Here is a 57671-nt window from a genome sequence, read left to right as displayed (position 1 = left end):
CTGGCTGGTAGACCCCGCAACGGGAACGACCAAGAACCTGACCGATAACCCTGCACAGGATGTTTTCCCGATGTACCATAAAAACAACATCTATTTTGTGAGCGACCGTGAGCGCATAGCTAACCTATACGTCTACGATACCCACACCAAGCAAACCAAGAAGGTTACGGACTTCACCGACTACGATGTTAAATTCCCTGCTTTGGGCGGCGATGCGATCGTCTTCGAAAATGGAGGTTACATTTATCTCCACAACCTACTCACCGGCCAAACCGAACAACTGCACATCACCATCGCAGAAGATTTCGCGTCCGGCCGCTCCAGGCAAGTGGATGCGTCCGAATTTGTATACAGTGCTGACCTCGCTCCCGATGGCAAGCGGGTAGTGTTCGGCGCACGTGGCGACGTATTCACCGTGCCGGCCAAAACTGGAGTGACCCGTAACCTGACACAAAGTAGCGGCGCACACGACCGTAACGTGGGATGGAGCCCCGATGGACGTTGGATAAGTTTCATCTCCGATCGTACTGGGGAAGACGAACTATACATCCAGCGGCAAGACGGAACAGCGCCTGCCAAACAACTCACCAAAGATGGCGGGGCCTATAAGTTCACCCCTGTGTGGAGCCCGGACAGCAAATACCTGCTATACGGCGATCGTAGCCAAAACCTTTATGCCGTCGATGTGCAGTCGGGCAACACCACGTTGATTGCACATGCCGACGAGGGTACGGTTGGTTCATATACCTTTGCACCAGATAGCAAGTGGGTCGCTTACACCCTTCCCGGCCGTGCCCGCGAGTTTACGGTCATCAACCTTTTCAACCTCGACAGCGAGAAAACCATCCCGGTAACCGACACGTGGTACAACAGTGGCCAACCCGAGTTCAGCCCCGACGGAAAATTGCTATATTTCGTATCGCAGCGTGATTTCAGCCCAACATATGGTAGCACGGAGTGGAACCATGTGTATAACGATATGAGCCGTCCGTATTTCGTGCGGTTAAGCGCAAATAGCAAATCGCCGTTTGCCGAAAAAAGTGACGAGGTAGTGGTGGATGATGATGATGAGGGCGGCGAAAAAGAGGATGATGACACGAAAGAGAAGGCGTCTTCGAAAAATGACGATACCGTAACGGTGGATGAAGAAGGGTTGGCCGACCGCATCGAGAGTCTTCCGGTAACACCGGGCTCCTACTACCGGCTCGTGGCCACCAACGAAGGCCTCTACTACTCCAGTCGAGCACGAGGCAACAGCGGGTTTAAATTTTTCAATCTCAAAGATAAAAAGGAAACCGACATCGGCAGTTTCGGGAATTATAGTGTAACGACGGACCGCAAGAAAATTCTAATCCGTAATGGCGATGGATTTTTCATCGAAAACCTAGGCAAGTCGAAAATAACGCCCTCCAACAAAGTAAATCTGGGCGGAATGAAAGTAACGGTAGACCTGAAAGCGGAATGGAAACAAATCTATGACGAGAGCTGGCGCCAAATGCGGGATTATTTCTACGACCCAAATATGCACGGCGTAGACTGGGAAGCAATGCATGATAAATACGCACCATTGTTACCATTCGTGAATCATCGCGATGACCTCACCTACCTCATCGGCGAGCTGATTGCCGAACTAAACATTGGCCATGCATACGTGAATAGTGGCGACCGGCCCGACGTAAACCGGATACAGATGGGACTATTGGGTGCCCGGTTAAGTCGCGATGCGAGCGGCAACTACCGCATCGACAGCATACTCTCCGGTCAAAGCTGGAACAAAGAGCTGGTGTCGCCGCTGCGCGCGCCAGGCGTAAATGCTCACGCAGGTGAATACATCGTCGCCGTCAACGGCACCCCGATGAAAGACGTGGATAACATTTACCAGACGCTCGTCGGCAAGGCAGGTCAACTGGTGGAGATGGAGCTCAGCGCGGCATCGTCGGGCCAGGGACCCCGCACCGTATTGGTGAAACCCATCAGCGATGAGTCGGCACTCTATTACCACGAATGGGTACAACAGAACATGGAAAAAGTCACCGCCGCAAGCGATGGCCGTATCGGGTACGTACATATCCCTGATATGGGGCCGGAAGGACTTAACCAATTCGCCCGCTACTTTTACCCGCAGTTGGACAAGGAAGCCCTTATCATTGACGACCGAGGGAACGGTGGGGGCAATGTCTCGCCGATGATCATCGAGCGCTTGCTACGCAAACCCGGACTGGGCACCATGCGGCGCAACAGCAAAACAGCCTCCATCAAACCCGATGCACATGTGGGACCGAAGGTATGCCTCATCGACCAGTACTCGGCGTCGGACGGTGACCTGTTCCCTTGGCAGTTCAAGTATTACGGCATCGGGCCCCTCATCGGCCAACGCACCTGGGGCGGGGTAGTGGGCATCAGCGGTTCACTGCCATTTATCGATGGCGGCGATATGCGTAAGCCAGAGTTCGCACATTTTGCTGCCGATGGTTCGTCGTTTATTATTGAAGGCGAGGGCGTACATCCGGACATCGAGGTGATCAATGATCCTTATCAGGAGTACAAGGGTAACGATGCACAACTTGCGCGCGGCATCAGTGTATTACTGGATAAACTCGCTGATGGAGGTACCACAGGCGTACCACCGATACCCAGTTTCCCCGATAAGTCGAAATAACAAGAATTTCCAGTGGCTTTGTAGGATAGATGCAATGCCACCGGAGATTTACTGTCGCTACATTTATAGCAAGCCAGTGAACCACGCGGGGTAAACGCCCAGCAATAGCGTGATCAGTGCCGCCAGGAAAAATACGACCGTGTATGGGACACTAACCACAACGGTATTGCGGTCTATCGGTTTGAAATACATCGCCACGATAACACGGAAATAATAGAAAATGCCCATGGCGGCATTGATAACGGCGAGTACGACCAATAGCACCTGGTAATCGGCCAATACGCCCGAGAACATCATGAACTTACCCACGAAGCCTGCGGTAAGTGGTATCCCCGCCAATGACAGCATCGCGATGGTAATGGCCAACGCTAAGTAAGGGTTCTTTTTGGCTAAGCCATTGAATGCCTCGAAATGTTCGCTTCCAGTTGCTTGCTTTACTAAGATGAGGGCGCCAAAAGCGATGATGGTGGACAGGGAGTAGGCCGTGGCATAGAAGAGTACTGAGTCGGCAGAGGTTGCACCGATGGCCACAATAGCAAAAAGCAAATATCCAGCATGGGAAATACTCGAATAGGCCAACATCCGTTTCACGCTCTGCTGTACAATGGCAGTAATATTACCGACAAACAGCGTGATGATAGTCATCACCAATAGTACCGGCATCCAGAAATCTTGCAACGGCACAAAACAGAAATAAAATAAACGCAGGAAGCCCGCGAAGGCTGCTGTTTTGACCACCGTTGCCATAAATATCGTAACCAGTATCGGCGCACCGTCATACACATCTGGTGTCCAAAAATGGAACGGTGCAGCACCCACCTTAAACGCCAGTCCAACAATCAACAACAAGATACCCGCGTAAAACAGCGGAGATATCTCGTGGGGATTGGATACTACATATTCCTTGATGGCGGCCAAGTCGAATGAGCCACTGGCGCCATAAAGCAGCGCAATACCAAACAATAAAAAACCGGTGGAAAACGCACCCATCAGAAAGTATTTCAGCGCCGCCTCGTTGGAGGCAAAATCTTTCTTACGGATGCCCGCGAGGATATACAGCGCAACAGACATGATTTCGATACCGATAAACAGCATGGCCAGATTATGGAAGGAAACCACCAACGCCGCACCCGTCAGCGAGAATAGGATAAGGGCATAATACTCGGCCACATGGGGGCTCGATTTGTCGAAATAATCTTTGGATAGCAGCAACACCAATGCGGTTAACACCACGCACACCACGGAGAAAGCCACGGCAAAATGGTCAAACAATACCATACCACTATACAGCGGCTCGGCGCTTATACCCCACTGCACGCCATAGCATCCTAACGCGGTGACAAGGCCAAACAAGGACACCGGCAGCAGCGCCTTCTGAGCTTTAAACAACCCCAGATACAGCACCAATATGGCTAACAAAGACAGCGTAATGATTGCACTCATGTTTCGATTATTATCTTAGTCCTTCCGTAATCACTTCCGGAAGGTGTATTCTTTCATTTTATTTGACCAAACTGATCTTTTCGACCAACTCCGTAACGGCCGCCTCGGAGATATCCAGCAATGGTTTCGGGTATACGCCGATCCCAATCACCAGCGCCACAACCGCCGCCAGCACCACCCATTCGGTTCCTTTTATGTCGGCAAAACCGATTGTTTGGGCATTCGTCTCACCCAACATCACCTTTTGGTACATCCGTAGTAAATAGACAGCGCCAAGAATGATGGTAAGTCCGCCGAAGGCGGCATACCAGATTCCATACTGATAAATACCGATCAGCAACAGAAACTCACCGACAAAGCCGTTGGTAAGCGGCAGACCGATGGCACCCATCACGATTATTAAAAACGCAATCGCCAGTGCCGGTGCCGATCTCGCGATTCCACCCATAGCACCCAAATCGCGCGTGCCCAACCGGCGGATGAGGATATCTACAACAAAGAACAGCCCCAGCACACTGATGCCATGATTGACCATCTGGATGATGGCGCCTTGCAAGCTCTGTACATTCCACGCAAAAACGCCGGCCCCAATGAGGCCTACGTGTGCGATAGACGAATAGGCTATCAGCCGTTTCGCATCGCCTTGCTTAAACGCAATGACGGATGCGTAGACTACCCCGATGACACACAGTACCAAGGCCAACTGTCCGTAGGCGGCCACACCCAGCGGAGCAATGGGGATCAGCCACCGGATAAGGCCGTACACACCCATTTTGAGCATGATCGCCGCCAGTAACATCGTGCCTGCAGTCGGTGCCTCGGTATAGGTATCAGGCTGCCAGGTGTGGAAGGGGAAAATCGGCATCTTGATCGCAAAAGCAATGAAGAACGCCCAGAAAATCCACCGCTGCGTACCACTGTCGAGCGCCAGCTGGTAAAACGAACTAAGCTCATAGTCGCCCGAGGGCACCTGCACGTGCAGGTAGATGATGGCGATAAGCATCAACAGGCTTCCGAAAAAGGTATAAATGAAGAATTTGATGTTTACACGGACACGGTTCTCGCCACCCCATAGGGCGCAGATAAAATAAATGGGAATCAGCGCCGCCTCCCAGCCCACGTAAAATGCGAATGCGTCTAGGGCAGTGAAAACGAGTAGCAGCCCGGCCTGCATAAACAATATTAGTGCATAGAAACCACCTTTGTAATCATGATTGAACGCAGAAAGGATAATCAAGGGGATAAGCCCATTGGTAAGCAGCACCAGGGGCAAACTGATGCCGTCTATGCCGATATGGAAGTGGACGCCGAATGCGGGTATCCATGCAAACCGCTGCTCAAACTGCATACTAGCATCCGGAACGAAGTTAACTAAAAATGGGATGGTGAGCGCTAAGGAAAGCAGCGACACCAGCAGCGCCAGTTGCTTGGCCGTACGCGCTTGCCGTACCAAAGCGAGCGCCAGAGCTCCAAGGACCGGAATTAAGAGTAGTATAAATAGATTGTCCATGTACGCGATATAACTTTCGTCGATTAACCGTTAAAAAAACCATAGGCCAAAAGCGCCACAACGGCGATGACCATCATAAAGATATAGGAACCCACGTTGCCGGTCTGCAACAGCCGAATTCCGTTGCCCGACTCACCCACACGTTTTCCCAAACCATTAACCAACCCATCGATGCCTGCCCTGTCTACGATACGGTAAAAGAATACCGATAGCGCATTAAGTGGGCGTACAACGATGGCATCGTATAGTTCATCCACATAAAATTTATGGTAAGAAAGCCGTGCGAGCAGTCCACGCGGTGCATCGTCTGACTCCAGAACGATGCCCTTAACTGCGTATTTCCGATAGGCAAATACCGCCATGACGATTGCCCCGACTGCAGAAACAGCCATGAGCACGTACTCGGTACTGTGGTCTAAATGGAATGCCCCCGTTACCGCGACGGAATCAGCAAATACCGGCGAAAGGAAGTCGGCCAAGGCATGCCCCCCACCCAGCGCTGATGGCACATTAAGCAAACCGCCTACGGCTGCGAACACAGCGAGGATAACCAAGGGTATTGTCATCGTAGCTGGCGACTCGTGCAAGTGGCTGGCCTGTTCAGCCGTACCCTTGAACTTGCCGAAGAACGTCAGCGAGAGCATCCTGAACATATAAAACGCCGTGAATAGCGCACCGATGAATCCAAGCACCCACAGCAATTTATTCTCGGCAAACGCATGGGCAAGTATCTCGTCTTTAGAAAAAAAGCCAGATAACGGCGGTATGCCCGCAATGGCAATCGTGGCAACCAGCATAGTTGCATACGTGATGGGCAAGTGCCTTTTCAAACCACCCATACTGCGCATATCCTGCTCATCGCTCATGGCGTGGATCACTGATCCAGCACCCAAAAACAGCAGCGCCTTAAAAAAGGCGTGGGTAATGACGTGGAAAAAGGCACCCGTGAAGGCACCTACCCCTAACCCCAGAAACATATAGCCCAATTGTGATACGGTGGAATAGGCTAGCACCTTCTTGATGTCGTTTTGTGTAATAGCGATGGCGGCCGCCAACAAAGCCGTGCAGATGCCAATAGCAGCAATTACCTGCATGGTAATCGGCGAAAGCGTAAACAGGATGTTGGAACGAGCAATCATGTAAATACCGGCGGTAACCATCGTAGCGGCGTGGATCAATGCCGACACGGGCGTTGGGCCGGCCATAGCATCGGGCAACCAGGTGAACAGCGGTATCTGGGCCGATTTACCAGTAGCAGCAACAAAAAGTAGCAACGTAATCAGCAACAATGTCGTATCGCCCATGGCCATACCGGCCGCCTGCGAAAATACGCCTGTAAACTCCAACGTACCGAAGGTGTTGAATATCAAGAATACGGCAATGAGGAAACTCAAATCGCCAATGCGGTTCATCACAAAGGCTTTCTTTCCTGCGCTGGCAAACTCCTTGTTCTTAAACCAGAAGCCAATCAGCAGGTAAGAGCATAGGCCAACCCCTTCCCAGCCGATGAACATGACCACGTAGTTTGACCCCAGCACCAATAGCAGCATGAAAAAGACGAAAAGGTTGAGGTATGCAAAGAATTTCGCAAATCCCGCATCGTGCTTCATGTAACCAATGGAATAGACGTGGATGAGAAAACCGATGCCGGTGACAATGAGCAGCATAATGGCACTCAGTGGATCGACCAAGAAGGAAAGTGAAACGCTCAGGCTACCAGCGGTAATCCATTCGAAAATGGAATGGATAAATGTTGCGGATTCACCGGCTTGCCGGGCCGCATATACCTCCGCAAATACGCCGCAGCTCAACAGAAAGGAGGCCAACACCACGCCACTACCCAATAGCCCAACCAACGATTTAGGCAACGCATTCCTGCCCACGCCGTTGATTAGAAAACCAATCAGTGGCAAAAGCGGGATCAACCAAATTAAATCTATCATCTTTTGTTAATCGTTCAAATCATCAAATCGACACATCATCGCATCAAAATCACCCCCGCAAGCGGTTCAGCGCATTGATATCCACTGAACGGGTATTCCGGTATACCATCACGATGATGGCTAAACCTACCGCAACCTCGGCAGCAGCCAACGCCATGATGAAAAACACAAACACCTGTCCGGCCGGATCGCCGTGATGCACCGAAAACGCGGTAAGCAGCAAGTTCACAGAATTGAGCATCAATTCGACAGACATCATGATGATGATGACATTACGGCGTATAAGCACGCCCATGACGCCGATTGCGAAAATAATACTACAAAACAGGATATAGTGATTGAGCGGTACACCCTGTATATTTTGTACGATAGTTTCCATTTATGCTTTTTTTGGATCGTTCTTGGCTAATAGTACCGCGCCCACCATGGCGGTCAACAATAATATCGAGGATATCTCAAAGGGCAGCAAGAAATCGCTAAACAATACCTTTCCCAGATTAGACACCAGTCCGATGTCGGGGTTTTTCAGCACTACAGGATCAGACACCTCCAGTAAACGGAATGATGCGGCTAGCGTTACCAATAAACACATCCCTGCAATGACACCCATGAATTTCACCAGATTGGACTTGAGGGGTTCGGTATCTTTATTGAGGTTGAGCAGCATCAAAACGAAAAGGAACAGCACCATGATGGCCCCCATATAAACAATGAAATTGACCACCGCGAGAAACTGCGCGTTTAGGAGAATATAATGCACCGTAAAGGTAAAAAACGTAATAACGAGGTAAAGTACGCTGTGCACCGGATTCTTAGTAAAGATGGTCATCAGCGCAAAGAAGATAGACAAAAAAGCCACAAAATAAAAAACGCTCATGCTGTTTTCGTAAGGGTTATCAGCGGACTAGGCCGTGGGTTCATGTTTTTCCGTAAAGTCAAACCGGGGTTCCACCAATTTGTCTTTGCCATAAATAAAATCCTTGCGGAGGTAGTCGGCCGTTACGTGGGGGCCATCCAAGTAAATGGCTTCCTTGGGACACGCCTCCTCGCAAAGACCGCAGAAGATGCAACGAAGCATGTTAATCTCATACACAGCGGCATACTTTTCTTCCCTATAGAGGTGCTCCTCGCCTTTTTGGCGCTCGGCAGAAATCATGGAGATGGCTTCGGCGGGGCACGAGAGCGCGCATAATCCACAAGCGGTACACCGCTCCCTTCCATCCTCATCGCGCTTCAGCGAATGCTGTCCGCGGAAATTTTTCGAATATGGCCGCTCTTCCTCCGGATATTTCACAGTAGGTATAGGCTTGAAAAAATGCTTGATGGTAATGCCCAGTCCCTTGAAAATCGCCGGGAGGTAAATACGCTCCCAGAAGTTCATGGGCTTCTGTTCCAATACCTTTTTTCTGTTGCTTAAAGACTGCATATCGTTTCCCCTAACCAAATTTCGTTAAAAAAATGTATCATTGATAATGGTAATCACCCCGGTCAACACAATATTGGCGATAGCCAAGGGTATCAATACTTTCCAACCCAGGTTCATCAACTGATCGTAGCGGAAGCGGGGCAGTGTCCACCGGATCCACATGAAGAAAAAGATGAAGGCGAATATCTTGGCAAAAAACACCACGACGCCGATGATGGTAATCCAGTTCTGGGAGAGGCCCAGCGCATCCATGAAGGGAAAATTATACCCCCCAAAATAAAGCGTGGCCATCAGTGCCGACGAGACAAACATATGGATATACTCGGCAAACATATAGAGGCCGAGTTTCATGGATGAGTATTCTACGTTGTAGCCACCGATCAATTCCGTCTCGCACTCAGGCAAATCGAACGGTACGCGGTTGCATTCCGCGAACGAGCAGATGAGGAAAATAAGGAAGCCCAACGGTTGTACCCATATATTCCAGTTCACAAACCCCGACTGCTGCTCGACAATCTCTTTCAATGAAAGCGACTGGGTAACCATCAACAAGGCGATCAAGGAAAGGCCCATGGCCAGCTCATAACTGATGCTTTGCGACGCAGCACGAACGGCCCCCATCAACGAAAACTTATTGTTGGATGCCCATCCTCCAAGCATAATACCATAGACGCTGAGCGCAACCACGCCGAACATATATAATACGCCGATATTGACATCCGTTACCTGTAGTTCGATTGCCCGTTCACCGATGGTGAGTGTTTGCCCCCAGGGAATAACTGCGCTACCTATACAAGCAGTAATGATGGCAATGGTAGGCCCGAGGATAAATAACGACCTATGTGCGCCGGCAGGAATGATTTCTTCCTTAAAGAAGAACTTGCCACCATCGCACAGTGGCTGGAGGATACCGAAAGGGCCAGCGCGATCCGGCCCAAAGCGATCTTGCATAAAACCGGCTACCTTACGTTCGGCCAACGTGGAATACATCGCAATCACCAGCGTGATCACAAAAATCAGGCTCACTAATACTACTTTCTCAATGACAAACGCGAGTTCCATATACTGTATTTCCAATTTTTCTAAACCCCGAAGGGCTCGTTAATGCTATGGTAGTAACCGCTCCGCACGGTCAAACTGGTCTTTATTAGCCTCCTGTAAGGCCAAGTTCTCCTTGACCACCGGCGGCGGGGTCAACAGCTCGTAGTGGTTTGCCGAAATGACAGACGTCCGTTTCACCGTGCGTGGACCATCGATTACCCAATCTGCTGTCGACTTTTTATCAAACCGGCAGGTATTGCAAATAAACTCCTCGGCTTCGCCGTAGGTATCTTTTCGCGCCGTGACCCGCAACACTTCTTCTCCTTTATACCATAGGGTCACCTTGCCACTGCATGTGGGGCAATCGCGATGGGCTTCAACCGGTTTGGTAAACCACACGCGGTTTTTGAACCGGAATGTCCTATCCGTCAGTGCGCCGACCGGGCATACATCGATCATATTGCCAGAAAATTCATTGTCTACCGCCTTTGTGATGTAAGTAGAAATTTCAGCGGCATCGCCGCGACCCAAAACACCATGCACACGCTTTGGCGTGAGCTGGTCGGCTACCATCACGCAACGATAGCACAGAATACAGCGTGTCATATGTAGCTGTATCTTGTCGCCGATGTCTATTTTATCAAATGTGCGCCGTTCAAACTCGTAGCGGGTATCTGCCAGGCCGTGTTCATAGCCCAAGTCCTGCAGGTGACATTCGCCGGCTTGGTCACATATAGGACAGTCAAGCGGGTGGTTGATTAACAGCATCTCCACCACGCCTTTGCGTGCCTCCAACACCTCCGGTGAGGTAATATTCTGCACTTCCATCCCATCCATCACCGTGGTGCGGCATGAGGCGACCAATTTGGGCATAGGCCGCGGGTCCTTTTCCGACCCTTTACTTACCTTTACCAAGCAGGTACGGCACTTCCCACCACTACCTTCCAACTTAGAATAGTAGCACATGGCCGGCGGCACAACGTCGCCACCGATTGCGCGTGCAGCATTCAATATCGTCGTCCCGGGGGAAACCTCCACCGGGATACCGTCAATGCTTACCTTGAATTTAACGTCTTCAGCCATTCCTTTTTCAGCTATTTGCTGGCAGCCATCCGCTTCCAGCCCTGTTAACTTGGTACTTCAAACTACTCCGTTCAGACCACCGGCTCCAACGGATCGGCGTAATGTGCTAATCCGAAATTACGGACCTGCGATTCCTCACCATTGCTCACGTGCCACTCAAATTCATCCCTGAAGTGGCGGATTGCACTAGCCACTGGCCATGCGGCGGCATCTCCGAGCGGGCATATCGTATTACCTTCGATGTTCTTGGCGACATTCACCAACAGGTCAATGTCGCTATACGAGCCGTGCCCATGTTCGATATTATGCAATACCTTCTCCATCCATCCCGTACCTTCACGGCAGGGCGAACATTGCCCACAACTTTCATGATGGTAAAACCGGGTGAAATTCCAAGTGTTACGCACGATGCATTGATCCTCATCAAATGCGATAAATCCACCGGACCCCATCATTGTCCCACTTTGGAATCCGCCCTCGGCGAGTGACTCGTAGGTCATCAGGCGCGGCTCGCCGGGCAATGTCTTCATGATCAAGTTGGCCGGCAGGATGGGTACGGATGACCCCCCGGCTACCACCGCTTTCAGGCGTTTGCCATTGGCGATGCCTCCGCAATATTCATCGGAGTAAATAAATTCTTCTACGGGCACACCCAGCTCGATTTCGTAAACACCCGGCTTATTCAGGTTGCCGCCGGCAGAAATCAACTTGGTACCTGTGCTCCGGCCCACACCGATCTTAGCGTACTCCTCGCCGCCATCGTTGATGATGGGTACCGTGGCCGCAATAGACTCGACATTATTCACCACGGTAGGCCGGTTATAAAGCCCTGATACAGCAGGGAAAGGTGGCTTAATCCGCGGATTGCCTCGCTTTCCTTCCAACGATTCAAGTAGAGCGGTTTCCTCGCCGCAGATGTAGGCACCCCCACCAGGCTGCACGTACAACTCGAGGTCGTAACCGGTACCCAAGATATTCTTGCCGAGAAACCCTGCATTTTTTGCTTCGGCAATCGCTTTTTCAAGGATACGTATCTGCGGCATCATCTCACCGCGCACGTAGATGTAAGATGTATTGGCCCCCAAAGCATAGCTGGAGACGATCATGCCCTCAATCAATGCGTGGGGAATATGGGTCATCAGGTAGCGGTCTTTGAACGTACCCGGCTCTGACTCATCGGCATTGCACACCAAATAGCGTGGCACGCCTTCGGGTTTGGCCAGGAAACTCCATTTCATCCCCGTTGGGAAACCGGCACCGCCCCGGCCACGCAAGCCCGAAGCTTTCACCTCTTCGACCACCTCGTCGGGGGTGAGTGCCTTCAATGCCTTCTCAACAGCCCGGTACCCCCCTTTTTGGCGGTATACCTCGAAGGTTTGGATACCCGGAACATCGATATGTGTCAACAATAACTTACGAGCCATAATTATCAGCTTTCAGCCGTCAGCTCTCGCCCTTCAGCCTTATTCTTCAGTTCTTTTATCAATTCATCTACCTTTTCTTCAGAAAGCTTTTCATGAAAGGTGTATTCGGGCCCAATCTGCAATACCGGCCCGTAGCCACAGGCGGCCAGACATTCCACACCCCGCCAGCTGAACAATCCATCGGCGGTCACCTCACCCTCTTTCACGCCCAGTTGCTGCTCGATATAAGCCATAATGCGCTCTGCCCCCACTAAACAACAAGGCCCGGTACGGCACACTTCCAAGACATATTTGCCTTGCGGCCGTAGGAAAAACATGGTGTAAAAGGTGGCTACTTCATACACTTCGATGGGCTCAATTTGCAGATAAGCCGCCACACTGTCCATCGCAGGGACGCTCAGCCAGCCATACATGGCCTGCACTTCGTGTAATATCGGCAGCAAGGCCGACTTCTGGCGTTCTTCTGGATAGCGCGCTACGATCTCGGCAAATTTACCCAGCGTTTCGGCCGTAAACTCCACGGGTTCATTATGTTTCACACTAAGCATCCAATTCTCCTGCTATAACATTTAAGCTACTCATGTTGATGATGGCGTCGGAAAGTAGCATCCCGCTACTCATCGGCGCATACATCTGATAGTTGATGAATGATGGTCTGCGGAAATGCAACCGATAAGGGGACCTACCGCCATCGCTGATCAGGTAAAAGCCCAACTCCCCGTTTGCTCCCTCCACACTATGGTAAACCTCATTTTTCGGTGTGTCTATCTCGCCCATTACAATCTTGAAATGGTAAATAAGGGCCTCCATATTATTATACACCTGCTCTTTCGGCGGAAGGTAAAATGCCGGTACATCCGCGTGGAAAATACCTTTTGGCTCCTTTTCGATCTTATTCAATGCCTGTTCGATGATCTTAAGGCTCTCCCACATCTCATTGTTGCGAACCATGAAGCGATCGTAAACATCGCCTTTGGTGCCTACAGGAATATCAAACTCAAATTCTTCATAAGACGAGTAGGGTTCGTTTACTCGAACGTCGTAGTCGACGCCTGTAGCGCGCAGTATCGGTCCGCTCCAACTGTAACCCAATGCGGTTTTGGCGTCCACGGCAGCTACGTCTGCTGTACGATCGATGAAAATCCGATTGCGGTTAAAGAGCTCTTCAAATTCTTTCAATACCGGCGGGAACCGTTTCAGGAACTCGCGTATCTTGTCGAACGCCGTCTGGTTGAAATCCCGTTCGAACCCACCGATCCGACCGATGTTGGTCGTGAGCCGTGCCCCGCATATCTCTTCGTAGATTTCGTAAATAAACTCACGCTCCTGTAATACATAAAGGAAGCCGGAGAATGCACCGGTATCTACGCCCAGAATCCCGTTGCAGATGATATGGTCTGTTATGCGTGCGAGTTCCATTACAATCACACGCATATACTGTACTCTTTTGGGAATCTCGATGTCGAGAAGCTTTTCAACCGTCATGTGCCAGCCCATATTGTTGATGGGCGAAGAACAATAGTTAAGGCGGTCGGTAAGCGGTGTGATTTGATAGTAAGGGCGGTGTTCTGCAATTTTCTCAAATGCGCGGTGGATATAGCCAATGGTTGATACACCACTGACAATGCGTTCGCCGTCGACCTGGAGGACATTTTGGAATACCCCGTGTGTGGCGGGATGTGTAGGCCCCAGATTGAGTGTAAACAACTCGTCCTGCGGGTCGTTGTCGCTAAACACAGGTTTATTGCCCTTTATCGTGGAAACCGAATTGCTCATCATATCTTATCTTCCGAAGAAATAGTCTTTCTTATCTATCTTATTGGGGTCTTCGAGCGGATATTCTCTCCGCATGGGGAACACCTCCATATCGTCTACATTCAGGATGCGGCGCAAGTCGGGATGGCCGACGAACTGTATCCCAAAAAAATCGTAGGTCTCACGTTCCATCCAATTGGCTCCATCCCACAAAACCGTGGCAGTTGGAATTGCAGGGTATCTGCCCTGCAAAAACACTTTAATGCGGATACGCACGTTGTTAACCAGGCTATGTACATGGTACACCACGGCAAATTCATTTTCCAGATCGGGGTAATGCACCGCCGTAATATCCGTCAAATAGCCAAACTGCAGTCCGTCGTCGGTTTTCAAAAACTCCAAGACATCCAAAATCTGCGTCGTGTCGGTCTCCAGCGTCAGCAATCCAAAGGGTTCCGTTACGTTACGGATGACACCTTCGGCAAACCGGCCTTGAAGACGTTTCAGTACTGCGTTATTATCGAGTTTAGCCATGCGTGTGTATTCCGTACTTTTCAAGTAACGCTTTGTATTCGGATGAATTGCGTCTATTCAGCGATTCATTTTTGACGATTTCCTGCAACCGCATCACGCCATCCAGGATTGCTTCGGGCCTTGGCGGACACCCCGGTACATATACGTCTACCGGAATCACCTCATCAATGCCCTGCAATACCGAATAGGTGTCGAATATGCCGCCGCTCGATGCACATGCGCCTACGGCAATTACCCACCGGGGTTCTGCCATCTGGATATATACTTGCCTAAGTACCGGCGCCATTTTCTTAGCGATGGTACCCATAACCAACAACATATCGGCCTGCCGCGGCGAAAAGCTTGGCCGTTCTGCGCCAAATCGGGCCAAATCATAGGTAGCACCCATGGTCGCCATAAACTCGATTCCACAACACGACGTAGCAAACGGAAGCGGCCACAACGAATTGGCCCTAGCCAGCCCAATAGCCTTATCTAGCGTCGTGGCAAAAAAACCCGACCCTTCTACGCCTGGCGGCGCCGGCGCCAATTTAATATCACTCATGCTTACTCCGGTCTTACCTCAAAAAAAACTCACCTATATTATAGTATAGACGAGTTGCAAAACTACAATATATTGGATGCTTATCGGGCTAATTGTATTATTTAGAAACGTTCTACCATATCATGGCTCAGTCCCATTCCAGTGCTTTCCGCTTGATGATGTAGATGAACCCAAGCAGCAGCAACCCCATAAAAACAAACATCTCAATCAGTCCTGACAATCCAAATTCGCGGAAGTTTACAGCCCAGGGGTACATGAAAATAACTTCGATATCAAAGATGACGAATAAGATGGCCACGATAAAATACTTGATGGAAAATGGTTGGCGCGCATTTCCAATTACCTCTATCCCCGACTCAAACGCACCTAACTTACTTTCAGTCCTTACTTTGGGTCCGATAAGGTGCGTTATAACGATTGTTCCTATGCCAAATCCCGCTGCCACAATCAGTTGAATCAATATGGGCAAATAATCTTGTGGGGTACTCAACAATTCCGATTCCATCACATCTGTATTAAGGTGGGACAAAACTAAAAAATAAAGCGCTAATTCGGAAATTAGCGCTTTATCAAAGTCGTTAAACGCTGTAGTTTCTATTTACCCGTAGAATCTGCTGCCGGGGTCGCTGTTTCCTGCTCCAAATACTGCAGGGTTTGCTTAGCCCAAGCATTTTCCGGGTCTAGTTTTAATATTTCAGCAATCAGGTCGCGCCCCTTCTGGTATTCACCGCGCTTCACACTGACCACGGCAATTGTGCTGTATGCATCAACCAACTTACTTTTGTTCTTCTGAATCTCAGCATCGCCTTTCTCCTTCACCATTTCTATATACTTCAAGAAGTAAGGCTCCGCAAGCCCTTTAGGATTTTCAGTATCATCCAACAGGTTATTTACATTGGCACGGTACAGATAAGCATCTTGTGTAGTAGGAGCCTTCTCGATGACCACTCCAAATGCCGTATCAGCCTTATGCAGCAAGGCAGCTTCTTCGGGGCCACGCTCAGCCACAGGCGTCGTGGCAACCGCAAAGTAGGAAGAGTATCCCAAGTAGAAATTATCGTAGATGAAGTTACGCGACGCGGGTGTAGAAGCCGCAATTTCGAACACCTTTGAGGCATCTAAAAATTTCTTGTCGGAAAAAAGTTCTTTACCCACATCGTTCAGGTCGTCAGCAATGGATGAGTCGACAGCTACGGCTTTCTTCAACTGGGCAATCCCCTCGCTGAATAAGGTCTCATCGGTGGGGTTGCTCTGGGTCGCCAATTTGATGTCGGCGAGCCCCAAGTGCAAGTAGTCACGCGGAATGATCCGATCAGCCTCCATCCGAGCAAATAGCTTATCCAGCGCATCCTTGCTTTCCTGCAATTGCTGGTTCTCATAGGCCGAATATCCCAGGTAACGTAACACTTTCGGATTTACATCTTCCAACTGTGCCAGCTCCGCAGCCTGCACCTGCAACTCTTCATAATCTTTTACATAAACCAAGAAGTCCGCATAACGAATCCGTGAATCTACCGTATAATCGGTTTTATCCATATATTGCTTATAGAATTTCACCGCTTCTTGGTTACGCGCATCATAATCTTCAATGGTCGTGGCCGTATTGGCCCACGCGTGGTAAGTCTCGGCCAGCTCGCGATATGTAGGTGCATAGTCCGGCACCTCTTCCGCGATTTTCTTCAAACCATCTATTGCCTCTTGCCAAGCATGAGATAACCGTGTAATCACTTGCAACTGTACTTTTGCACGCGTCAACGTATTATCCAGCAGCGATGCATCTCGATAATTCACATAAGCGGGACTAGCGCTTTCCAGCCCGAAATACGCGTCTCCGAGTGCCAGCGGAATCATCGGATCCTCGTCATTCTTGGCCTTTGCCTGATCCAGATACTCCACGGCCTTCTGGTAGTTGGGTTCGGGTGCATCGATATAGGCCCTACCAATATGGTAAAGCTCCAAGTAATCACGTCTGCGAAGTTTCTCGGTAGCCTCAGCAAATTTGGCTGTCGCGGCGCTCTCATTGCCTTTATACAAGGCCACGATACCTTCTCCTACTGTATTAAGCCGCTCCTTCTTATCGGCAAGCTTACCTTGTTCGAAAATGGCTTGCGCAGAATCAAGGTGATCGTTCTCTATATAAACAAGCCCTAAATAAAAGTAATTTTCACCATCTTTCGGCTTGTTCTTCACAAGCGTCTCCAACATCTGCTTAGCTTGGGCGAACTGCTCCGCATCGATGGCCTTCTTCGCATCGTCCAAGCTTTGCGCCTGTACTCCCGTAACCACAAAAGCAAGGGATATACCCCATATCATTGCTTTTTTCATCATTTTTCTCTATTAAGTGTTTAATCTATTTACTTCCTGATAATCAATTCTCTAGGCGGCAAACTATCTGGCATCAAGCCTGACTTCAAAATAATCCGCTGTCCGGACAACCCTGTTAAAAAGGCTGCAAACCCCATGCCCAAACCCTTTCGGGGCTCGGCATTGATAACGTAAACCGAACGCGACAGGGGGTAAATTCCTTCCGCCAGATTCGACTGTGATGGCTTATAAAAACCGTCTGACCCTAGCTTCCCTGCCTGATTGCGCACCCCTAACACCTTTATCCCGTCCGCATACCGCTGAAGTGAACTATCCGGTCTCACGACCCAGTTCAATCCCAAGACACCGATCGTTTGCGGGGTCTCATAGACATACTTCAGCACCTCGCTATTCGACTTTAACGCATACACCCCTGCTTTCGGCAGCGAATCTACCCCAGCTAGATCTTTCAGGTAGCGCACCGTACTGGAATTCGGATTATCGAACACCAATCTACTTACGTGACCCTCCGTCTCTTCACCTCTCATTACACGAATGATATCGTCTACCGTCACCGCCGAATCGGCACTGTTTTCGTTCACCACCAACGCCAAGGCATCTTCGGCAAACCGGTATACCCTAGGCCGGAACTGGCGGGCTTCAAAGAACGTCATTTCCTCCGCATTCAACTGCCTAGTGAGTACGGCAACCTCTACTTCGCTATTCACAAGTTTGGTTATGATCTGGTTTTCCTGGGCAGCAGACAACGCTACGTCCGCTTGCTCATATAAGTGTTCGAAAACCGCCACTTGTTCTTCCATAATCGGAAGCACCGTCTCATCCACCAGCACCTGCAGTTTACCGCCCACGATGGTTTGGTTTTCCTTAGGCTGCGGGTTATTACACGACCCTAACACAGCCAAGAGACCAAAAATGTGCGGTAATAATACTAATTTTTTCATAGTTATGAAAAAATAACCTGTTTTTTTGCTCGCCTTCACCTTATCGATTTTGCCACAGCCGTACAAATCGGAAGAACGAATAAACCACCAATAGCAGTCCGAACAAAACCCGATATGTGCTATCCAGCTCGAGTGGAAAGTCCTTCCAAAAGACGACTACCAATCCCAGCGCCAGATAAAAGCCAAACATAAATAGGCCCAAAACAGACAGAAACCGCTTGGTGGGCGATTTCTGTCTGCCATTGCTATTTTTATAATCGTGCGGCACCGATCTTACTGCTGAAGATTAAGTCGGATAGGCAAGGTGTACGCCACGCGTACGGGCCTTCCGTTTTGAACACCTGGGCTCCACTTTTCAGCTTTGGAAAGCAACTTCACCGCAGCATCGCCGGTGCCATATTTCAAATCTCGGACGATTTTGATATCCGTCAAGCTACCATCGCGTTCGACCACGAAAGAGACCTGAACCACACCGTTTACACCAGCTTCGATAGCCGATTGCGGGTAATCGTAATTATTACCGACCCACTTCATAAATTCGGCCATACCCCCCGGAGGTTTCGGATCGATTTCGACCGATTGGAAAATCTGATTGCTATTCGTTTCTGTCACTTCAGCATCGATTTCACCTTCGCCAACGGGTAAGTCTATACGGATTTCGGCGTTGGGGTCTCCCTCAATAGTCTTCGAACCCGGGTCGGCAAGCTTCAGCTCTTCGACTGTAGGTGGCTCTTCATCCTGTACCTCTTCCGCTGGAACCACTACAGGTTCCGGCATACGAACTTGGTCTACGCGCGGAGGTGGCGGCTCCACCGGTGGGGGCGGAGGTGGTTCCTCCTCGTTTACCGGGGGTGGTTCCGAAAGAACCACCTCCGTTTCTATCAGCTTTTCAACTTCCTCGGTCGACTTCATGTCTATGCCCACCCATCTTGCTATTGCAGGGGCTAACAGCAACGCTACGAAAGCGAAGGAAGCTACCAACAACCCGATATTGGTGGCTTTGGGCGAGAGTTTTCGAAGCTCATAAGCTCCATACTCCTTATTCCGCCCCTCAAATACCACATCGAGCCATTCCTTCTTAAAAATATCTAATTTAGTACCAAACATAATCTATTGTTTTACGTGGTGGTGATCGTTAGTCATTATATAAGCCATCGCGCTCCAACACCTCGATCTCAGGCTCACTAATGGTTCCAATCATATATTGCTTGGCTTCCACAATATTCATCTCATCCAGGATATCCACGAGATTGCGGTGGGTTGATTTATCGCTAGGCCTGATGACCACAATGAGTCCTTTTTCCGAATCGCCAGTTAATCGGGGAACCTCTTCCAATTTATCCAGCAGGATTGGACGGATACCGTCTTTCCCATAGTCGACAATTTCCGGCCCCTCAATAGGCTCACTATAGGTACCCATGTACCATTCGATTTTATTGTCGGAACCCAATAGGAGCGTCATTGTTCGGTTGTCAGCAATCTCCAACCGATCTTCGGGATCCTCTTCGTTTTTATCCGGCATCGCCACGTCCATGGCGTTCGGCTTATTCAAAGAGGTTGTAAGCATAAAGAACGTAATCAGCAGGAACGCCAAATCTACCATCGCGGTAAGATCCACGCGTCCGCCAGCTTTCTTGCTCCTTACCTTACCACCCTTCTTGCCGCCGCCACTATCTTGATTTAATTCTGCCATTGCATTAAAATCTTAAACTGTTATTAACAAATCTCCCCCGCTAGAAATCCTCTGTACGCAACGCGGTAATCAAGCTAAACTTATTCACCTTTTGACTTTGCAGGATATCGATTACCTGTTTTATTGCGGGGTATTTCTCATCGGCATCTCCTTTTATGGAAAGCCGCATCTCCTGGTCTTTAAGCTCTTTGGTCGCTATACGCGCAGAGTATATCCAATGAAACAGCTGGTTGGAAAGTTCCTCAGTTGTATCGGCCGGTATGCCGGGCTGCAATCCCGGACGTGCCCGGTCATTCGCATCCATATTGATAATTTCCTTGAGGTTACCAATCGGCACACCAAAAGATTCCATAATGGAGAAACGTTCTTTCTCTTCAGCAGTAAAGGGAACGGAGTACTTTTCCTGCATCAGTTCCAACATACGTATTTTAACATCGCGTCCCTTGACACCGAAAAAAATCTTACCTCCGTCGCCGACGGAAATTATCCCTAAATTTTCGTCGGGTACTTTCACTTGGGTCACAGACGCGGGCGTATCCACTTCCAATGGGTCAGGCTGTCGCGCCGTCGCCGTCAATATAAAAAATGTGAGCAGCAGGAAGGACACGTCGCACATGGCTGTCATGTCTATTGTCGTACTGGTTCTTTTAACTTTTGCCCTTGGCATAACGTTATCCTTTAATTACTAGTTATTGATAAGATGCATATCCATCCAGCTTTCCATAAAACTGGATGAAAAATATGCTATTTGTGGCTTGCGGCGTATGTTTGAACAATGGAGAAGCCAGCCTCATCAATCGAATAAGTAAGCGTGTCGATTTTGGACGTAAAGATATTGTAGAATACGATAGCGATTGCCGACGTAGCGATACCCGTTGCCGTATTTACCAGGGCTTCGGAGATACCGTTTGCCAATTGTGCCGAATCTGGTGAACCACCCGTTGCCAAAGCCGCAAACGCCCGGATCATCCCGGTTACTGTACCCAACAGACCTGTCAATGTACCGATCGATACCAACGTAGCAATGATGGTAAGGTTTTTCTCAAGCATCGGCATTTCCAGCGCCGTAGCTTCTTCGATTTCCTTTTGAATAGCTACCGTAGCTTGTTCGGTATCCAAACTGGGATTGGCCGAAACGTCTTTATATTTCAAGAGACCGGCTTTGATAACATTAGCTACAGAACCCTGTTGCTTGTCGCATTCTGCGATGGCCGAATCGATATTTCCGCCACCGATCAACGATTGCACACGACGTACAAAATTACCTACGTTGCCTTTGCCGGATGCCCTGCCTATTACAATAAAGCGCTCGATAGCAAACACCCACACCATTAGAAATAGGCCCAATAACACCGGTACTACCGCACCTGCGTGATAGACCATTCCAAAATAGTTACCGGGTTTGGGCTGATTTTCTGGATTTTCGTCGATAAAGTTACTGGGGTCGCCCATGATATATTTCCAAACCAATGCCCCGATAATGAAACAGATAATAATCGTGAGGCTTGCAAAGACATTCGAGCTCGAATTGCTTTTTTCCTGTGCTGTACTTGTTTTTGGTGCGTTTGCCATTTTTCTGATTTTTAGACTTAAATGTTGTTAACTATGATTTTTATATAATTTGTGCAATTTATTCCATGGTTGACCGCCACAACGGCCAAAGCAAATATAGTGTTTTAAACCAATTATAAAATCTTCGTCGATAATTGTTTAGTCACCCTCTCAACATGCTAGGGGTGCGCAGCAGCAGCATCAGCACACCCTAAACAAAACCTGCTTCTGTAATCCAAAAGCAATTTTTTTACAATGAAAACTATTTTTTTTTGTAATTGCAAATTAAACATTCAAATAAATTGCTTTTAGCTGTGTCCAAACGGCATTTATACATTTATTTTAGCACATCCGTCGGCTTTACCTTTCACCAATAAGCTATGAACCAACCAATTAAAACCGACTCGGATTAATTTGCCCTTTTAGTCGCCTATGATATAATTGTTCCCAGCAGTTTATTAGGCCTAGCCGCCCACCGGTTTCACCCGGTATCCTTCATCCAATAAAAGTTGCACGATTCGGTGTTTGAAATCGCCCTGTACAATAATTTCGCTGTCTTTCGCACTACCTCCAACACCGCATTTCTGTTTGAGCTTTTTACCAAGCGCTTCAAGATCGGCCGCAGCACCCACAAACCCCTTCACTAGCGTAACGGTCTTTCCGCCCCGCATTTTTCGGTCCAGCATGACTCGCAAATCCTGCTGCCGGTTGGGTAGTGTTGTTACCTCATCCGTTTCTATCTCTTGAAAGGCAAAATCCTCCGCTGTTGAATAAACAATCCCGTTATATTGTTGCTTTCTTTTCATCTATTCACTTTTTTCAATTGCCAATGAGCGCTCGATATAAATAATCATTGCTCCTTGAGTCGATGTTATTTACATCTCGGTTTCATATCTCGCTAAACTCCATGTCTTAGTAAACGTTGTTTTTTTCAATAAATTGCATTGACTGGCCGTTTCAGCAAAGTATCCGTAAGGTCGCAGGCCTTACTTCAATATCCAACACCGTTCCCAATTCCTTGGGTTCTCCGTCTACATGTACAGCATCGGCCGCCTCCCGTTCGATACGAATGTGTTTGCCGGGAATGATTTCAACATATTCAGATTGATCAGCCGTTTTATTAAACAGGTGATAAACCATCATCGGAATCGTATATAGCGGGAATTTATGGATGATACATACATCCAGCAGGCCGTCGGTTACGGAAGCCTGCGGCGCAACATACGCATTATTACCATATTGGGGTGAGTTGGCCACGCTGATCATGAAGGCTTCCCGTTCCAAAACCCGACCATCGATATCCAATACATACCGTTTTGGCTTGTAGGTGCTGATTTCACTGATTACGGCTTTCATATAACCGATAGCCCCCCGAATATTGTCGTTGGCAAATCGATCGCTCACGGAGGCATCAAACCCAATGCCCGCCATATTAAAGAACGGAAGGCAATTTATAGCGCCACTATCGATGGTCATGAGCTCGGCCCTGTTCAGCCGCCTTATGGCTGCCCGCTCGTTCAGCGGAATGCCCAGATAGAGTGCCAACCCATTGCCCGAACCTTCGGGGATGATACCAAGGGCTGTCTCGGTACCGTTAAGTGCAGCCGCAATTTCATTGATTGTTCCGTCGCCGCCTACGGCAACGACCACATCCACGCCATTCGCCACCGCTTGGGCGGCCAGGTCTTTGGCGTGCCCAGCATATCCGGTAAAAGCAAAGGTAGCATCGAATACCTCCGTATCGAGGTCGGCCATTACCCGCTTCGCCACGCTTTTCTTCTTTCTCCCCCCGGAGATGGGGTTGACAACAAATAAAATCCGTTGCTTTCTGGTCATTCCTTCCTTATCTTCTCACAAATGTACCAGCATTATCGGTACGTTGCATAGATGGGGGTACAATTTATATAAACTTACCGCACGCTATCCGTCCATTTCCATTTTGAAAAACACAAAAGTATCGTAGATTTGCAGCTCAAATATAATCGTACATGCCTTATTTATTCACCTCAGAATCCGTTTCCGAAGGACACCCCGACAAAATTGCCGACCAGATTTCCGATGCACTCATCGACAATTTCCTCGCGTGGGATGCCGACTCGCGTGTGGCTATCGAAACCTTGGTCACCACTGGGCAGGTTGTCCTAGCAGGGGAGGTCAAGTCGAAAATATACCTCGATGTGCCCAAAATCGCCCGTTCGGTGATTGAACGCATTGGGTATACAAAATCCGAATACATGTTCGAGGCCAATTCGTGCGGCATCCTTTCTGCCATTCACGAGCAGTCGCCTGATATTAACCAAGGCGTGGATCGCAAGGAGAAGCAAGAGCAAGGAGCGGGGGACCAAGGGATTATGTTTGGTTACGCCAGTAACGAAACCGACAACCTCATGCCGTTGGCACTCGATCTGGCCCATCGCCTGCTTTATGAATTAGCGGCCTTACGCCGTGAAAATAAGGAGGTCACCTACCTGCGCCCAGATTCGAAAGCGCAAGTAACCTTAGAATATGACGACAACCATAAGCCGATCCGTATCGACGCCATCGTTATATCCACGCAGCATGACGACTTCGATAACGAGGCTGCCATGCTCGAAAAAATCAAAGCAGACATCGTCCATATCCTCGTACCGCGTGTGAAGGCGCAATTGAAGCCAGAACTTCAACAGCTATTCACTGACCATATTACCTACCACATCAACCCGACGGGCAAATTCGTCATCGGCGGTCCCCACGGCGATACCGGGCTGACCGGAAGGAAAATCATTGTGGACACATATGGCGGCAAAGGCGGCCATGGCGGGGGTGCATTTTCGGGCAAGGATCCGTCCAAGGTGGACCGATCGGCAGCTTATGCCACCCGGCATATTGCCAAGAACCTCGTTGCAGCTGGAGTGGCAGACGAATTACTGGTGCAGATTTCCTACGCCATTGGCGTAAAAGACCCAATAGGCATTTATGTCAACACGTACGGTACGGCCAAGGTCGGCTTGTCTGATAGCGAGATTGCCAAAAAAATCCATGAGCTATTCGATATGACGCCATATGGCATCGAAACGCGACTCAAACTGCGCAATCCCATCTATTCGGAAACCGCGGCCTATGGCCACATGGGGCGCGAACCGCGCACGGTGACCAAGACGTTCGAGAACAGTAACGGTGAAAGCACCACGGCGGTGGTTGAGCTATTTACTTGGGAAAAACTCGATTACGTCGACAAAATCAAAACAGCATTTGGTCTATAATGCGGCTGCTGCTGTTTCCGCTTGGCGGTCTACCTTCTTGACCAATCCCTGCAACACATTGCCCGGACCGACCTCGGTAAACGAGCTCGCGCCATCTTCGATCATATGCAAGATGGTTTGTGTCCATCTTACCGGCCCCGTGAGTTGTTCGATGAGGTTATGCTTTATGGTATCCGGGTCGGTATATGCTTTAGCGTCCACATTCTGGTAAATCGGGCACACCGGTTGGTTTAGCTGCACCGATTCGATTGCCGCCTGCAACTCCACTTTAGCGGCTTCCATCAATGGTGAGTGGAATGCACCGCCTACATTGAGCTTCAGCGCACGCCTCGCCCCTGCTTCGAGCAATAGCTCACAAGCCTTATCAACGCCTGCTACCGATCCTGAAATGACCAGCTGCCCCGGGCAATTATAATTGGCCGGAACGACCACCTCGCTTACCCGCTGGCAAACATCTTCGACCGTAAAATCGTCGAGCCCTAAGATGGCTGCCATAGCAGATGGTTGTATTTCGGTCGCCTTCTGCATAGCGTTGGCCCGCGCGGCCACCAAACGCAAACCATCTTCATAACCCAGTGCACCGGCAGACACCAGCGCCGAGAATTCGCCCAGCGAATGCCCCGCCAACATATCGGGCTTAAACTGGTGCCCTAGTGCCTTGGCCAAAATGACCGAATGCAAGAAAATAGCCGGTTGCGTAACGTTGGTCTGTTTCAGCTCTTCATCGGTGCCTCCAAACATCACATCCGTAATGCGGAAACCAAGAATTTCATTGGCCTGCTCAAACAAGAATTTCGTTTCCTCACTATGGTCGTACAGGTCCTTACCCATCCCAACGAATTGCGCCCCTTGGCCGGGGAAAAGATATGCTTTCTTCATGTCGTTCTGTTGTCTATCCCGTATGGCCAATACCACCGGTTAGCGGCAAAGATAGGGGAATCCAAGGAAATAGGCATAACCCTTGCGGCTATAATCCTAAATCTTTGAGGACCTCGTCCCAACTACTGATCCCGATAATGGCCTTATAGGGCTCAAAAATCTCATCTTCTTTGTCGGTACCGGCGGCTTGGTACGCATACCAAACGGGCTTCCTGCCTCCCGGATCGTGCTCGTCATCCGGAAAGCGGCGCAAACCGATGCGTAAACCAAATTCGCCACGGTTATCGATCCAGTTGTGCCACTGGATCGCATCGATACCATCCAAATGTTTGAATTTTTTCCAGGCATAAGCAAACCCTGCGGCCTGCTCCAGCAGATCCTGCTCGCTATAAGACCGTGAGTTGGTCCCGTTTTCGGAAAGCCAGAGTGTCCTTTTAACCGACCGCTGGTATTTATGGTCTGTCTTTTTTATCCAAGCATCCAGCACTTCCAGGTTCTTAAATGTCACCAACGGGGAGCCCATACTGAATGTAGCCCTTGTATCATTCCACGTTTTGGGTTCATTGAGGTCTTGCGGATACGGATGGCAAGCGAGCCCCCACTGAAAGTCGCCCTCAGCACGCGAATAATCCGACAGGCCACCCAACAAATCTAGCGTAGCATAATCGCCGCCGCCAGCGGGCTCTGTCCAAGAATGTGTAAACGACCCCAGTACCTCGGCATGGGCATCATAGGTTCTGGCAATGGTATAACACATGCGCATGGATTTATAATATGCATCCAAGAAAACGTGCATTGGCCGATCGAGCCCCATATTTGTCCAAACGGTACCCACATCCACCTCATTATGCATGATCCATTTGTGAATCCGGCCATACTGATTATCCGGCCGGCTGTACCGGTCCGCTAGGAAATCAAGCATGGCGGCATATAGGTTCACGCTCTCGGGCTGATCCATCCGGGGCATGGTGAAGAAAGCATCCCCACCCGAAAACTGCGGATGCTGTAGCAGCTCACCCACCTTGGGATCTGCAGATTGAGCGGCGGGCTGGACCAAAATTATGGCCGCCACCACGATATCTTTGCTTGCAGCGGTCTGCAAGGTCCTATCCAAGTCTGCAACCTGGGCATTACTCACGTAGTATTTCTTACCACCATATTCATGCATGGACGTATTGGGCCGCGCATCCAGGTACATGAGGCTTGTCACAGGGATGTTGACCGTGACGCTCGAGATGGACAGGTCATCCAGGTCTCCGGCAAAACCCCGGTTATAGGCATAGCCGCCCAAACCCTTCCGGCCCTTCATGGCCTGTTGTGGCATGGACCGTGTCGGTTGGATCTTATCGGGGAAACGAGCATGCGATCGGACACCTTGCCCACCCTGATCTTTATCTACAACAACCCACTTGGATAATGCACGGTCATAACGGAAACCATCCCTTTCTACATAACGGGCCACTTCCACGGAAAAGGCGCTGCCCGATACGTCTACGCCCTGCGTAAAATCCGACATTTCGGTCAGCTCGTCGTACGGTGTTACCTCTGCCAAGAACAGTGGGCGGGTAGCCGACAATGTACCCTCAATGCGGATCTTGTCGGCGGTAACATCCACCAACGTTACCTGGTCCGGGTAATCCTTTTGCAGGTACGCCTTGATGCGCTTGTTCCACGCCTGGTCATTTTGGCGGAATTCAGCCAGCTCACGCGCCCGTTGCTCTTCCTCGGCATTCCGGACACGGAACTGGATATCCTTGATAGCAAATTCCACGCCGGCACTATTCCCCAGGTCGATGCGCAGGAAATGACCGACGCTTCCCCAATTGAACTGTTCGATTTCATCACCCAGGTCGATCGAGTACGTTTCCCAACCCGTCGAGGCGTCTACCTCGCCCGTTTTGAGCGAGCGTGCTTCCGAAACCGGGGGTCCTAGGAAGACCTGAATGTGGTTCAGTTTTGCCGACGATTGGTACTCAAACGTGAGCACAATCTTATCGGCTCCCCTCGTGTACTTCAACGGGTCCAGTTGGAGGTAGGGATCGCTCCCCGTTGTTACAATCTGGTACTGGTTGGAACCATCCTTTTGGATGTCGAGATCATTCGCCGAGGTCAAATCAAACTTCAGGTATTCGCTCGGGGTGACCACGGGCGGTTGAGGTACCTTTTTCTCTTTACATGAGCTGCCAAACACAAATAGCAGTCCAATTAGGCATAGCGGTAACAATCTTTTCATCATCGGATTAAATGGTAAATTCGTTTAACTTGGTTACTAACGTCGCTACCAAAGTTATCCCTTTACCACAACCGAGGCAACCTGCACTATACTGGTCACACGTTATTTCAGTCCGAGCTGATCCATCCAATATACACATCGGCCAAACCACTCATCAAACGTGGGCGCCGTGAGAAACCCGTGCTCTCCCTTGGCATATATATGCATAGCGGCGGCTATATGGTGTTGTCGTAAGCCTCGATAGAAATAAAGGCTGTTTTCTACCGACACGACCTCGTCGGCTCCCGAATGCACCAGAAAAGCGGGCGGGGTCAGCGAATCTACATGCAGCTCGTTGGAAAAATAAAAGAGCTGTTTATCGCTGGGCTGATCGCCCAGCAGATTTGCACGCGACCCGGTATGCCCTACTTCATCCATAAAGCTAATCACAGGATTGACCAAGAGCATGAAGTCGGGGCGCAGGCTCGTGTTTTCCGGGTTATCGATGTACGCGTCAGCATGATGCGTGCCAGCGGTCGCCGCCAAGTGACCACCGGCCGAAAACCCCATCACGCCAATCTTGGACGGATCGATGTGCCACTCGTGGGCACGTTCGCGGACGGTTTTGATGGCCTGTTGGAGGTCTTGCAGCGGGCCGATACTCCGGTCTACCATGATGCGGTCGTTGGGCAGCCTGTAATGCAAAACAATAGCCGAGACCCCTAGTTTGTTGAACGTCCTAGCCACGTCGCTTCCCTCGCGTTTGGTGAGCAAGGTATGATAGCCGCCGCCCGGACAAATGATAACCGCAGTACCGGTTGCGCGGTCTTCGGGCACCAAATATAATCCGAGACAAGGTTCCGAAACATCGAAGGCTAAACTATCCACCACGGTGTTCGGCTCATGCCGTTCCAGGTTCTCAGCTTCTTTTGCGTTCGGTATTCCGGCTGGATAAAGGGGCAATTGTTGTTGTGCGTTGACAACAAGGGAGAAGATCGAGAGCCCTATCCCTATGGTCAGCGCCTTGCAAATCGTATTAACTTGTATCATATCTTCGAAATAAATCGCTCTTTGGTTAATCAACATTTTAAACCTTGGCCGCTAGACGCTATTCGGGCATGAAGCTCAGCGTCGAAAGGCCACCCTCATCCAGCACTTCATTGGCAATATGTAGCAATTGATCTGCACTTACCACGTCTATTTGTCCAAACAACGCTTTCAGGGTTTGCACGTGCCCATAGTCCTGCAAATTCTTAGCCATGGAGATAATCAGGCTCAACCGGTTCTCTTCAGCCAATGCGATTTGGCCCTTGAACTTCTGCTTTGCCTGATAAAGCTGCATTACCCCGAGTGGCCGTTCCCGCAACTTCTTAAGTTCTTTCATGATGAGTCGCCGGGCCCTGGTAACTTTTTCTTCGTCTGTACCGAAATAAATATAAAACAGGCCGGTGTCTGAATAGGGGGTATAGTTGGATTCGATCGTGTATGCGATGCCGTGTTTCTCGCGCACCACTAGATTGAGGCGAGCGCTCATTCCCATACCGCCCAGCAGGTTATTAAGCAAAAGCAATCCTACTTTGTTATCGTCATGTACACCGTAGGCTTTCGCTCCCATCACGTAATGCACTTGGTTAATTGGCTTTTGATAGCTGTCTTGCCGTGCGGCTACAGCCAGCGGTGAAGAGCGGATTTTTTGGTTGCTATTTTCAGCTAGCGTCCCCAAAATCCGTTCGGCTAGCTGGCGAACTTTCTTTACGGTATAATTGCCGCTGATGCCGATGACAATTTCGTGCGTATTATAGGTTTGCTGGATAAAATGATTGATATTGGCCTTGGAAAGCGCTCGCAAATCGGTTGCTGTCCCTAGGATATTGTGCCCCAGTCCGTGCCCCTCAAACACCAAGTCCTCAAAGTCGTCCATGATCGCATCCTCAGGGCTATCGAGATAAGAAGCCATTTCATCCAAAATCACTCCTTTTTCCTTTTCCATTTCGTCTTCGGGGAAAACCGAGTGGAAAAACAGGTCTTCAAAAAGATCCAATGCGCGCTCAAGATAGGGCGAAAGGAACGAGGCATGGATGCAGGTGTACTCTTTAGTGGTATAGGCGTTTAAATCGCCGCCAACCGCTTCCAGCCGATTGAGAATCTGATTGGTGCTCCGCTTTTCGGTCCGCTTAAAAAGCAGGTGTTCGATAAAATGGGCCAGCCCATACTGGCCCGGCTGTTCATCCCGTGCTCCAGCATTTACCAGCATACAGGCATGCGAAACTGGCGACGCTACCTGATGCAGCACAAGCCGGATACCATTGGGTAGTTGAATAAGCTCGCATTCCATTTCGGCGCAAGATAGGGAAAAATAACATCATTCTCCGCCACGTGGGGGGCCGCCTCGTCTACGCGGACCCGCTGGGCCGCCGGGGCCATCAAACCCCATTTGTCCGCCGGCGAAATTGGAGAAGCGGTAAGACAATGTGAGCAGGAAATAGCGGGCCAAACGGTTGGTACGGCTATCAATGATCATGTCTTCAGTGACACTCCGCGACACATTGGTCTGCTCGTTCAGCAAATCATACGCCTGGAAGCGGATGGCTCCGTTTCGGCCTTTCAAAAACTGCTTCTCGATATAGGTGTTGATGATCATCGGATTGGCATCCACTGCACTGCTATACCCATTGTTGCTGGTCTTTGCCAGGTCAGCACCGAAAATCCAGGTGGGGCTCAAATTAACCGAACCATTGAGGGTGACAGCCCAGGTAGATACGTTCCGGTTATTCCCCGACGAAACGGTATTGCGCGTGGTATTATATGTATAACTTACACCGGGGGTAACCTCAACCGTTTCCTTCGGATTATAGCGGAAGCCCAGGCGCTGGGAGAGCACCCAGTTTTTAGCAATGTTCCGTGCCGTGTTGAACACGGGGGCACCGGCGAGGTCTTCTTCCGTTGTGGTATAAGAAATGTTGTTGTTATAAGACGCCATCCCGCCGAATGATAGGGTGTAGGTACGGTCGGCAAAGGGCTTTGAAAAATTATAGTACCCCCGTGCATTGTAAAAGCCGTCGGTATTTAGGTATTCGGTAGCACGGACCAGCCCGATGGAATCGTCTAATGACGTGGTGCGGTTGGTCACGATCTTGTCTTCAGACAGCGAACCGGTAGCGCCCACGAAAAAAGACGAGCCTTCGCCGATGTTGAAATTACGATAGTTCAACCGTAACTCGTGTGAAAACTCCGCTGCGAGGTCGGGGTTACCGGTTACCGGCGCATTCACATTGGAATAATCTGTAAATGGTTGCAGTTGTGTAAAGCCGGGTTCATTAGCCCTGCCGGAATAATTAATACTGAACCGCTTGGTCCGAGACACCTGATACTCCAACCGAGCCACCGGCATCCAGTTGAAGCCGGTGCGGTTAATATCGATTACCTGCCCGTCAATATCGGCCCCTCCACGCAACAAATTGGGCTGTGCCGCCACCCCCAATGAGTAGTTCCACTTATCATTCCGGTACCTGTAGGTGAGCGATCCGCGGTGCGTATAGAACGTGTAGTCGTAATTCCGGTTATTATTGTACTCGGGGTTCTCGATGATCATGCCGTCCAAACCATAGGCGTTAGCGCGGCGGTTGTTGTCATATGCCGCAAAGTTGAAGTCATAGCTCAATTCGAACGTGCTGTATTGTCCCAGAGGCTCAATGTAAGACATGGTGGCCCCGCCGTTGAGGTTTTTATGCTGCAGGTCTACCAAATGCTGCTGGTATACACTATCCAGATCCTCAATGGCAGTTTCGTATACGAGCGTATTGATGGTTCGTTCCTGGTCTTGCTCCGTACTGGCGGTATTGAGGGAGAAATTAAAAAAAATGTTTCGCCCGTTGTCGCTCAACCGCCTATTGTATAAACCGCTCGCTCCATAATTCGGGGCGTACGATCGATTGAGTTGACGGTTGGTCAATTCATTGATCAGCTGCTGGCCCAATTGATTGCTACTCAACGAAAGGTTGTCTGCACGATTCTGACGGAAACTGAAATTTGGCGAAAATTTGATGTAATTTTTGTCGTCGGGTTTATACTCCACATTCCAGCTGAACCGGTGATCATTGCCTATGCTACCATTGTCTATGTTGCTGGTCTCATAGGTAATCGCCTCCTGCATCGTGATTTCACGAAACTCATCGGTCAACGTATTGTTATCGGTATGGCCGAAGCTATACTCGCCATACATCGTCAGCTTACCATTGAAATCCTGCCGGTAGTTTACGCCGATGGATTGGGTATTGGTGAGGCCATTCGACCCACCCCAGCCACCACCGCCAAAACCACGACCGAAGCTACCACCTCCCCGTCCGCGACGCGCGCCGCCACTGCGGGTATTGAAATCAAAAAGGCTGGCATTGACATTATTCAGGTTGCCGAGCATCGAAAGTTGCATGCCCTCTTTGAACTTGCCGTACGACCCGGTTACCTGATACCGTTCCTCACTGCCGCCGCCCACGCGGAAGTTTCCAAAATCGCCGGTGTTGCGACTGGGAGCGATCTCCAGGTTCAGCACCCTTTCGGGATCGCCCGATCGGTTACCCGTGATGTTGGCCATATCGCCATAGTCGTCCACAATCTGGATTTTCTCCACGATCTCTGCCGGCAGATTTTGGATGGCCGCTTTGATGTCGCCGCCGAAAAAGTCCTTACCATTGATCCGCGCCCGTGTTACAGATTCGCCCTGTGCGGTCACATTGCCATCCTTATCCACCTCCACGCCGTCCAATTTCTTGAGGGCATCTTCCACCAGCGCTCCTTCGCGGAGTTTAAGGTTCTTCGTGGCATACTCTAGGGTGTCTTCCTTGACGGTAATCGCAGCAGCCCCCGTAACAGATACCTCGGCGAGCATATGACTGGCTTCACGTAGCGACAATGACACCTTCAATTCCTGCTTCCCACGTTCGAACGTGTGCCGCAGCCGGAGCGTATCAAACCCAAGGCTGGTGACAGTAAGCACAAAACTGTTTCCTTTTATATTATTGAATGAAAAAATTCCACCGGTGGCAGAGCTGGTCTGTACCGAATCAACGTCAGATACCAGTTTTACCGATGCCCCGGCGATGGCTCCGCCGTTCTGGTCGCTGAGTGTACCGGTTACCCGCTTAGTGGTTTGTCCAAAACCATCGAACCCAAGGCCCATAAAAAAAGCGATCAACAAACCTATGCTACGCGTTTGTCTAATCGCTGGTTGATTGAAAATGTTCATTCGATATAATAACTAATTTAAGTGTTTCATTCTTTGGCAAGTGGCGCTTTTACCCATACCCCAGGTTCTTCGCGTGGCTTCGACGGCATTTGCTGACGACCATACCCATATGGGTAACCATAGCCGTAGCCATACGGATAACCGTAGCCGCGGCGCATGGTACGGGCGGATGTCCCGCTACCGGGCACCATTACTCCGTTGATCTTGACATTGAAAGCAAATTCATCACTATCGTTGATGGATATGCCGAGGCGAGCCAACGGCACCACCATTTCAACACAAAGCGCATCGGTAGTGTCCAAAGTGGCTTGAGCGTGGATTCCATACGTGTTTTCCAACGAAATCTGTCCATCGAGCACATCGTCAAACCGTATCACGTGGATGGCCCGTATCGCTGCTAGCGCGCCTTTACGCATATCGTCCGGACGGTCATCGTTATCGGCCGACATGATGGAGCGGAAAGCCAACCGATCGGCCACCGGGAAGTAAACCGTAGGGCCGTTGCGCTTTTTTCCCCGGGTGTTAACCATAAAGGCAAGACCCTGTGCAAAAATCTGCATCTGCCGATCTTTGTCTTGAACACGCATGGCTACGTACACGTTTTCCGTGTCGTTCTTAATGTGGTAGTGGAATTGCTGCGTAGCATGTTCATACTGCAATGAATCACCCCAATCGTCGAGCCGCCCATCCACAACAATACCCATGGCCCAATCCAGTGATTGTTGGGTATTGCCTTTATTCCGTTGCGCAAATGTAGGGTTCGCGACAACCAACATCAATATCGTGCAAATTAATATAGCCATCTGTGTTGCCATAATGCGGGGGTTGGACAGTTCCTTCATGATCAAGTTTAATTGTATAAGAATTATTACAAGTGCGGTTTTAAACGCTTTTGCGGGTTCAGTCACAAATGTATATGTTTCAGCCGGAAATAAACGGTTCCCGGAAATGTAAAAACGCCGTCGGCTTGCATATCATATCCAACTTATCTAAGTTTGTCTTATTATAACGAAAGCGAACAAGACAATGCTACTTTCCAGACACCAAGACATACTTGTGGAAGCGGGATGCGATGAAGCGGGCCGGGGATGTCTCGCTGGCCCGGTATTCGCCGCCGCCGTTATTTTCTCAGGAGACTTCCGCCACGATATCCTTAACGATTCCAAGCAGTTAACGGCGACGCAACGTAATGCGTTGCGCGGGATGGTAGAAACCGAGGCATTGGCCTTCGCCGTGGCGAGCGTAAGCCCACAGGAGATCGACCGCATCAATATTCACAATGCATCTTACCTAGCCATGCACCGTGCACTCGATATGCTGGCAATGAAAGCAGAGTTTATTCTGGTAGACGGAAACCGGTTTATCCCCTATCAGCAAATTCCCCATTGTTGCGTGGTGAAAGGGGATGGCAAATACCTTTCGATTGCGGCGGCATCTATATTGGCAAAAACCTACCGCGATGAATACATGGAAAACCTGGCAGCGGACTTTCCCGAATACGGTTGGTGCCAGAACAAGGGGTATCCCACCATCCAGCACCGAAATGCGATTATTAAGCATGGCATCACTGGTCATCATCGGCGGACATTCCGGGTAACGGATCCGCAGCTCAAACTTTTTGACATGCCCACATGATTACCAGAAAACCATTGATTCTACTCCTCGCGCTGGCATGCACTTCATGGGCAAATGCCCAACCGAATGTTGTACCCGTGTTCATATCGGGCAAGGACGGGTATGGGAGCTATCGTATCCCCGCCATCATCAACGCGCCAAATGGCGACCTTCTTGCCTTTTGTGAGGGAAGGGTGCACCACGCGGGCGACTTCGGGGATATCGACATCGTGTTGAAACGAAGCACCGACAATGGGAAGACGTGGAGCAGCATGCTGAAAGTGGTCGACTACGATACCCTCCAAGCGGGCAATCCTGCACCGGTTGTGGACCTGTTGGACCCGGCATACCCAGAAGGGCGGATTTTTCTCTTTTATAATACCGGCAACAACCATGAAGGGGAGGTACGGAAAGGACTCGGCTTGCGCGAAGTGTGGTTTGTCACGTCCACAGATGGAGGCAGGACTTGGTCCGAAGCGGTCAACATTACCGCACAAGTACACCGCCCAAACCAACCGAACGCCAATTGGGCTTATCAATTTACCGAAGACTGGCGGAGTTATGCCAACACGCCGGGGCACGGTATGCAATTTGACCACGGCATATTCAAAGGGCGCATATACATTGCCGCAAACCACTCCTCCGGCGCGCCGCAAAAAGCGTTCAAAGACTACCATGCACACGGCTATTACACGGACGACCACGGGAAGACCTTCCACCTGAGCGAGGCCGTCCCCTTCAAGGGCAGCAACGAATCCATGGCCGCACTCATCCAGGGTGATACCTTATTGATGAACTCGCGCAACCAACAAGGGAATGTGCGTAGCCGCATCATCTCGTTGAGCAGCGATGGCGGTGCCACATGGGATACCACGTATTACGACCGGCAGCTACCCGACCCGGTTAATCAAGGAAGCTTATTGGCTTTCGACGACGAGGACGGCAAGCGGCTGTTGGCCTTCTGCAATGCGGCAGACACCGCACACCGCGACAACCTCACGCTACGAATGAGCAGGGACGGCGGCAAAACCTGGTTCTTCAACCGGCCCATTGCCAAAGCGCCAGCAAGTTATGAAGGTGCATATGCGGCGTACTCCGACTTGGTGAAAATCGACAACAAGCGCATAGGCGTACTCTTTGAAAAGGACGGTTACAGGCAGATTGTTTTCACCTCCGTACCGTGGCATGAATAATAATAACGGCCCCAGTAGCTCAGGCCGATACTTGCTTCCGTCGAAACTCGAACCATCCGGCAGCTGCAAGCCCCAATACCAGCACAATCGACCCGATCAAGGAAATGGTCTCGCCCAAGTGATATGACTTCGGTTCAAACTTAAATTCCACCTGATGGTTCCCCCCCGGCAATTGCAGGGCCCGCAACACGTAATTGGCCCGCAGAATCGGAAGTTCTTTGCCATCCACAAAAGCTTTCCAGCCTTTATCGTACCAGATTTCGGAAAAGATGGCAAGGGCATCCCGCGGGGCGGAGTATTCGTAGATCAGATGATCCGGCCGGTACGACGTGAGTTCAATCGATGCGTTCTCGGGTAGGCTCAGCCGGCTTTCATCCAACAACGGTTTAAACTCTTCGTGGATAAACGCTTCTTTTGAAGGGTCGAATACATTGATGGCCTCCATTTCCTCCTCATTGTTTGCTACAAAGGTCACCTGATCCACAAACCATGCGTTCCCTGCAGCAGTGCTGCGCCGTTGGATACGTTGGTTGTTTTCATTATCGGCAGTGATCAGATAGCGTGTGTTTAGCATGTCCAGCACGTCTTCATTAATCGCACCCGAAAATTGGTGTTCAATCAATTCCTGATAGCGCATCAGCTTGGCCGCGTGGTAACCACCGATAGATTTATGGAAATACGACGTCCGTGCATCAGCAAACGGATTCGTGGTGACGTCAAAGACACGATAATTCGGGTCCTTATCCATCAAAATGAGCTTATCTACCTCGCGCTCCGGATTGAACTGCCGCGTCAGTTGCAGCTTGTCGGCAAATCGGTCGTCGTTCAGGTAGCGCCTGTCCACGCCCCAGAGATCGATCAACGTAACGATACCCAGCAAAATCACAGCTGTTTGTGCCTTCAGTTTATTTTTTACCAGCAGCCACACCAACACAAACGTTGCAGCCACAAACAGGAGCGAGCGGAACGCATCGGCCCGGGCCAGCGATACGCGGTCTTTCACCAACGCCGCCATCAGCTCCTTGGCAAACGTATTATCTTGCAGCTGCTGGCCGTACTGCTGGGTCATGGCTTGGTGGTTTGAACTTTTGAAGCTCAAAAACAAATCGGGCAAGGCGGCAATCAATAATGCTATGCCACCTACGCCGTAAAATACATACAATACCTTCTTATCTAGCTTTTTGATAGCAGGTCCGTTTTTTATGAGCTCATTTATGGCGAGCACAGCCAACACAGGAACAAGAAGGGTAGCAATAATCAGGGTTGACTCGACCGCCCTGAACTTGTTGTACATCGGGAAGTAATAGAAAAACAAATCCGATACCAACGGGAAATGCCGCCCGAACGACAGCAACAGCACCAATGCCGTAGCACCGGCCAGCCACCACTTGATACGGCCGGGCACAATAACTAGTCCTAACACAAACAGAAACATCACCCCGGCTCCGAAATACCACGGACCGGATGTACCAGGCTTTTCGCCCCAATAGGTCGGCAGATTGGCGGCAAACCCAGCCGCCTGGTTAGGGTCAGCTCCTTTGCCGATGACGAGCTTGGCCACGTTCGACTCTCCATCCAAACGAGTAGACATACCGCCACCGTATGCATTGGGTATCAGAAAGGTGAGACTCTCGCCTACGCCCTGACTCCATTGATAAGCATATTCGCGGCTCACGCCGTTGTCGGCCCGCTGTGTATTCTCGGTCTTCAGGTTGGATTCCCCGCGGAGCGTTTCTTTGCTGTATTCATAAGTAGGCCACAATAGCGACGCATTTACCGCTAGTGCCACAACTACTGCTGCCACCTGGTACCCAATAGCCTTACCAAAGGCCAGCATCCGTTTCTCTCGGATGGCCCCATAGGCCTCTATACCTACTAAAATCAATGCCGCCAAAAACAGGTAGTAGGTTACCTGAATATGATTAACGCGGATTTCGAGCGCCATGGCCAGTGCCAACAACACGGCACCCCATAGGTATTTGCCGCGAAAGGCCAATAAAATACCGGCCAATATCGGCGCCATAAAAGCAATTGCATAGGTCTTATTGGCATGGCCCGCCTCAATATAGATGAAGTTGTATGATGAAAAAGCAAAGGCGACGGCACCCACCGCCGCAAGCCAGGGCTTTACCCGGAGCACGCAGAACAATAGATACGCCCCAATTAGGTAGAGCAACACCACATCAATGGGGTGAGGGAATACGCCCTTGAAACCATGCATGATATACGTCGTGAGGTTACTGGGCAGTTCAATCAACACTTGGTAGGAGGGCATCCCGCCGAACATGGAGTTTGTCCACAACGGCATATCGCCATCGCGCGCCTTGATATTCAGTATCTCTTGTTGCCCAGCCTGTGCCTGCAATACGTCGTGCTGGTACAGTACCTTACCCTGCCACGCGGGCGGGAAATAGATAAACGTAATCGCGATAAAAACACCGATTATCGCCAAGTGGATTGAGTTATTGTTGAACCAGGTTTTCATTCAATGGTTTCAATTAGGGTATCTTATTTTCCGAACAAACGCCAAACTTAGATAAAATGCGTGGTATTCTCGAACTCCGTTTAATAAAAATATCATTGCCCCCTACTCGCCTTTCTGGATAAGCCGGTTGATGTCTTTCAGCTCGCCAAACAGTACCAAGATATCATCTTCGGCCAGTATCGTATCCGACTGGGCGATGCCGGTCGCTTCCGTGCTCAACTTCATCTTGCCATCTTCCAGTGTTTCGGTCGATTTGATGGTAGTGAGCACGATAACCTTGAATTTATTGGTCAGATTTGCCTCCATCAGGGTCATTCCCACATACTTTGCGGGCACTTTCGTTTCTACAATGCTGTACCGCTCGGATATCTTGAACGAATCCACGATATCGGTATTGTCCAACCGCATGGCCAACCGGGCAGCCGCTTCTTCCTCAGGCATGATATATTCGTCGATATCCATGGCTTCGAGCACCGTTTTCTGTAGGTCAGAGACCACACGGCCGATAATACGCTTCACCTCAAATTGCTTGAGCAGCGCCGTGGTAAGCAACGACGCACCTTCATCTTCGCCTATAGCCACAATGGCCGCATCGGCATCTTTGAGGGGCAGTGCGCTCATGGCGTCCGCATCTGTGGTATCCATACGTATCGTATGGGTGATTTTCTCCTTCAGCGATTCCACTTTGGTCATGCGGTTGTCGGCGCCGATTACTTCGTGGCCCAATTCGGTGAGGCGGATGGCGAGGGCTTTGCCGAAATTGCCCAATCCTAAAACGATAAACTTCATAACACCTTACTTAAAACAGTATCTTTTCCTGTGGATATTCATAACTTCTGTTCTGGGTATTCTTAACGAGTGCCACCAGCAAGGTGAGCAGCCCTACCCGACCTACAAACATGCTACAGATAATAATCACCTTACCCGCGGCGCTCAGCTGCGGTGTAATGCCTAAGCTAAGTCCGCAGGTGGCATACGCCGAAAAGCTCTCGAATGCAATAGACATAAAGCCGAGGTGGCTATCGGTAATCGCAAGCCCAACCATGGTGGTACCGACCGCCAGAAAAGATAGTACGATGACGGCAAATGCCTTGCTGATGGAATCATTGGATATTTCGCGGCCAAAAATTTCCAGTTTATCCTTCCCTTTGGCCAAGCTAACGATGTTGAGCAGCGCCACGGCAAACGTCGTGGTTTTGATACCACCGCCGGTCGACCCCGGCGAGGCGCCCACCCACATCAGGAAAACGGCCGTGGCCAGCATCGGCATCGAAAAGCTGCTGGCATCAGCAACGCTGAATCCGGCGGTGCGGGCGCTATTGCCCGTAAAAAAGGCGGCGATCCATTTACCCCAAAAGGAATCGTGCGCCGCCAGCGTATGGTTGTATTCCAGCACAAAAGTGGCCACCGTGGAGAATGCCACCAACATCAACGTGACCCACATAATCAATCGGGTGTTGAAGCTGATGACCCACGCACGGTACGTATACGGTTTGCCATGGAACAGCCGTAGGAAAACGTTGACCGCCCACCGCTTGATGAACGTGTAGGTGTTGAAAACAATGCCAAAACCCAATCCGCCCAGAATAAACAACAGTGAAAGCACGACCTGCATCTCGTAATTGAATCGGAAAGCGGCTTGGTTGAGCCCGCCGGCGACGGTGGTGAACCCGGCATTGCAAAATGCCGAAACCGCATGGAAGACCGCAAAAAACACCCGGTCGCTATAGCTCTCAAAAGCTGCAGCCTCTGTGCTGAAAAAGATAAAAACCGCACCCAGCACCTCGAAAAAAAGCGTAACGAAAATAATCTTCAACAAGGTATTGATGACTGAAGCGACTTTATTCTGCCCCAGGAACTCACTATACATCAATTGGTTCTTATAAGAAAACCCACCGCTGAAGAAATAGCCGAAGAATCCGGTAAACGTCATGATACCAAGCCCCCCCAGTTGAATAAGGATAAGGATAACCGTATGGCCAAATTCGGAGAATTGGGTGGCGATATCTACCGTTGCAAGCCCCGTGATGCAGACCGCACTGGTAGCCATAAATAACGCATCCACGAAGGGTAGCGGCACGCCCGCTGTCGTTCTAGGTAGCATCAACAACAAGGTCCCCACCAGGATCAGCACTAAAAAGCTGATAACAAACAGGATCGTCGGGTTAAAATAGAAGTTATCGAAAAAGAGGCTGCTTTTGGACAGTTCTGTAAGAAATACGGCAAAGATGCCGAGGTAGAGCCATTCATCGTTCCGGAGGAAAGCCAAGTGCGGCTCCAGGGTCACCCGCGCCAAAATGACCGTCAAGAAATATAAGGTCAGCACCAAGCCGGCATAATGGGCAACGCCCACTTTCCGAGCCGCCAAAATGGAAGAGCCGATGCGAAAGGCCCCGAGGAAAAATAACCCGTAGAACAGCCATTTGATAATAACGGCAAACTGCAGCGCCGTGGCTTTATCCGTGTTGTACCCCAAGTGGAATAGCACAATCAGTGCGCATACCAAACTGACATAAAGCATCACGCGGTCTACCGTATTTTCACGGTATTTGAATATATACTTGATGTCGCTCAGCATGATGGCGTTATTATCGGTCGATGAGCGCGATATGGTAAAGCTTGCTCCAAAGCTTACCCGTTACGAACAGCCGGTCGCCACCGCGGTCGTAAGCGATCCCGTTAAGTTCGTTGTTGTAGTCCGCTTTGTCGGGATAAATACCAATCAGGTTAATCTCCCCCTCCACGGCCCCGGTCTTGGGGTCGATGATCACGATGATATCTTTGGTATATATATTGGCATAGATCTTACCGTCGATGTATTCCAGCTCATTGAGGCTATCCAGCGGTCCTTTATGATCATACACTTCGATGGACCCTTCCTCGGCGTACGTATCCTTGTTGAGAAAGTAAAGCCGACTGGTGCCATCCGATTTGATAAGTTGCTTACCGTCGTAACACAATCCCCACCCTTCCTTGCTATGCCCGTAGATAAATTCGCCGATCTTAGCAAACGTGTTTTTGTTGTAAACAAACCCCACGTTGCTTCGCCACGTCAGCTGGATGATTTTATCGCCAACCAATGTTAACCCTTCACCGAAATACTTCGCATCCAGTTCAATTTTCTGAAGCACCTCCCCGTTCTGGTAATTCACCTTGCGGAGCGATGATTTACCATTCTGCCCTGAACTTTCAAAACCCGTGCTTTCGTATAACGCACCGTTTTCGTCAAATTCAAGCCCCTGCGTATAGGCCTCGGCATCGTGCGGGTATTCGGCAATGACGCTAAAGCTGTACCGCTTCGGGGCCGGGGGCACCACTACGATGTTACTATACGCCACCCGCTCTTCTCCGTTGTGGTAAAGTTTGGCGCTGAGCGTCCGACTGCCGAAAGCAGTGTTTTCGGTATTGAGACTAACCACCGTGCTGTCAGTTTTCCGCGCCAGCACTTCGCCATCCATACTGTATACCACCGAGTCGAACGAAGACACCTCGTCGGGGAATATCAGCTTCATCGGTACGGACTCACCCAGTGGTACCAGTGTGCCTGCCTCCGGTGTGTCAAATCGGAACTTGGAGGCCCTTTTCTGCGTATTGCATGAGGCTATAAAAACGAACAACACCACGGGGAAATAGATTAATCTGTTCATGCGGACAAACTTAGTTATTTTTCTTCGCGAACGATTGTTGCGCTTATTTATCAATCTGGCCAAAACGCATCGCGGATCAGCCGCATATTGTAGGTTTTATTTTTCTCCGAATACAAGATGGATACTACATCGAACCGGATCTCCCCGCCATATTTCGCGGCTGCGATATACTGGTTCGCGGCACGTGTAAGCTTGGCTTGCTTTGCATAGTCGACAAACTCGTAGGGCATCCCATAAGCATGGCTGGCCCGGGTTTTCACTTCAACGAAAACCAGTATACCCCCCTCATCAGCGATGATATCTACTTCCAGATTTTTGTAACGCCAGTTCTGGTGCCGGATTCGGTAACCCTGCTGCTGCAACAGCCGTACCGCTGCGTCTTCTCCCTGCTTACCTCTTTGAAGCGTATTCATTTACTTAACAACGATGGTTCCTAATTTCTCTGCTATCATCTTCGATACCTCCTTCAATTTATGGTAGTTGGCGAGCATGATTTCCATATTGGCAGCATCGGTTTCGTCTTTTATTTCCTCCCGTAGCTGCAAAATCTGCTGCTCCACTTTTCGCTTTTTGATGCGGTATATCGCATTGTAAATAAGATCTTCCAGCCGCTCCGATTCGTGCGAGACGTAAATTTTTCGCTTCTCATCATTCCAGTTGGGACTCAAGCTGTATTTGGTGGCCAGTAGGTCTATCGCCAAATCGGCAATGGCACGATCGCGATGGGCGATAAATGTCCGCTCATCCGGGAGTTCACCCCGATTGGTGAATTCGCGGTAGGTGTCAATGATAGCACGGCATGCCAGATCATCGAACGATACATCGCTCAACCCACTCAGCAAGAGCGGGGCAATCGGCACGTCATCTTCCTCCCATGCGGCGGGCTGATTGCCGTAGTGAAGCAATATCCGGATGATTTCGCGCTCGTGCAACACATCAGACGAAACAGTTTCGACAGGTATCGGCGCCTCGTGACCGTTGGCCGTAGCCCCTACCGTTGGCTGCGCGGGTAACGGCTCCGTTTTGCGGTCGGCCTTCTTCGTGCGGCCAATCCGCAGTTTATTGAGCTCGGCGATGAGCAGGCGTTCCTCGATGTCGAGGAGCACACTGCATTCACGGACAAAGACCGAGGCCTTGATCGCATCCGGGATCAGGGCGATGCTCTCCACCACATCGTGGATCACGCCCGCCCGTTTTATCGGGTCATTGCCCGCATCGCGCAACAGCACATGGGTCTTATAGAAAATGAAATCCTGCTGATGCTCCGCAATGTATTGCTTGAACGCCAACGATCCGAACTTTTGGACATACGAGTCGGGGTCATTGCCATCCGGAAAAAGCAACACCTTTACGTTGAGCCCTTCCTCCAGCAGCATATCCGTTCCCCGAAGCGACGCCTTGATACCCGCTTCATCACCGTCATAGAGGATGGTTACGTTTTTGGTGTAGCGCGAAATCAGCCTCACCTGCCCGGTGGTAAGCGAGGTGCCCGATGAGGATACCACATTTTCCACTCCCGCCTGGTGCATAGACAAGACATCGGCATATCCCTCCACGAGGTAGCAATTATCGGCATCGAGAATGGGCTTCTTGGCCAAGTAAAGACCATACAGCACATCCGACTTGTGGTAAACCTCACTCTCCGGCGAGTTGACGTACTTAGGTGTTTTCTTGTCCGTCTTCAGCGTACGCCCGCCGAAGCCCAGTATACGCCCCGTGAGGTTGTGTATGGGAAACATGACACGACCCCGGAACCGGTCATACACGCTGCCATCGTCTTTGCGGATGATGAGGCCCGTTGCCTCCAGGAACTCATCCTTATAACCTTCCGCTTTCGCGCTATCATACAAGGCGGTCCAACCCTCGGGCGAATAGCCGAGCTCGAATTTCTGAATGATGTCGTCGCGGTAACCGCGTTCCCGAAAATAGTTGAGCCCAATGGTTCGGCCATCTTCCGTATCCCACAGGGTCTCCTTGAAAAATTTTCCCGCCCAGTTCGTTACGATGAAGAGGCTTTCGCGCTTATCCTGCGCGGCAACCTGCTCTGGGGTACGCTCGGTTTCCTCAACCTCGATATGATATTTCTGCGCCAGGTACTTCAAGGCCTCTGGATAGGAGTACTTCTCATGCTCCATGACAAAACGGACCGAATCGCCACCCGCGCCGCAGCCGAAACATTTGTATATTCCTTTGCTTACAGAAACGTTGAACGATGGTGTTTTCTCATTATGGAACGGGCATAAACCAATCAATGACGTACCCCGCTTTTTAAGGTCCACGAAGTCGCCCACCACCTCTTCCACCCGGGCGGCATCCAGTATTTTGTCGACAACTTCTTGCTTAATCACACGTCATGATTTGGTAGGGTAAAATTAACGAATAAGGAAGAACTACCAAGGATAACCTGAAAATATTGCGATTTGTAGCAAACGGGCCACACCAAAGGCTCCCGTTGCGTGGTTTATTTTCTATTTTTGCCACGCAAGATAAGAAGTACGATGAAGATTAAAAATATATGCTGTATCGGAGCCGGCTACGTAGGCGGCCCCACCATGTCGGTGATTGCCCAGCAATGCCCGGACATCACCGTGACGATCGTAGACATCAACGCCGAGCGAATCGCCGCATGGAACGATGAAGACCTTTCGAAGCTGCCGGTGTACGAGCCGGGGCTGGATGCGGTGGTAGCCGAAGCCCGTGGGCGCAACCTATTTTTCTCTACCGACGTGGATGCAGCCATCGCCACTGCCGATATGATCTTCATCTCGGTGAACACGCCCACCAAGACCTACGGCAAGGGCAAGGGCATGGCGGCCGACCTGAAATTCATCGAGCTCTGCGCACGGCAGATCGCCTCGGTGGCCAAGGACGATAAGATCGTGGTGGAGAAATCGACCCTGCCCGTGCGTACGGCCGAGACGCTCAAGAGCATCCTGCACAATACGGGCAACGGGGTGGAGTTCCACATCCTGTCCAACCCGGAATTCCTGGCCGAGGGGACGGCCATCGCCGACCTGCACGATCCCGACCGCGTACTCATCGGCGGCGAAGATGAGGAGGCCGTGCAGGCCCTGGTGGATGTCTATGCCACGTGGGTGCCGCGCGAGCGGATACTCACCACCAACCTGTGGTCCTCGGAGCTGTCCAAGCTCACGGCCAACGCATTCCTGGCCCAGCGGGTATCCTCCATCAACGCCATCTCCGAGCTCTGCGAGAAGACGGGCGCCAATGTGGACGAGGTGGCCCGTGCCATCGGCACCGACAGCCGCATCGGCCCGAAGTTCCTGAAGGCCTCGGTGGGCTTCGGAGGCTCCTGCTTCCAGAAAGACATCCTCAACCTGGTTTATATCGCCCGCAGCTACGGGCTGCACGAGGTGGCCCACTACTGGGAGCAGGTCATCGCCATGAACGACCACCAGAAGCGGCGCTTCGCCGACAACATCGTGCAGGCCATGTACAACACGGTATCGGGCAAGAAGATCGCATTCCTGGGGTGGGCCTTCAAGAAGGATACCAACGACACGCGCGAATCGGCGGCCATCTACGTGGCCGACGCCCTGTTGAACGAAGAGGCGCAGATCACGGTGTACGACCCAAAGGTGAGCGCCGAGCAGGTGTATGCCGACCTGGACTACCTCGGCACGCGGAGCCCGGAAGAAAACCGCCGGTTGGTGGAAGTGGTGGAAGATCCGTACGGTGCGGCCGAGCGGGCACATGCCATCGCCATACTCACCGAATGGGATGAGTTCAAGGCGTACGACTGGCACCGCATCAAGGACCACATGATGAAACCGGCTTTCGTGTTCGACGGAAGGAAGCTGCTCGGCGGGAATGACCTCCAAACGATCGGGTTCCAGTATTACGCCATTGGGGAATGACGCATACAATTCGAACTAAAGCGCTGCTTTTTCTTTGGATTATTAATCCGATAAATGCTATGTTTGCAGACGAATAGCGCTGAGTCAATGCAACAGCAGTCGTCGAAACACCCTCTCACCGCGGCCGGTATCCTTATCGCCCTGGGTATTATTTATGGCGATATTGGCACGTCCCCTTTATATGTTTTCAAAGCCATCGTAGGGCAAGACACCATTAATCCGGCACTTATCTATGGAGGGTTGTCGTGTATCTTCTGGACACTCACCCTGCAAACAACCCTAAAATACGTCATCATTACCTTGCGCGCCGACAACAAGGGAGAAGGGGGGATCCTTTCCCTTTTTTCCTTGGTAAGAAAGCAGGGTAAATGGATCGTTTTTCCCGCTATGCTTGGTGGTGCCGCGCTTTTGGCCGACGGCATGATTACGCCGGCCATTACCATTTCATCCGCCGTAGAAGGGCTAGGCATATTTTATCCGCAATTGCAAACCGTTCCGATTGTTTTAATCATTGTGGCCATACTTTTTTCCCTTCAACGGTTCGGTACCGCCGTGGTAGGCCGGCTATTCGGCCCGGTCATGCTGGTTTGGTTTTCGATGTTGGCGATATTGGGTTTTGCTCACTTGCTCGATAGCCCCGCCATTTTTAAAGCAGTTAGCCCCCACTATGCCATCCAAACCATTATTAACCACCCCCACTCGCTTTTGATTATCGGGGCGGTCTTTCTCTGTACCACGGGGGCTGAAGCGCTGTACTCTGACCTGGGCCATTGCGGCCGTAAGAACATCCGGATCTCCTGGATTTTTGTGAAAGCCTGTTTACTTTTCAATTATTTTGGGCAGGGTGCCTGGTTGCTTGGACACGAAGGCGCATTGCTTGCCGGTAACAATCCGTTTTACATGGTGATGCCACCATGGTTCCTTCCCTATGGTATTTCCGTGGCCACCCTGGCAGCAGTGATTGCCAGTCAGGCGATGATTTCCGGGGCCTTCACGCTGGTCTCGGAAGCCGTGCGGCTTAACCTGTGGCCCAAGGTGCGCATTGTGCACCCCAACCTGCTCAAAGGGCAGCTTTATGTTCCTTCAGCAAACTGGCTACTATTCATCGGATGCATTATCGTCATTCTGATCTTTCGCGAGTCGGCCAAAATGGAAGCCGCATATGGGCTAGCGATAAACCTCAGTTTTATGGTCACTACCGTCCTGATGACGGTCTTTCTTTTGCAGAAGCGGGTTCCAAAAGCCTTAGCTATTGGCTTCCTGGCGGTGTACCTCGTCATCGAGTCTACCTTTTTTATCGGCAATGTGTCCAAATTCACACATGGCGGGTGGCTCACGTTACTGATAACGGCTACCATCTTTTCCATGATGCTTTGTTGGTGGTGGGCAAGAAGAATAAAAAACAGACAAACGCGCTTTGTAGACATCGGAAAATATATCCCTATCATTTCCGAAATCGGCAAGGATAAATCCATTCCGCTGTATGCATCCCAATTGGTCTACCTCACCCGTGCCAATTTCGATTTCGAAATCGAAGAAAGCATCATCTATTCCATGGTGAAGAAAAAGCCAAAAAGAGCCGACGTATACTGGTTGGTGCATGTGGACGTTACCGACTCGCCCTACACAGGCGAATACGAAATTACCCAGCTGGTACCCGGTCAGGTAATCCGGGTGGATTTCCGGCTGGGGTTCCGTGACGAGCAGCGGATAAGCATCCTATTCCGGGAAGTTGTAGAAAACCTCGTCGCCAATGGCGAGGTAGCGATCAAAAGCAACTTCGATACGCTCCGCAAGCACGACATAGACGGTGATTTCCGTTTCGTCGTACTGGAACGCGTCTTTTCCAATACCTCAAGGTTTAACTTCGCAGAGCGCATCGTATTAGATGTTTACAATGTGTTGAAGACATTCAGTCTTTCCGAAGAGCGCGGGTTTGGCCTCGATTCCAGTTTTGTCACCGTTGAACGGGTTCCGCTGATGGTCCCCTCACCCCTTCAAAAAAAGAAGCTGACGAGAACAAAGTGATGAAACCGTACGCCTATTCAATTGCATATCACAACATTTTTGTCTAAGTTTGCCTTCCAAAAATTGGTTAAGCAAACAGACGTTGAAATGAGTTCGACACCGATAAAAAAAGAAACATATTTGGAGTGGTATAAGTCCATACTGCTCATGCGCAAATTTGAAGAGAAGGCCGGTCAGTTGTACGGACAGCAGAAAATCCGTGGTTTTTGCCACCTGTATATCGGCCAAGAGGCCGTGGTAGCAGGCGCCATGTCGGTGTTGCGGCCCGAAGATTCCATGATCACGGCTTATCGTTGCCACGCCCACGCCATCGCCAAGGGCGTAACACCCGATGCCGTCATGGCTGAACTTTTTGGGAAAGCTACCGGATGCTCCAAGGGCAAAGGCGGCTCGATGCACCTTTTCAGTAAAGAACATAAATTCATGGGTGGGCACGGTATCGTAGGCGGTCAGATTGCGCTGGGCGCAGGTGTCGCGTTTGCGGAAAAATATAACGGCGTCGACAATGTTAACGTGTGCTACATGGGTGATGGCGCCGTAAGGCAGGGTGCATTCAACGAAACCCTCAACATGGCGATGCTATGGAAACTGCCCGTTATCTTCGTATGCGAGAACAATGGCTACGCCATGGGCACGTCAGTGGGCCGCACCACCAACATGGTCGACATCTACAAGATGGGACTCGGTTTTGACATGCCCAGCGCACCCGTAGATGGCATGGACGTAGTTGCCGTGCATAACGCGATGGACGAAGCCGTGCAACGCGCACGGAGTGGCGACGGACCCACGTTTCTGGAAATGCGGACCTATCGGTACAAAGGACATTCCATGTCTGACCCGGCAAAATACCGCACTAAGGAAGAATTGGAAGAATACAAAGGACGCGATCCGCTGATCGTGACCAAGGCGATCATTGCCGAAAAGAAATATGCGAATGACGAGTGGTTTACCGAAGTAGAAGCCGAGGTAAAAAAGACCGTTGAGGCGTCTGTCAAATTCGCCGAGGAATCGCCTTATCCCGAGGTAGACGAACTGTACAAAGACGTTTACGTGCAAGACGACTACCCATATATCCTGGATTGAAATACTGGAAGATAGCTAATTAACGTTTAAGATAAGGATTAACCGCAATACAACATGGCTGAAGTAGTTAAAATGCCGAAAATGAGCGATACCATGACCGAAGGGGTCATCGCGAAATGGCACAAAAAAGTGGGCGACAAAATCGGTTCTGGCGATCTGATAGCGGAAGTCGAAACCGACAAAGCCACGATGGACTTCGAATCGTACCAAGAGGGAACGCTATTGTATATCGGGCCGAAAGAGGGTGAAGCCGTTCCTGTAGATGCGGTTATTGCGGTACTGGGTGAAGAAGGGGAAGACTATCAAGCGTTGCTTGACGAAGAAGGTAACGGCGGCGGCAGCGAAGCCAACACCGATAAAAATGACGGTGGCGACAGTAAGTCTGAAGAGGAAACGACCGAAAGTACCGACACGGATGTAAACGTCGACGACATTAACGCAGAGGTCATCACCATGCCGTTGCTCAGCGACACGATGACCGAAGGAGTGATTGCCGAATGGCATTTCAAAGTGGGCGATACCATCAAAAGTGATGATGTGATTGCCGATGTGGAAACCGACAAAGCAACCATGGAGGTGACCGCCTATGCCGATGGTACACTTTTATATATCGGCGTGGAAAAAGGGCAGGCCGCTAAGGTGAATGATATCATCGCCATCGTAGGCGAGGAAGGCACGGATGTGACGCCGCTGCTGAAACAAAAAACCGGTAAAAAATCCGAATCGGCAGCAAAACCAGATGAAAAAGGCGATAAACCGGCAGCATCTGAGCAACCGAAAGCCACGGAAGAGGAAAAGTCGTCAGCGAGCGACGATGATGAGCGACTGAAAGCATCACCGTTGGCCCGTAAGATCGCCAAAGATAAAGGGATAAGCCTTTCCGATGTGAAAGGAACGGGCGACGGTGGCCGTATCATCAAGAAGGATGTCGAGTCATATACCCCATCGGCACAACCAACGGCGGCTACAGCGGCAGCAGCACCCGCAAGCGAAGCGTCGACAACAACAACCATCAGCATCCCGCAGTACGTAGGTGAGGAACGCCATACCGAAAAACCGGTTACCCAAATGCGGAAGACAATCAGCAGGAGACTTTCCGAGTCATTCCTCGTGCCGCATTTCTACCTCACCATCAAAATCAATATGGATAATGTCATCCCGGCACGCGCTAAAATCAATGAGGTTGCGCCGGTTAAAGTATCCTTCAACGATTTGGTCATCAAAGCGGCAGCTGTAGCATTAAAGCAACACCCTGCAGTCAACGCCTCATGGCAGGGCGACACCATCCGTTATAATGAACACGTGAACATCGGCGTGGCGGTAGCGGTTGACGAGGGGCTGTTGGTACCTGTGGTACGTTTTGCCGATGGCAAGTCCCTTTCGCATATCTCTGCCGAGGTGAAAGAGTTTGCTCAACGGGCCAAAGCCAAGAAATTGCAGCCCGCAGATTGGGAGGGTTCTACCTTTACGGTATCCAACCTGGGCATGTTTGGCATCGATGAATTCACCGCCATTATCAATGCGCCGGATTCGTGTATCCTCGCCATCGGTGGCATCGACCAGGTACCAATCGTGAAGAACGGGCAAATCGTTCCCGGAAACATCATGAAGGTAACGCTTACCTGCGACCACCGCGTGGTGGATGGCGCAACGGGAGCGGCCTTCCTGCAAACGCTCAAATCACTGCTGGAAGAGCCGGTACGCTTACTGGCGTAAGGAAATCATAGGAATAACATCGAAAAGCCGCTTATTTAACGAGCGGCTTTTTTTGTTATTTAATCCTCTATGATTTCGCTTCGATAGCAGGCTGCAAAGACGGCAACCGGCAGAAGTCATCAATATCATCCGTTAGATTCCATTCCTTTAGTAATCAAGCAGGCAAAGTAAGACTGGAGCCATCCACTAGTTATGCTAACAATGGCTTTTAGTCGAATAAAAAATCGCACCTGCCGTGCAACCTTTTTGCCTATCTTACCATCATAGTAATAAACACACCCGAATTGGAGCGAACGGATACGATAGAAAGCTTGTATGAGGCTTGCAGGGCCGGCACCCGTCAGGCACAAGAGCGATTGTACAATGCGTTGGCATCAAAATTATTGGGGGTGTGCATGCGCTACGCCAACAGCACCTTCGAAGCGGAAGACATGTTGCAGGCCGGCTTCATCAAAGTGTTCCGCAGTTTGGACAGCTACCGCGGCGAGGGGTCTTTTGAAGGGTGGATACGGCGGATAATCGTGAACACGGCGATAGAGACGTACCGCCGGAACATGCGGGGCGGGCAGCAGGTGGAGTTAAACGAGGTGTACGACGACGCGCAGCAGACGTTCGCGATGGACGGTCTGGAATGTGAAGATTTACTGCAGCTGATACAGGCGCTTCCCGATGGCTACCGTATGGTGTTCAACATGTATGCGATAGAAGGGTTCTCGCACAAGGAAATAGCCGAATCGCTGCAAATCAGTGAAAGTGCGTCCAAATCGCAATTGTCGAGAGCGCGGGCGTGGCTCAAACAACGGATAAAACTAGTAGAAGGAGGGATCCATGAATCCAGATAAGAAAAATGATTTTGATAGGAAACTGGCAGGCAAGTTTGACAACTTCCATCCCGAAGTGCCCAATGGCCTGTGGGATAAGATAGCCTCCAAACTCGATGAGCAGGAGCAGGGTGGCATCATCCCGGTAAAGCGACACGGTCGGTTTCCCACGTGGTGGATATCGGTTGCCGCGAGTGTACTGCTGGTATGCGGCATCGTGTATTGGTATAATCGCCCAGTTGCTGTAACCTACCTTCAAAGCCCAATGGCACATGTGGAAGAAACGGAAGTGCTGGTGGTTGAAGAACCGGCTGTGCCTGCCCCAACGGTGGAACCTTTGGACATCGACCGGCTCAAGCGCCTGTTTGCGAAGCGAAACCGCGCACCGAAAAATGAAAACAAGCCGGAAACGTTAGAAACTAAAACACCATCCATCGAACGGCCGGCAGAAACGAGCGGCGGTACCATAACGATTACCGAAGAGACCCCTACGTCTACACACGCATTAGCGAAAAACGGTGAGCCGGCTGCTATTCCGTCCGCCGAACAACAGTCCCTTACCGAAGAAGCAGTGGCTGCAACCGTGCCGGATATCCAACCTCCGGTAATGCTGGAAGAGGAGGAAGAGACCCTATTGGCAGCCGCGGAAGCATCGAAACAACCCTTCGGCGTCAGCAGCATCCTGAACTATGTGGTGGGTGCGGTAGATCAGCGCGATGAAAAACTGGTGACGTTCTCCAACGATGGCGAAGGCTCGCTGAAGCTCGACTTTAACTTCAGCCTGGCAAAAAGCAAAAAGAAACGAACAAAGTAAATCACCCTTTAAGATAAAATCGACATGAAATACATGAGCCTTACCCTGATATGCTGCGCCGCCCTACTGACGGCGACCGCACAGGAAAAAAAGAAAACGGATACCCTCCGGATAAACCAACGGAATACCATGGATACGGTCATCATGGAAGACGTGGAAACCGGCGAGCGACGGAAGGTACGCATCACCATCCCCGGCAAAGATGATGGGGTCATCACCATCGAGAAATCGGATAAAACCTATGAATTGGGAAACCGCGACAAGGACGATGAAGACGACAACGATGTAAAAGCGACCGTAAAGAAAATCCGGAAAGCACATCCCATCTATGGCATCACCTTCTCGCGGATCGACCTCGGATTGGTCAAGCTGATCGATAATGGCAGTTTCACGCTTTCGGACGATAATCGTGATTTCAAGTACCGTCCCGGCAAAACAGTCAATTTCGGGTTCGACCTGCTGCAAGCGGGCTACCGGTTTAACGACAACTTCCGCCTGTTTTTGTCTGCCGGATTCGACTGGACCTACATTCGCCTGCGCGAAAACATCGATTTCCTCGAGAATACCACACCACTAACGTGGGAACCATCGGCGGTAGACTACTCCAAAAACAAGCTTACCGCCACATACCTACGGTTGCCGCTCACCTTCGAGCTGCGCAGCAAGCATTCCAGCAGCCTGGGCCGGTTACGGTTTGCCTTCGGGCCCGAAGGTGGCTTCCTGCTCAAAGGGACACAACGGTTCAAGAGCGACGAACTCGGTAAACAGAAGTTCAAAGACGATTATAACTTCACGCAATTCCGGTACGGGGCTTTCGCCCGCTTCGGCGTGGGCGCCTTCGGCATCTATGCCAAATACTACTTCAACGACCTGTTTGAAAACAGTCCGAACCAGGAGGGCCTGCAAACCATGGCGTTCGGCCTGATGCTCGGCTTTTAAATCCTTGCGTTATATTTCGTAATTTTGTACCGCCCCGGTTACCGGGGCGGTTTTATTTATGGCGATACCCACCACAAATGCCCCTTCCTGTTCGGTACCGAATGACGTGCAGCGCACCGGCTTGCCGTTGATCCACGGTGAAAACGTAAGCCGCGCTTTCGCCGCGAAGGAGCCGATCGTGGCCATCAACGACCTTTCTTTCGGTATTCCCGAAGGGAAAATCACCGCCATCATCGGCGAGAGCGGCAGTGGGAAAAGCACGCTGCTGAAGCTCATCTACGGATTGGTGGAGCCCGACAGCGGTGAAGTCCGCTACCGGGGCTGGCGGGTGCCCAACCCGCGCGAAAAATTGATCCCCGGCCATGATGCCATGCGCATGGTGTCGCAGGGGTTTGACGACCTCAACACGTACGCGAATGTGTGGGACAATGTGGCATCGCAACTGTCGAATACCGATCTCGAAGCGAAATACCGGGAAACGGAGGCAAGCCTGCACCGCCTCCGCATCGCCCACTTGGCCAAGCAACGCATTGCCGACCTGAGCGGCGGCGAAAAGCAGCGTGTGGCGCTGGCCCGCGCACTGGTGAATAATCCTGAAGTGCTGCTGATGGACGAACCCTTCAACCAGGTGGACGCCGCTTTCCGGGAAACCCTGCAACGGGATATCCGCAACATCGTGGAAGAAACCGGGCTTACCGTGGTACTCGTATCGCACGACCCCGCCGAAGTGCTTTCCATGGCCGATGAATTGATTGTGCTGAGGAGTGGCCGACTGATGGCCACCGGCCAACCGGCATACCTATACCAGCAACCGCCGAACGCGTATACAGCACGACTGCTGGCAAAAAGCAATATTCTCGAGGCAGCCGAGGCCCAATTATTGGGTTCCAATGCAGCGACAGCCGTAGCCATACACCCCGAATGGATTGCAATAACCGAAAATGAACAGGGCAACTTTACCGTAAAAGACACCCAGTTCAAAGGATTTTATCAATTGGTCACCGTGCAGCGCGAGGCCATTACATTGAATGTAATCGTGGACCCCGCGGTCGTCATCGGGGACAATGTACGGGTAGACGTCAACATCAACCACTTCCACCCATTACAAAACCCATGAATTTCGAGCTCATTCCACCTCACCGACCAGCAATTCACCGTTGTAATAGTCCACTATACGCTGCCGGAGATGCCACTGGTAGCACGCAATGACGAGATTGGCATTTGCATTATCCATTTTGTTCTTCGCAATCAGGAACTCTACGGAGTTGATAGCTCCTGCATTGAAACGTACTTCGGCGATGCGGAAGGACTCCTTATAGTGGGCAACCTGTTCCACCAGGTTTTTGTATCGCTCCTTGGCAGCCTCCAGGTTGAACAGCACCTGATGGGTGGTTTGTTGCAGTTCGTTGCGCCGGGTTTGGGCCGACTGCTCGGCGTTCAGCACATCGAGCTTCGCGCGTGCTACATTATTCCGCACCTGGAATCGCGAGAAAATAGGTATCGAAAGTGAAAATGCGAGCGATCGCCCCAAGTTGTTCTGCACTTGGTCGTAATAACTACCCATGCCGTCTTTCGAGTAGTTGCTGGATAATCCCGCACCTAATGATAAGGTGGGGAAATACGAGGAACGGGCAGCTTTCAATGAAAATTCCGCCTGCTGTTGCCAGTGGTCTACTGCCTTGATGATGCCCAACCGTTCGGAAGCCGTTTGGTACAAGACATCGGCATCCGCCACGGGTGCCTTCGGCAGTGGCAGCGCTTGGAGCGGCATAAAGGATACACCTTCGTCATACGGTAGGTTCATCAACCGGAACAAACTCAGCAAATTCTCGCTCAGGGTATTTTCAGCGGTGTTCAAGCTGTTAAGGTCGCTGGCATATTGCCCCTTGAGGTCGTAATAGTCGCCCGGGGCAATGGCCCCTTCATCGAAAAGCACCGTACTGCGCTCCACCTGCCGCTGGGTTACCGCCACCTGGCTATCGATCTGCGCCACCATATCTTTTGCCGTAAGCACGTTGATATACGCTGCTGTGACATCCAGTGCCACCTGTTCTTCCATCAACTGTTCTTCCAACTGCGTAGCGCGGTAGGCATGGGCCTGCAACGTAATGTTCCGGAACATCCGCAGCCCATCGAATAAAATCAGCGAACTGCTGACGTGCTGATTGCCGGATACGAAATTCTCTTCCACATATTGGTTGGTCGTAGGGTTAATGAACCGCCCTTGGCTATAGCTGTGGCTCATACCCGCGTCGAGCGATGGCAACAGGTTCTGCTTGGCCTGCCGTAGGTTGATGGCCGCTCCCCGTGCCCGGATGTGGCTCTGCTGCACATTGCGGTTAAATTCAAGGGCCAATGCGGTGCTGCGCTCCAGGGTCAGCGTATCGGTTGTAGGTGCTTCCTGTGCAACGACCTGTAAGAAGGCACCGGCAGCGGTAAACAAACAGGCGATGTAACGTATCGGTAACAACATGTCTTTATTTCGTTTTGGCATAATGTTATCATAGTTTACGCCAAAATCACAATTAACTATCTATAAGACTGTTGTGAAAGATAAAAATCGAACCCCTGTTCGATATCGCGCAGTAAGTGTTCGGAAACGGACAGTCATTTCTGCACACGTTCCTTCACCGCAGCCACATACGATGCACCGATGGGGAGTATGCTCCCGTTGATGGTAAGTTGGTGCCGCTCGATCTTCCGCACGTTATCGATTGCCGCGATAAACGAACGATGGATGCGTACGAAACGGTCGGCGGGTAACAAGGCCTCACACTCGGTAATCGTCATCCGGCTCAATAGCTGGCTATCACCCAGCACGAAGTTGACGTAGTTGCCGGTAGCTTCCAGATAGTCGATGGTGTCAAAATCCACCTTCACTTGGTCGTATCCGGTTTTGACGAAGATGTACGCCGGTTTAGTCTCCTTGCCGCGCAGCTCCAGCCACTCCTGTGCTTTATTACAGGCTTTGAGGAAACGTGGCAAAGAAAAGGGTTTGAGCAAGTAATCCACAGCATCCAGTTCAAAACCGGCCACCGCATGCTCGGAGTAGGCGGTGGTAAAAACAACGAGCGGCTTCTTGCTGAGGCTTCTGAAAAACTCAATACCAGAAATATCCGGCATCTTGATGTCGAGGAAAAGTAAATCCACCGGATGCTGCCGCAGGTGACCCATCGCCTCAAAGGCATTGGTAAACGTTGCTTGTAAATCCAGAAAAGGCACTTTGGCGGCGTGGTTACGTACCACGTCAAGCGCAATGGGTTCGTCATCTACGGCAATGGCTGTTATCATCATCAATACACCCTTCTTCCAAAGGTAGAAAAAATGTTGCCACTTACAATTGTACCGTCAAATGCACGAAATATTCCTGGGTGGTTTCACGGATCACTAACTCATGCCTGTCGGGATAAAGCATGGCCAGGCGTTGCTTCACGTTCTCCAACCCCACGCCCGAATGGCGCCGCTCCGGGTCGGACCCCGGTTTACGGTGGATGCTGTTGTGCACATCGAAGTACAGCTCCCCTTCGGATTCGTAGAGGCTGACTTTTATCCACGACTTCTCGTTTAAGCTAATCCCATGCTTGAATGCGTTTTCCACGAATGGAATGAGCAGCATCGGCGCAATATAAGTGCCTTCCAATGCATCTTTGATATCACATTCCACGGTGATTTCCGGAGACGTGGCAGTGCGTAACAATTGCAGGTCGATGTAGTTGCGGAGATATTCGATTTCGCGGGCAAGCAGAATCCGGTCCTGATTATTTTCGTGCAACATGAAACGCATCATGTCGCCCAGTTTCTGGATGCCGGATGCGGTGCGCTCGGCATCTTCCTGCAGCGCCGTGCCGTATAAGGTATTGAGGATATTGAATAGAAAATGGGGATTGATCTGCGAGCGCAGGAAACTCAGGCCCGCCGAGGTTTGCCCCAGTTCCGTTTGAAGGTTTACCAGTTGGCCGATGCGTTCTTTTTGCCGCTGGTATACGAAATTAGCAATCGGTAGCAT

Annotated in this window: 49 protein-coding genes (2 of these 49 running past the window's edge); 12 read left to right on the top strand and 37 right to left on the bottom strand. The window is 50.6% G+C overall.

The window, feature by feature from the left end; translation table 11 throughout:
* On the top strand, positions 1-2659 hold the 3' portion of the coding sequence (locus U9S71_RS13990; RefSeq protein ID WP_326328132.1) for a S41 family peptidase. 602 nt of this gene lie to the left of the window's left edge; the window shows 2659 of its 3261 coding nt (coding positions 603-3261); its start codon lies off the left edge, out of view; its stop codon occupies positions 2657-2659.
* Between the two features lie 63 nt (positions 2660-2722).
* On the opposite strand, the gene U9S71_RS13985 is transcribed toward U9S71_RS13990, so the two are convergent.
* From U9S71_RS13985 to U9S71_RS13880, 22 genes are all read right to left on the bottom strand, one after another.
* The gene (locus U9S71_RS13985; RefSeq protein ID WP_326328131.1) at positions 2723-4102 is read right to left on the bottom strand and encodes an NADH-quinone oxidoreductase subunit N; all 1380 of its coding nucleotides are present in this window, start codon (positions 4100-4102) and stop codon (positions 2723-2725) included.
* A gap of 58 nt (positions 4103-4160) precedes the next feature.
* Positions 4161-5612: a complex I subunit 4 family protein gene (locus U9S71_RS13980; protein WP_326328130.1), complete on the bottom strand. Its 1452-nt coding sequence runs from the start codon at positions 5610-5612 to the stop codon at positions 4161-4163.
* A gap of 23 nt (positions 5613-5635) precedes the next feature.
* Complete coding sequence (gene nuoL / locus U9S71_RS13975; RefSeq protein WP_326328129.1) at positions 5636-7555, bottom strand: NADH-quinone oxidoreductase subunit L; 1920 nt, start codon at positions 7553-7555, stop codon at positions 5636-5638.
* A gap of 49 nt (positions 7556-7604) precedes the next feature.
* Positions 7605-7934 (bottom strand): NADH-quinone oxidoreductase subunit NuoK, encoded by a 330-nt coding sequence (gene nuoK, locus U9S71_RS13970; RefSeq protein ID WP_326328128.1) that lies wholly within the window; start codon positions 7932-7934, stop codon positions 7605-7607.
* Entirely contained in the window at positions 7935-8432 is a 498-nt protein-coding gene (locus tag U9S71_RS13965; protein ID WP_326328127.1) for an NADH-quinone oxidoreductase subunit J family protein, read from the bottom strand. It abuts the gene before it with no gap.
* A 27-nt stretch (positions 8433-8459) separates the two neighbouring features.
* Positions 8460-8981, bottom strand: coding sequence for a NuoI/complex I 23 kDa subunit family protein (locus U9S71_RS13960; protein ID WP_326328126.1), 522 nt, complete (start codon positions 8979-8981; stop codon positions 8460-8462).
* Between the two features lie 24 nt (positions 8982-9005).
* On the bottom strand, positions 9006-10043 hold the full coding sequence (gene nuoH, locus U9S71_RS13955; RefSeq protein ID WP_326328125.1) for an NADH-quinone oxidoreductase subunit NuoH: 1038 nt from the start codon (positions 10041-10043) through the stop codon (positions 9006-9008).
* A gap of 45 nt (positions 10044-10088) precedes the next feature.
* Positions 10089-11105 (bottom strand): NADH-quinone oxidoreductase subunit G, encoded by a 1017-nt coding sequence (locus U9S71_RS13950; RefSeq protein WP_326328124.1) that lies wholly within the window; start codon positions 11103-11105, stop codon positions 10089-10091.
* A gap of 71 nt (positions 11106-11176) precedes the next feature.
* Complete coding sequence (gene nuoF, locus U9S71_RS13945; RefSeq protein WP_326328123.1) at positions 11177-12529, bottom strand: NADH-quinone oxidoreductase subunit NuoF; 1353 nt, start codon at positions 12527-12529, stop codon at positions 11177-11179.
* Positions 12530-12534: 5 nt separating this feature from the next.
* Entirely contained in the window at positions 12535-13077 is a 543-nt protein-coding gene (locus tag U9S71_RS13940) for an NADH-quinone oxidoreductase subunit NuoE family protein (protein ID WP_326328122.1), read from the bottom strand.
* Complete coding sequence (locus U9S71_RS13935; RefSeq protein WP_326328204.1) at positions 13070-14305, bottom strand: NADH-quinone oxidoreductase subunit D; 1236 nt, start codon at positions 14303-14305, stop codon at positions 13070-13072. The genes U9S71_RS13940 and U9S71_RS13935 overlap by 8 nt, the downstream gene beginning before the upstream one ends.
* 6 nt (positions 14306-14311) lie before the next feature.
* Complete coding sequence (locus U9S71_RS13930; RefSeq protein ID WP_326328121.1) at positions 14312-14818, bottom strand: NADH-quinone oxidoreductase subunit C; 507 nt, start codon at positions 14816-14818, stop codon at positions 14312-14314.
* On the bottom strand, positions 14811-15362 hold the full coding sequence (locus U9S71_RS13925; protein WP_326328120.1) for an NADH-quinone oxidoreductase subunit B: 552 nt from the start codon (positions 15360-15362) through the stop codon (positions 14811-14813). Before U9S71_RS13925 ends, U9S71_RS13930 begins: the two co-directional genes overlap by 8 nt.
* A 127-nt stretch (positions 15363-15489) precedes the next feature.
* Positions 15490-15867: an NADH-quinone oxidoreductase subunit A gene (locus U9S71_RS13920; RefSeq protein ID WP_326328119.1), complete on the bottom strand. Its 378-nt coding sequence runs from the start codon at positions 15865-15867 to the stop codon at positions 15490-15492.
* Between the two features lie 89 nt (positions 15868-15956).
* The gene (locus tag U9S71_RS13915; RefSeq protein ID WP_326328118.1) at positions 15957-17690 is read right to left on the bottom strand and encodes a tetratricopeptide repeat protein; all 1734 of its coding nucleotides are present in this window, start codon (positions 17688-17690) and stop codon (positions 15957-15959) included.
* Between the two features lie 26 nt (positions 17691-17716).
* Positions 17717-18628, bottom strand: a complete 912-nt coding sequence (locus tag U9S71_RS13910) for a PstS family phosphate ABC transporter substrate-binding protein (protein ID WP_326328117.1) — start codon at positions 18626-18628, stop codon at positions 17717-17719.
* 273 nt (positions 18629-18901) lie between these two features.
* Positions 18902-19735, bottom strand: coding sequence for an energy transducer TonB (locus U9S71_RS13905; protein WP_326328116.1), 834 nt, complete (start codon positions 19733-19735; stop codon positions 18902-18904).
* Positions 19736-19763: 28 nt separating this feature from the next.
* Positions 19764-20321, bottom strand: coding sequence for an ExbD/TolR family protein (locus tag U9S71_RS13900; protein ID WP_326328115.1), 558 nt, complete (start codon positions 20319-20321; stop codon positions 19764-19766).
* Positions 20322-20361: 40 nt separating this feature from the next.
* Positions 20362-20988 (bottom strand): ExbD/TolR family protein, encoded by a 627-nt coding sequence (locus tag U9S71_RS13895; RefSeq protein ID WP_326328114.1) that lies wholly within the window; start codon positions 20986-20988, stop codon positions 20362-20364.
* A 77-nt stretch (positions 20989-21065) separates the two neighbouring features.
* A complete protein-coding gene (locus U9S71_RS13890) occupies positions 21066-21893 on the bottom strand; it encodes a MotA/TolQ/ExbB proton channel family protein (RefSeq protein WP_326328113.1) in 828 nt (275 codons plus the stop codon).
* Positions 21894-22336: 443 nt separating this feature from the next.
* Positions 22337-22678, bottom strand: a complete 342-nt coding sequence (locus U9S71_RS13885) for a translation initiation factor (protein ID WP_326328112.1) — start codon at positions 22676-22678, stop codon at positions 22337-22339.
* A gap of 151 nt (positions 22679-22829) precedes the next feature.
* A complete protein-coding gene (locus tag U9S71_RS13880; protein WP_326328111.1) occupies positions 22830-23708 on the bottom strand; it encodes a diacylglycerol/lipid kinase family protein in 879 nt (292 codons plus the stop codon).
* 152 nt (positions 23709-23860) lie between these two features.
* On the opposite strand from U9S71_RS13880, the gene metK reads away from it, so the two are divergent.
* Positions 23861-25114 (top strand): methionine adenosyltransferase, encoded by a 1254-nt coding sequence (metK, locus tag U9S71_RS13875; RefSeq protein WP_326328110.1) that lies wholly within the window; start codon positions 23861-23863, stop codon positions 25112-25114.
* Here the strand turns inward: metK and fabD are convergent.
* The 6 genes from fabD to U9S71_RS13845 all read right to left on the bottom strand — a co-directional run bounded on the left by fabD (position 25109) and on the right by U9S71_RS13845 (position 34250).
* Positions 25109-25993: an ACP S-malonyltransferase gene (gene fabD / locus U9S71_RS13870; protein WP_326328109.1), complete on the bottom strand. Its 885-nt coding sequence runs from the start codon at positions 25991-25993 to the stop codon at positions 25109-25111. The genes metK and fabD overlap by 6 nt on opposite strands.
* Positions 25994-26081: 88 nt before the next feature.
* Positions 26082-28229 carry a DUF5722 domain-containing protein gene (locus U9S71_RS13865; RefSeq protein ID WP_326328108.1) on the bottom strand — a complete coding sequence of 716 codons (2148 nt, stop codon included), beginning with the start codon at positions 28227-28229 and terminating at the stop codon, positions 26082-26084.
* A 99-nt stretch (positions 28230-28328) separates the two neighbouring features.
* Complete coding sequence (locus tag U9S71_RS13860; protein ID WP_326328107.1) at positions 28329-29255, bottom strand: alpha/beta hydrolase; 927 nt, start codon at positions 29253-29255, stop codon at positions 28329-28331.
* A gap of 58 nt (positions 29256-29313) precedes the next feature.
* Positions 29314-30540: a M16 family metallopeptidase gene (locus tag U9S71_RS13855; RefSeq protein WP_326328106.1), complete on the bottom strand. Its 1227-nt coding sequence runs from the start codon at positions 30538-30540 to the stop codon at positions 29314-29316.
* Between the two features lie 27 nt (positions 30541-30567).
* The gene (locus U9S71_RS13850; RefSeq protein WP_326328105.1) at positions 30568-33447 is read right to left on the bottom strand and encodes a TonB-dependent receptor; all 2880 of its coding nucleotides are present in this window, start codon (positions 33445-33447) and stop codon (positions 30568-30570) included.
* Positions 33448-33473: 26 nt separating this feature from the next.
* A complete protein-coding gene (locus U9S71_RS13845) occupies positions 33474-34250 on the bottom strand; it encodes a hypothetical protein (RefSeq protein ID WP_326328104.1) in 777 nt (258 codons plus the stop codon).
* A 223-nt stretch (positions 34251-34473) separates the two neighbouring features.
* Here U9S71_RS13845 and rnhB point away from each other — a divergent pair, with 223 nt between their 5' ends.
* Both rnhB and U9S71_RS13835 read left to right on the top strand, forming a co-directional pair.
* Positions 34474-35082, top strand: coding sequence for a ribonuclease HII (gene rnhB, locus U9S71_RS13840; RefSeq protein WP_326328103.1), 609 nt, complete (start codon positions 34474-34476; stop codon positions 35080-35082).
* On the top strand, positions 35079-36254 hold the full coding sequence (locus U9S71_RS13835) for a sialidase family protein (protein ID WP_326328102.1): 1176 nt from the start codon (positions 35079-35081) through the stop codon (positions 36252-36254). The genes rnhB and U9S71_RS13835 overlap by 4 nt, the downstream gene beginning before the upstream one ends.
* 19 nt (positions 36255-36273) lie before the next feature.
* Here U9S71_RS13835 and U9S71_RS13830 read toward each other — a convergent pair whose 3' ends face one another.
* The 6 genes from U9S71_RS13830 to dnaG all read right to left on the bottom strand — a co-directional run bounded on the left by U9S71_RS13830 (position 36274) and on the right by dnaG (position 44734).
* On the bottom strand, positions 36274-38739 hold the full coding sequence (locus U9S71_RS13830; protein WP_326328101.1) for a YfhO family protein: 2466 nt from the start codon (positions 38737-38739) through the stop codon (positions 36274-36276).
* Positions 38740-38841: 102 nt separating this feature from the next.
* Positions 38842-39528 (bottom strand): potassium channel family protein, encoded by a 687-nt coding sequence (locus U9S71_RS13825; protein ID WP_326328100.1) that lies wholly within the window; start codon positions 39526-39528, stop codon positions 38842-38844.
* Positions 39529-39538: 10 nt separating this feature from the next.
* Positions 39539-41317 (bottom strand): TrkH family potassium uptake protein, encoded by a 1779-nt coding sequence (locus tag U9S71_RS13820; protein ID WP_326328099.1) that lies wholly within the window; start codon positions 41315-41317, stop codon positions 39539-39541.
* A gap of 10 nt (positions 41318-41327) precedes the next feature.
* Positions 41328-42386, bottom strand: a complete 1059-nt coding sequence (locus tag U9S71_RS13815; RefSeq protein ID WP_326328098.1) for a glutaminyl-peptide cyclotransferase — start codon at positions 42384-42386, stop codon at positions 41328-41330.
* A gap of 50 nt (positions 42387-42436) precedes the next feature.
* Positions 42437-42799 carry a YraN family protein gene (locus tag U9S71_RS13810; protein ID WP_326328097.1) on the bottom strand — a complete coding sequence of 121 codons (363 nt, stop codon included), beginning with the start codon at positions 42797-42799 and terminating at the stop codon, positions 42437-42439.
* Positions 42800-44734: a DNA primase gene (gene dnaG, locus U9S71_RS13805; protein ID WP_326328096.1), complete on the bottom strand. Its 1935-nt coding sequence runs from the start codon at positions 44732-44734 to the stop codon at positions 42800-42802.
* Positions 44735-44884: 150 nt separating this feature from the next.
* Between dnaG and U9S71_RS13800 the strand changes: the two genes are divergently transcribed.
* The 8 genes from U9S71_RS13800 (at position 44885) to U9S71_RS13765 (ending at position 54782) form a co-directional block, all read left to right on the top strand.
* Positions 44885-46264 carry a nucleotide sugar dehydrogenase gene (locus U9S71_RS13800; RefSeq protein ID WP_326328095.1) on the top strand — a complete coding sequence of 460 codons (1380 nt, stop codon included), beginning with the start codon at positions 44885-44887 and terminating at the stop codon, positions 46262-46264.
* Between the two features lie 87 nt (positions 46265-46351).
* Positions 46352-48292 carry a KUP/HAK/KT family potassium transporter gene (locus tag U9S71_RS13795; protein ID WP_326328094.1) on the top strand — a complete coding sequence of 647 codons (1941 nt, stop codon included), beginning with the start codon at positions 46352-46354 and terminating at the stop codon, positions 48290-48292.
* Positions 48293-48379: 87 nt separating this feature from the next.
* A complete protein-coding gene (gene pdhA / locus U9S71_RS13790) occupies positions 48380-49375 on the top strand; it encodes a pyruvate dehydrogenase (acetyl-transferring) E1 component subunit alpha (RefSeq protein ID WP_326328093.1) in 996 nt (331 codons plus the stop codon).
* 54 nt (positions 49376-49429) lie between these two features.
* Complete coding sequence (locus U9S71_RS13785; RefSeq protein WP_326328092.1) at positions 49430-51091, top strand: pyruvate dehydrogenase complex dihydrolipoamide acetyltransferase; 1662 nt, start codon at positions 49430-49432, stop codon at positions 51089-51091.
* A gap of 284 nt (positions 51092-51375) precedes the next feature.
* Positions 51376-51933, top strand: coding sequence for an RNA polymerase sigma factor (locus U9S71_RS13780; RefSeq protein ID WP_326328091.1), 558 nt, complete (start codon positions 51376-51378; stop codon positions 51931-51933).
* Complete coding sequence (locus U9S71_RS13775; RefSeq protein ID WP_326328090.1) at positions 51920-52726, top strand: hypothetical protein; 807 nt, start codon at positions 51920-51922, stop codon at positions 52724-52726. Before U9S71_RS13780 ends, U9S71_RS13775 begins: the two co-directional genes overlap by 14 nt.
* A gap of 24 nt (positions 52727-52750) precedes the next feature.
* Positions 52751-53665, top strand: a complete 915-nt coding sequence (locus tag U9S71_RS13770; RefSeq protein WP_326328089.1) for an outer membrane beta-barrel protein — start codon at positions 52751-52753, stop codon at positions 53663-53665.
* A gap of 58 nt (positions 53666-53723) precedes the next feature.
* Positions 53724-54782: an ABC transporter ATP-binding protein gene (locus U9S71_RS13765; RefSeq protein ID WP_326328088.1), complete on the top strand. Its 1059-nt coding sequence runs from the start codon at positions 53724-53726 to the stop codon at positions 54780-54782.
* A gap of 9 nt (positions 54783-54791) precedes the next feature.
* On the opposite strand, the gene U9S71_RS13760 is transcribed toward U9S71_RS13765, so the two are convergent.
* The 3 genes from U9S71_RS13760 to U9S71_RS13750 form a co-directional block, all read right to left on the bottom strand.
* Positions 54792-56138 (bottom strand): TolC family protein, encoded by a 1347-nt coding sequence (locus tag U9S71_RS13760; protein WP_326328087.1) that lies wholly within the window; start codon positions 56136-56138, stop codon positions 54792-54794.
* Between the two features lie 134 nt (positions 56139-56272).
* Complete coding sequence (locus tag U9S71_RS13755; RefSeq protein ID WP_326328086.1) at positions 56273-56959, bottom strand: LytR/AlgR family response regulator transcription factor; 687 nt, start codon at positions 56957-56959, stop codon at positions 56273-56275.
* Positions 56960-56999: 40 nt separating this feature from the next.
* Positions 57000-57671, bottom strand: the 3' end of a protein-coding gene (locus U9S71_RS13750; RefSeq protein ID WP_326328085.1) for a sensor histidine kinase. Its footprint extends 729 nt past the window's final position; 672 of the gene's 1401 nt are visible here — the last part of the coding sequence; its start codon lies off the right edge, out of view; it ends in the stop codon at positions 57000-57002.

The sequence above is a fragment of the Parapedobacter flavus genome (assembly GCF_035818675.1).
GTDB lineage: Bacteria > Bacteroidota > Bacteroidia > Sphingobacteriales > Sphingobacteriaceae > Parapedobacter > Parapedobacter flavus.
This window is presented reverse-complemented; position numbering and strand designations above follow the sequence as displayed.

Bases quoted from the DNA above. Each gene is read 5' to 3' on its own strand.
- U9S71_RS13985 (WP_326328131.1), bottom strand. From the start codon at position 4,102: ATGAGTGCAATCATTACGCTGTCTTTGTTAGCCATATTGGTGCTGTAT.
- U9S71_RS13980 (WP_326328130.1), bottom strand. From the start codon at position 5,612: ATGGACAATCTATTTATACTACTCTTAATTCCGGTCCTTGGAGCTCTG.
- nuoL (WP_326328129.1), bottom strand. From the start codon at position 7,555: ATGATAGATTTAATTTGGTTGATCCCGCTTTTGCCACTGATTGGTTTT.
- nuoK (WP_326328128.1), bottom strand. From the start codon at position 7,934: ATGGAAACTATCGTACAAAATATACAGGGTGTACCGCTCAATCACTAT.
- U9S71_RS13965 (WP_326328127.1), bottom strand. From the start codon at position 8,432: ATGAGCGTTTTTTATTTTGTGGCTTTTTTGTCTATCTTCTTTGCGCTG.
- U9S71_RS13960 (WP_326328126.1), bottom strand. From the start codon at position 8,981: ATGCAGTCTTTAAGCAACAGAAAAAAGGTATTGGAACAGAAGCCCATG.
- nuoH (WP_326328125.1), bottom strand. From the start codon at position 10,043: ATGGAACTCGCGTTTGTCATTGAGAAAGTAGTATTAGTGAGCCTGATT.
- U9S71_RS13950 (WP_326328124.1), bottom strand. From the start codon at position 11,105: ATGGCTGAAGACGTTAAATTCAAGGTAAGCATTGACGGTATCCCGGTG.
- nuoF (WP_326328123.1), bottom strand. From the start codon at position 12,529: ATGGCTCGTAAGTTATTGTTGACACATATCGATGTTCCGGGTATCCAA.
- U9S71_RS13940 (WP_326328122.1), bottom strand. From the start codon at position 13,077: ATGCTTAGTGTGAAACATAATGAACCCGTGGAGTTTACGGCCGAAACG.
- U9S71_RS13935 (WP_326328204.1), bottom strand. From the start codon at position 14,305: ATGAGCAATTCGGTTTCCACGATAAAGGGCAATAAACCTGTGTTTAGC.
- U9S71_RS13930 (WP_326328121.1), bottom strand. From the start codon at position 14,818: ATGGCTAAACTCGATAATAACGCAGTACTGAAACGTCTTCAAGGCCGG.
- U9S71_RS13925 (WP_326328120.1), bottom strand. From the start codon at position 15,362: ATGAGTGATATTAAATTGGCGCCGGCGCCGCCAGGCGTAGAAGGGTCG.
- U9S71_RS13920 (WP_326328119.1), bottom strand. From the start codon at position 15,867: ATGGAATCGGAATTGTTGAGTACCCCACAAGATTATTTGCCCATATTG.
- U9S71_RS13915 (WP_326328118.1), bottom strand. From the start codon at position 17,690: ATGATGAAAAAAGCAATGATATGGGGTATATCCCTTGCTTTTGTGGTT.
- U9S71_RS13910 (WP_326328117.1), bottom strand. From the start codon at position 18,628: ATGAAAAAATTAGTATTATTACCGCACATTTTTGGTCTCTTGGCTGTG.
- U9S71_RS13905 (WP_326328116.1), bottom strand. From the start codon at position 19,735: ATGTTTGGTACTAAATTAGATATTTTTAAGAAGGAATGGCTCGATGTG.
- U9S71_RS13900 (WP_326328115.1), bottom strand. From the start codon at position 20,321: ATGGCAGAATTAAATCAAGATAGTGGCGGCGGCAAGAAGGGTGGTAAG.
- U9S71_RS13895 (WP_326328114.1), bottom strand. From the start codon at position 20,988: ATGCCAAGGGCAAAAGTTAAAAGAACCAGTACGACAATAGACATGACA.
- U9S71_RS13890 (WP_326328113.1), bottom strand. From the start codon at position 21,893: ATGGCAAACGCACCAAAAACAAGTACAGCACAGGAAAAAAGCAATTCG.
- U9S71_RS13885 (WP_326328112.1), bottom strand. From the start codon at position 22,678: ATGAAAAGAAAGCAACAATATAACGGGATTGTTTATTCAACAGCGGAG.
- U9S71_RS13880 (WP_326328111.1), bottom strand. From the start codon at position 23,708: ATGACCAGAAAGCAACGGATTTTATTTGTTGTCAACCCCATCTCCGGG.
- metK (WP_326328110.1), top strand. From the start codon at position 23,861: ATGCCTTATTTATTCACCTCAGAATCCGTTTCCGAAGGACACCCCGAC.
- fabD (WP_326328109.1), bottom strand. From the start codon at position 25,993: ATGAAGAAAGCATATCTTTTCCCCGGCCAAGGGGCGCAATTCGTTGGG.
- U9S71_RS13865 (WP_326328108.1), bottom strand. From the start codon at position 28,229: ATGATGAAAAGATTGTTACCGCTATGCCTAATTGGACTGCTATTTGTG.
- U9S71_RS13860 (WP_326328107.1), bottom strand. From the start codon at position 29,255: ATGATACAAGTTAATACGATTTGCAAGGCGCTGACCATAGGGATAGGG.
- U9S71_RS13855 (WP_326328106.1), bottom strand. From the start codon at position 30,540: ATGGAATGCGAGCTTATTCAACTACCCAATGGTATCCGGCTTGTGCTG.
- U9S71_RS13850 (WP_326328105.1), bottom strand. From the start codon at position 33,447: ATGAACATTTTCAATCAACCAGCGATTAGACAAACGCGTAGCATAGGT.
- U9S71_RS13845 (WP_326328104.1), bottom strand. From the start codon at position 34,250: ATGGCTATATTAATTTGCACGATATTGATGTTGGTTGTCGCGAACCCT.
- rnhB (WP_326328103.1), top strand. From the start codon at position 34,474: ATGCTACTTTCCAGACACCAAGACATACTTGTGGAAGCGGGATGCGAT.
- U9S71_RS13835 (WP_326328102.1), top strand. From the start codon at position 35,079: ATGATTACCAGAAAACCATTGATTCTACTCCTCGCGCTGGCATGCACT.
- U9S71_RS13830 (WP_326328101.1), bottom strand. From the start codon at position 38,739: ATGAAAACCTGGTTCAACAATAACTCAATCCACTTGGCGATAATCGGT.
- U9S71_RS13825 (WP_326328100.1), bottom strand. From the start codon at position 39,528: ATGAAGTTTATCGTTTTAGGATTGGGCAATTTCGGCAAAGCCCTCGCC.
- U9S71_RS13820 (WP_326328099.1), bottom strand. From the start codon at position 41,317: ATGCTGAGCGACATCAAGTATATATTCAAATACCGTGAAAATACGGTA.
- U9S71_RS13815 (WP_326328098.1), bottom strand. From the start codon at position 42,386: ATGAACAGATTAATCTATTTCCCCGTGGTGTTGTTCGTTTTTATAGCC.
- U9S71_RS13810 (WP_326328097.1), bottom strand. From the start codon at position 42,799: ATGAATACGCTTCAAAGAGGTAAGCAGGGAGAAGACGCAGCGGTACGG.
- U9S71_RS13800 (WP_326328095.1), top strand. From the start codon at position 44,885: ATGAAGATTAAAAATATATGCTGTATCGGAGCCGGCTACGTAGGCGGC.
- U9S71_RS13795 (WP_326328094.1), top strand. From the start codon at position 46,352: ATGCAACAGCAGTCGTCGAAACACCCTCTCACCGCGGCCGGTATCCTT.
- pdhA (WP_326328093.1), top strand. From the start codon at position 48,380: ATGAGTTCGACACCGATAAAAAAAGAAACATATTTGGAGTGGTATAAG.
- U9S71_RS13785 (WP_326328092.1), top strand. From the start codon at position 49,430: ATGGCTGAAGTAGTTAAAATGCCGAAAATGAGCGATACCATGACCGAA.
- U9S71_RS13775 (WP_326328090.1), top strand. From the start codon at position 51,920: ATGAATCCAGATAAGAAAAATGATTTTGATAGGAAACTGGCAGGCAAG.
- U9S71_RS13770 (WP_326328089.1), top strand. From the start codon at position 52,751: ATGAAATACATGAGCCTTACCCTGATATGCTGCGCCGCCCTACTGACG.
- U9S71_RS13765 (WP_326328088.1), top strand. From the start codon at position 53,724: ATGGCGATACCCACCACAAATGCCCCTTCCTGTTCGGTACCGAATGAC.
- U9S71_RS13760 (WP_326328087.1), bottom strand. From the start codon at position 56,138: ATGTTGTTACCGATACGTTACATCGCCTGTTTGTTTACCGCTGCCGGT.
- U9S71_RS13755 (WP_326328086.1), bottom strand. From the start codon at position 56,959: ATGATGATAACAGCCATTGCCGTAGATGACGAACCCATTGCGCTTGAC.